The organism is Gemmobacter lutimaris, from assembly GCF_003570715.1.
Taxonomy (GTDB): Bacteria; Pseudomonadota; Alphaproteobacteria; order Rhodobacterales; family Rhodobacteraceae; genus Gemmobacter; species Gemmobacter lutimaris.
The window spans coordinates 223,189-278,886 of the sequence record NZ_QXXQ01000002.1; the positions used below are offsets into that span (position 1 = coordinate 223,189).

At 65.4% G+C, this 55,698-nt stretch carries 52 protein-coding genes and 1 tRNA gene (1 of these 53 only partly in view); 26 read left to right on the forward strand and 27 right to left on the reverse strand.

What is annotated here, in order from left to right; genetic code table 11:
* Nucleotides 1–360 carry the end of an SDR family NAD(P)-dependent oxidoreductase gene (locus D2N39_RS04255; RefSeq protein WP_119133942.1) on the forward strand. It extends 423 nt beyond the left edge of the window, so the window shows 360 of its 783 coding nt (coding positions 424–783); the start codon falls outside the window, past its left edge; the stop codon is at nucleotides 358–360.
* Nucleotides 353–2,062: an FAD-binding protein gene (locus tag D2N39_RS04260; RefSeq protein WP_119133543.1), complete on the forward strand. Its 1,710-nt coding sequence runs from the start codon at nucleotides 353–355 to the stop codon at nucleotides 2,060–2,062. The genes D2N39_RS04255 and D2N39_RS04260 overlap by 8 nt, the downstream gene beginning before the upstream one ends.
* A gap of 33 nt (nucleotides 2,063–2,095) precedes the next feature.
* Here D2N39_RS04260 and D2N39_RS04265 read toward each other — a convergent pair whose 3' ends face one another.
* The 7 genes from D2N39_RS04265 to D2N39_RS04295 form a co-directional block, all read right to left on the reverse strand.
* Nucleotides 2,096–3,250 (reverse strand): M24 family metallopeptidase, encoded by a 1,155-nt coding sequence (locus D2N39_RS04265; RefSeq protein ID WP_119133544.1) that lies wholly within the window; start codon nucleotides 3,248–3,250, stop codon nucleotides 2,096–2,098.
* A 54-nt stretch (nucleotides 3,251–3,304) separates the two neighbouring features.
* Nucleotides 3,305–4,156: an ATP-binding cassette domain-containing protein gene (locus tag D2N39_RS04270; RefSeq protein ID WP_119133545.1), complete on the reverse strand. Its 852-nt coding sequence runs from the start codon at nucleotides 4,154–4,156 to the stop codon at nucleotides 3,305–3,307.
* Complete coding sequence (locus D2N39_RS04275; protein WP_119133546.1) at nucleotides 4,156–5,007, reverse strand: ABC transporter ATP-binding protein; 852 nt, start codon at nucleotides 5,005–5,007, stop codon at nucleotides 4,156–4,158. The genes D2N39_RS04270 and D2N39_RS04275 overlap by 1 nt, the downstream gene beginning before the upstream one ends.
* A 4-nt stretch (nucleotides 5,008–5,011) precedes the next feature.
* Nucleotides 5,012–5,929 carry an ABC transporter permease subunit gene (locus D2N39_RS04280; RefSeq protein WP_119133547.1) on the reverse strand — a complete coding sequence of 306 codons (918 nt, stop codon included), beginning with the start codon at nucleotides 5,927–5,929 and terminating at the stop codon, nucleotides 5,012–5,014.
* On the reverse strand, nucleotides 5,926–6,933 hold the full coding sequence (locus tag D2N39_RS04285; protein WP_119133548.1) for an ABC transporter permease subunit: 1,008 nt from the start codon (nucleotides 6,931–6,933) through the stop codon (nucleotides 5,926–5,928). Before D2N39_RS04285 ends, D2N39_RS04280 begins: the two co-directional genes overlap by 4 nt.
* A 72-nt stretch (nucleotides 6,934–7,005) precedes the next feature.
* Entirely contained in the window at nucleotides 7,006–8,550 is a 1,545-nt protein-coding gene (locus D2N39_RS04290) for an ABC transporter substrate-binding protein (protein WP_233557066.1), read from the reverse strand.
* Between the two features lie 84 nt (nucleotides 8,551–8,634).
* Nucleotides 8,635–9,300, reverse strand: a complete 666-nt coding sequence (locus D2N39_RS04295; RefSeq protein WP_119133944.1) for a helix-turn-helix domain-containing protein — start codon at nucleotides 9,298–9,300, stop codon at nucleotides 8,635–8,637.
* Between the two features lie 273 nt (nucleotides 9,301–9,573).
* Here D2N39_RS04295 and D2N39_RS04300 point away from each other — a divergent pair, with 273 nt between their 5' ends.
* Together D2N39_RS04300 and D2N39_RS04305 are read left to right on the forward strand one after the other, a co-directional pair.
* Nucleotides 9,574–10,902 carry an aspartate aminotransferase family protein gene (locus D2N39_RS04300; protein WP_119133549.1) on the forward strand — a complete coding sequence of 443 codons (1,329 nt, stop codon included), beginning with the start codon at nucleotides 9,574–9,576 and terminating at the stop codon, nucleotides 10,900–10,902.
* Nucleotides 10,899–11,657, forward strand: coding sequence for a BKACE family enzyme (locus D2N39_RS04305; protein WP_119133550.1), 759 nt, complete (start codon nucleotides 10,899–10,901; stop codon nucleotides 11,655–11,657). The genes D2N39_RS04300 and D2N39_RS04305 overlap by 4 nt, the downstream gene beginning before the upstream one ends.
* Here D2N39_RS04305 and D2N39_RS04310 read toward each other — a convergent pair.
* Both D2N39_RS04310 and D2N39_RS04315 read right to left on the reverse strand, forming a co-directional pair.
* Nucleotides 11,654–12,421, reverse strand: coding sequence for an inositol monophosphatase family protein (locus tag D2N39_RS04310; protein WP_119133551.1), 768 nt, complete (start codon nucleotides 12,419–12,421; stop codon nucleotides 11,654–11,656). The two genes, D2N39_RS04305 and D2N39_RS04310, sit on opposite strands and share 4 nt — an antisense overlap.
* A 2-nt stretch (nucleotides 12,422–12,423) precedes the next feature.
* On the reverse strand, nucleotides 12,424–13,224 hold the full coding sequence (locus D2N39_RS04315; protein ID WP_119133552.1) for a DeoR/GlpR family DNA-binding transcription regulator: 801 nt from the start codon (nucleotides 13,222–13,224) through the stop codon (nucleotides 12,424–12,426).
* Nucleotides 13,225–13,409: 185 nt separating this feature from the next.
* Between D2N39_RS04315 and D2N39_RS04320 the strand changes: the two genes are divergently transcribed.
* Genes D2N39_RS04320 through D2N39_RS04340 form a run of 5 tightly spaced genes read left to right on the forward strand, consistent with a single transcriptional unit; the run spans nucleotide 13,410 to nucleotide 20,757 of the window.
* Entirely contained in the window at nucleotides 13,410–14,357 is a 948-nt protein-coding gene (locus D2N39_RS04320) for an ABC transporter substrate-binding protein (RefSeq protein WP_119133553.1), read from the forward strand.
* A gap of 57 nt (nucleotides 14,358–14,414) precedes the next feature.
* The gene (locus D2N39_RS04325; RefSeq protein WP_119133554.1) at nucleotides 14,415–15,443 is read left to right on the forward strand and encodes a quaternary amine ABC transporter ATP-binding protein; all 1,029 of its coding nucleotides are present in this window, start codon (nucleotides 14,415–14,417) and stop codon (nucleotides 15,441–15,443) included.
* Complete coding sequence (locus D2N39_RS04330) at nucleotides 15,440–17,422, forward strand: ABC transporter permease (protein ID WP_119133555.1); 1,983 nt, start codon at nucleotides 15,440–15,442, stop codon at nucleotides 17,420–17,422. The genes D2N39_RS04325 and D2N39_RS04330 overlap by 4 nt, the downstream gene beginning before the upstream one ends.
* Nucleotides 17,415–18,302, forward strand: coding sequence for a choline kinase family protein (locus D2N39_RS04335; RefSeq protein ID WP_119133556.1), 888 nt, complete (start codon nucleotides 17,415–17,417; stop codon nucleotides 18,300–18,302). Before D2N39_RS04330 ends, D2N39_RS04335 begins: the two co-directional genes overlap by 8 nt.
* Before the next feature lie 10 nt (nucleotides 18,303–18,312).
* The gene (locus tag D2N39_RS04340; protein ID WP_119133557.1) at nucleotides 18,313–20,757 is read left to right on the forward strand and encodes a GcvT family protein; all 2,445 of its coding nucleotides are present in this window, start codon (nucleotides 18,313–18,315) and stop codon (nucleotides 20,755–20,757) included.
* 3 nt (nucleotides 20,758–20,760) lie between these two features.
* Here the strand turns inward: D2N39_RS04340 and D2N39_RS04345 are convergent, their stop codons facing one another.
* Genes D2N39_RS04345 through polA form a run of 5 tightly spaced genes read right to left on the reverse strand, consistent with a single transcriptional unit; the run spans nucleotide 20,761 to nucleotide 27,047 of the window.
* A complete protein-coding gene (locus D2N39_RS04345; protein ID WP_119133558.1) occupies nucleotides 20,761–21,528 on the reverse strand; it encodes a DeoR/GlpR family DNA-binding transcription regulator in 768 nt (255 codons plus the stop codon).
* Between the two features lie 46 nt (nucleotides 21,529–21,574).
* Nucleotides 21,575–23,365 (reverse strand): helix-turn-helix domain-containing protein, encoded by a 1,791-nt coding sequence (locus D2N39_RS04350; protein ID WP_119133559.1) that lies wholly within the window; start codon nucleotides 23,363–23,365, stop codon nucleotides 21,575–21,577.
* Between the two features lie 55 nt (nucleotides 23,366–23,420).
* Nucleotides 23,421–23,801 carry an MmcQ/YjbR family DNA-binding protein gene (locus D2N39_RS04355; protein ID WP_119133560.1) on the reverse strand — a complete coding sequence of 127 codons (381 nt, stop codon included), beginning with the start codon at nucleotides 23,799–23,801 and terminating at the stop codon, nucleotides 23,421–23,423.
* Nucleotides 23,798–24,226 (reverse strand): DUF2306 domain-containing protein, encoded by a 429-nt coding sequence (locus D2N39_RS04360; protein WP_119133561.1) that lies wholly within the window; start codon nucleotides 24,224–24,226, stop codon nucleotides 23,798–23,800. The genes D2N39_RS04355 and D2N39_RS04360 overlap by 4 nt, the downstream gene beginning before the upstream one ends.
* 10 nt (nucleotides 24,227–24,236) lie before the next feature.
* Nucleotides 24,237–27,047 carry a DNA polymerase I gene (gene polA / locus D2N39_RS04365; RefSeq protein ID WP_119133562.1) on the reverse strand — a complete coding sequence of 937 codons (2,811 nt, stop codon included), beginning with the start codon at nucleotides 27,045–27,047 and terminating at the stop codon, nucleotides 24,237–24,239.
* A 72-nt stretch (nucleotides 27,048–27,119) separates the two neighbouring features.
* Here polA and D2N39_RS04370 point away from each other — a divergent pair, with 72 nt between their 5' ends.
* Both D2N39_RS04370 and D2N39_RS04375 read left to right on the forward strand, forming a co-directional pair.
* On the forward strand, nucleotides 27,120–27,320 hold the full coding sequence (locus D2N39_RS04370; RefSeq protein ID WP_119133563.1) for a hypothetical protein: 201 nt from the start codon (nucleotides 27,120–27,122) through the stop codon (nucleotides 27,318–27,320).
* 184 nt (nucleotides 27,321–27,504) lie between these two features.
* Nucleotides 27,505–27,969: a GNAT family N-acetyltransferase gene (locus D2N39_RS04375; RefSeq protein WP_158589773.1), complete on the forward strand. Its 465-nt coding sequence runs from the start codon at nucleotides 27,505–27,507 to the stop codon at nucleotides 27,967–27,969.
* A 72-nt stretch (nucleotides 27,970–28,041) separates the two neighbouring features.
* Here the strand turns inward: D2N39_RS04375 and D2N39_RS04380 are convergent, their stop codons facing one another.
* The 3 genes from D2N39_RS04380 to D2N39_RS04390 form a co-directional block, all read right to left on the reverse strand.
* The gene (locus D2N39_RS04380) at nucleotides 28,042–28,227 is read right to left on the reverse strand and encodes a zinc-finger domain-containing protein (RefSeq protein ID WP_054303907.1); all 186 of its coding nucleotides are present in this window, start codon (nucleotides 28,225–28,227) and stop codon (nucleotides 28,042–28,044) included.
* A gap of 96 nt (nucleotides 28,228–28,323) precedes the next feature.
* A complete protein-coding gene (locus D2N39_RS04385) occupies nucleotides 28,324–28,545 on the reverse strand; it encodes a DUF2798 domain-containing protein (RefSeq protein WP_119133565.1) in 222 nt (73 codons plus the stop codon).
* Between the two features lie 95 nt (nucleotides 28,546–28,640).
* Nucleotides 28,641–29,234, reverse strand: coding sequence for a DUF1285 domain-containing protein (locus tag D2N39_RS04390; RefSeq protein ID WP_119133566.1), 594 nt, complete (start codon nucleotides 29,232–29,234; stop codon nucleotides 28,641–28,643).
* Nucleotides 29,235–29,292: 58 nt separating this feature from the next.
* On the opposite strand from D2N39_RS04390, the gene D2N39_RS04395 reads away from it, so the two are divergent.
* From D2N39_RS04395 to D2N39_RS04415, 5 genes are all read left to right on the forward strand, one after another.
* A complete protein-coding gene (locus tag D2N39_RS04395) occupies nucleotides 29,293–30,291 on the forward strand; it encodes an AAA family ATPase (RefSeq protein ID WP_119133567.1) in 999 nt (332 codons plus the stop codon).
* The gene (locus tag D2N39_RS04400; protein ID WP_119133568.1) at nucleotides 30,288–31,160 is read left to right on the forward strand and encodes a DUF58 domain-containing protein; all 873 of its coding nucleotides are present in this window, start codon (nucleotides 30,288–30,290) and stop codon (nucleotides 31,158–31,160) included. The genes D2N39_RS04395 and D2N39_RS04400 overlap by 4 nt, the downstream gene beginning before the upstream one ends.
* Entirely contained in the window at nucleotides 31,160–33,910 is a 2,751-nt protein-coding gene (locus tag D2N39_RS04405) for a DUF4159 domain-containing protein (protein WP_119133569.1), read from the forward strand. Before D2N39_RS04400 ends, D2N39_RS04405 begins: the two co-directional genes overlap by 1 nt.
* Entirely contained in the window at nucleotides 33,907–35,994 is a 2,088-nt protein-coding gene (locus D2N39_RS04410) for a glutamine amidotransferase (RefSeq protein ID WP_119133570.1), read from the forward strand. The genes D2N39_RS04405 and D2N39_RS04410 overlap by 4 nt, the downstream gene beginning before the upstream one ends.
* Before the next feature lie 87 nt (nucleotides 35,995–36,081).
* A complete protein-coding gene (locus tag D2N39_RS04415; RefSeq protein WP_119133571.1) occupies nucleotides 36,082–37,329 on the forward strand; it encodes a flavin monoamine oxidase family protein in 1,248 nt (415 codons plus the stop codon).
* On the opposite strand, the gene D2N39_RS04420 is transcribed toward D2N39_RS04415, so the two are convergent.
* On the reverse strand, nucleotides 37,326–38,033 hold the full coding sequence (locus tag D2N39_RS04420) for a DUF599 domain-containing protein (protein WP_119133945.1): 708 nt from the start codon (nucleotides 38,031–38,033) through the stop codon (nucleotides 37,326–37,328). The two genes, D2N39_RS04415 and D2N39_RS04420, sit on opposite strands and share 4 nt — an antisense overlap.
* A 79-nt stretch (nucleotides 38,034–38,112) precedes the next feature.
* Here D2N39_RS04420 and D2N39_RS04425 point away from each other — a divergent pair, with 79 nt between their 5' ends.
* The 5 genes from D2N39_RS04425 to D2N39_RS04445 all read left to right on the forward strand — a co-directional run bounded on the left by D2N39_RS04425 (nucleotide 38,113) and on the right by D2N39_RS04445 (nucleotide 43,137).
* The gene (locus D2N39_RS04425) at nucleotides 38,113–39,546 is read left to right on the forward strand and encodes an FAD-linked oxidase C-terminal domain-containing protein (protein ID WP_119133572.1); all 1,434 of its coding nucleotides are present in this window, start codon (nucleotides 38,113–38,115) and stop codon (nucleotides 39,544–39,546) included.
* A gap of 72 nt (nucleotides 39,547–39,618) precedes the next feature.
* Nucleotides 39,619–40,671, forward strand: a complete 1,053-nt coding sequence (locus tag D2N39_RS04430; RefSeq protein ID WP_119133946.1) for an FAD-binding protein — start codon at nucleotides 39,619–39,621, stop codon at nucleotides 40,669–40,671.
* On the forward strand, nucleotides 40,668–40,988 hold the full coding sequence (locus tag D2N39_RS04435; protein WP_119133573.1) for a hypothetical protein: 321 nt from the start codon (nucleotides 40,668–40,670) through the stop codon (nucleotides 40,986–40,988). Before D2N39_RS04430 ends, D2N39_RS04435 begins: the two co-directional genes overlap by 4 nt.
* A gap of 1 nt (nucleotide 40,989) precedes the next feature.
* Entirely contained in the window at nucleotides 40,990–42,297 is a 1,308-nt protein-coding gene (gene glcF, locus D2N39_RS04440; protein WP_119133574.1) for a glycolate oxidase subunit GlcF, read from the forward strand.
* Between the two features lie 60 nt (nucleotides 42,298–42,357).
* Entirely contained in the window at nucleotides 42,358–43,137 is a 780-nt protein-coding gene (locus D2N39_RS04445; RefSeq protein ID WP_119133947.1) for a trypsin-like serine peptidase, read from the forward strand.
* 3 nt (nucleotides 43,138–43,140) lie between these two features.
* Here the strand turns inward: D2N39_RS04445 and D2N39_RS04450 are convergent, their stop codons facing one another.
* The 4 genes from D2N39_RS04450 to D2N39_RS04465 form a co-directional block, all read right to left on the reverse strand.
* Entirely contained in the window at nucleotides 43,141–43,731 is a 591-nt protein-coding gene (locus tag D2N39_RS04450; RefSeq protein WP_119133575.1) for a TetR/AcrR family transcriptional regulator, read from the reverse strand.
* A gap of 14 nt (nucleotides 43,732–43,745) precedes the next feature.
* On the reverse strand, nucleotides 43,746–44,249 hold the full coding sequence (locus tag D2N39_RS04455; RefSeq protein WP_119133576.1) for an anthrone oxygenase family protein: 504 nt from the start codon (nucleotides 44,247–44,249) through the stop codon (nucleotides 43,746–43,748).
* A 141-nt stretch (nucleotides 44,250–44,390) separates the two neighbouring features.
* A complete protein-coding gene (locus tag D2N39_RS04460; protein WP_119133577.1) occupies nucleotides 44,391–46,157 on the reverse strand; it encodes a PQQ-dependent methanol/ethanol family dehydrogenase in 1,767 nt (588 codons plus the stop codon).
* 198 nt (nucleotides 46,158–46,355) lie between these two features.
* Nucleotides 46,356–46,745 (reverse strand): c-type cytochrome, encoded by a 390-nt coding sequence (locus tag D2N39_RS04465; protein ID WP_119133578.1) that lies wholly within the window; start codon nucleotides 46,743–46,745, stop codon nucleotides 46,356–46,358.
* A 194-nt stretch (nucleotides 46,746–46,939) separates the two neighbouring features.
* On the opposite strand from D2N39_RS04465, the gene D2N39_RS04470 reads away from it, so the two are divergent.
* On the forward strand, nucleotides 46,940–47,911 hold the full coding sequence (locus tag D2N39_RS04470; protein WP_119133579.1) for an ABC transporter substrate-binding protein: 972 nt from the start codon (nucleotides 46,940–46,942) through the stop codon (nucleotides 47,909–47,911).
* A 7-nt stretch (nucleotides 47,912–47,918) separates the two neighbouring features.
* On the forward strand, nucleotides 47,919–48,515 hold the full coding sequence (locus D2N39_RS04475) for an ATP-binding cassette domain-containing protein (protein WP_233557050.1): 597 nt from the start codon (nucleotides 47,919–47,921) through the stop codon (nucleotides 48,513–48,515).
* Between the two features lie 510 nt (nucleotides 48,516–49,025).
* On the opposite strand, the gene D2N39_RS04480 is transcribed toward D2N39_RS04475, so the two are convergent.
* Nucleotides 49,026–49,099 (reverse strand) — tRNA-Cys (locus D2N39_RS04480).
* Nucleotides 49,100–49,156: 57 nt separating this feature from the next.
* On the reverse strand, nucleotides 49,157–49,888 hold the full coding sequence (locus D2N39_RS04485; protein ID WP_119133581.1) for an SDR family NAD(P)-dependent oxidoreductase: 732 nt from the start codon (nucleotides 49,886–49,888) through the stop codon (nucleotides 49,157–49,159).
* Between the two features lie 106 nt (nucleotides 49,889–49,994).
* Here D2N39_RS04485 and argB point away from each other — a divergent pair, with 106 nt between their 5' ends.
* The 3 genes from argB to D2N39_RS04500 all read left to right on the forward strand — a co-directional run bounded on the left by argB (nucleotide 49,995) and on the right by D2N39_RS04500 (nucleotide 52,118).
* Entirely contained in the window at nucleotides 49,995–50,894 is a 900-nt protein-coding gene (argB, locus tag D2N39_RS04490) for an acetylglutamate kinase (RefSeq protein ID WP_119133582.1), read from the forward strand.
* 67 nt (nucleotides 50,895–50,961) lie between these two features.
* Nucleotides 50,962–51,615, forward strand: a complete 654-nt coding sequence (locus tag D2N39_RS04495; RefSeq protein ID WP_119133583.1) for a ferredoxin — start codon at nucleotides 50,962–50,964, stop codon at nucleotides 51,613–51,615.
* Nucleotides 51,612–52,118, forward strand: a complete 507-nt coding sequence (locus tag D2N39_RS04500) for a SixA phosphatase family protein (RefSeq protein ID WP_119133584.1) — start codon at nucleotides 51,612–51,614, stop codon at nucleotides 52,116–52,118. Before D2N39_RS04495 ends, D2N39_RS04500 begins: the two co-directional genes overlap by 4 nt.
* A 54-nt stretch (nucleotides 52,119–52,172) precedes the next feature.
* On the opposite strand, the gene D2N39_RS04505 is transcribed toward D2N39_RS04500, so the two are convergent.
* Genes D2N39_RS04505 through D2N39_RS04515 form a run of 3 tightly spaced genes read right to left on the reverse strand, consistent with a single transcriptional unit; the run spans nucleotide 52,173 to nucleotide 55,589 of the window.
* Nucleotides 52,173–52,952, reverse strand: coding sequence for an amino acid ABC transporter ATP-binding protein (locus tag D2N39_RS04505; protein ID WP_119133585.1), 780 nt, complete (start codon nucleotides 52,950–52,952; stop codon nucleotides 52,173–52,175).
* A gap of 11 nt (nucleotides 52,953–52,963) precedes the next feature.
* The gene (locus D2N39_RS04510) at nucleotides 52,964–54,271 is read right to left on the reverse strand and encodes an amino acid ABC transporter permease (RefSeq protein WP_119133586.1); all 1,308 of its coding nucleotides are present in this window, start codon (nucleotides 54,269–54,271) and stop codon (nucleotides 52,964–52,966) included.
* A 1-nt stretch (nucleotide 54,272) separates the two neighbouring features.
* On the reverse strand, nucleotides 54,273–55,589 hold the full coding sequence (locus tag D2N39_RS04515) for an amino acid ABC transporter permease (protein WP_119133587.1): 1,317 nt from the start codon (nucleotides 55,587–55,589) through the stop codon (nucleotides 54,273–54,275).
* Nucleotides 55,590–55,698: the final 109 nt, after the last annotated feature.

Here is a 55,698-nt window from a genome sequence, read left to right on the forward strand (position 1 = left end):
ATCTTCGGGCAGATCGGCGCGCAAAGCTCCTGCGGCTATTCCGCCTCCAAGGCGGCGGTGATCGGGCTGACCCGGCAGATGGCCAATGATTTCGGGCCGAATGGCATCCGGGTCAACGCGGTCGCTCCGGGTCTGATCGAAACGCCGCTGACCGCCGAACGCATCCGCACCGAAGCCTGGCGGCGGCATCAGATGATCGACGGTGCCCCGCTGCGCCGCGTCGGCACGCCCGAAGACGTCGCCCGCGCCGTGCGCTTCCTCGCCTCGGACGAGGCGTCGTTCATCACCGGCCAGATCCTTGCCGTTGATGGCGGCTGGGCCATGGGCCGCTATCCGCGGGAAGAGGCGATCCATGCGTAAACCTGTGGCGCCTGATCTGCCGGAAAGCTGTGATCTGCTGATCGTCGGCTCCGGCGCGGCGGGCATGGCCGCCGCCATTTCCGCCTGTCACCACGGCCTTTCGCCGATCATCATCGAGAAATCAGATGTCTTCGGCGGCTCCACCGCCGTGTCAGGCGGCGCGATCTGGGTGCCGGGTAACCCGCTGGCCGTCGCCGCCGGGATGACCGACAGCCGCGAAGCCGCCCGCACCTATATCAAGGGCGAGACCGGAAATCTGTTCAATGCGGAACTCGTGGATGCCTTTCTGGACAAGGGGCCGGAGGCCATCGGCTTTTTCCATGAAAAGACCGCGCTGAAGCTGGCGCACCGGGCGTATTCGCCGGATTACCATTCCGACGCCGCAGGCGCGACGGAAGGCGGCAGGTCGCTGGATGCCGATGATTATGATGGCCGCAAGCTGGGCGCCGATCTTTACCGCATGCGCCCGCCGATTGCGGATTTCACCATCCTTGGCGGCATGCCACTGGGGCGGCCCGACATCTTTCACTTCCTGCGCATGGCGCGGTCGGTCAAATCCGCGACCTATGCCACGAAAACCGTGCTGCGCTATCTGCGCGACCGGGTGATCCATGGCCGCAATACCCGGCTGGTGATGGGGGCGGCGGTGTCCGGGCGGCTGGCGGAAACGGTATTCGCGCTGGGCATTCCGCTGTGCACCGGGCACGAGCTGATCGGCCTGACCCGTGATGAGACAGGCCGCGTGACGGGGGCCGAGGTCAAGGGGCCGAAGGGCTTGCGCCGCATCGCGGCCAGTCACGGTGTGGTGCTGGCGGCGGGCGGCTATCCGCAGAACCCGGCGAAACGGGCCGAGACCTTCGATCATGTGAAACGCGGGCTGCCGCATTATTCCATGTCGCCCGCCACCGGCACCGGCGGCGCGATTGCGGCGGCCGAGTCCATCGGGGCGGCCTTCGTTGACACAAATTCAAACGGTGGCTTCTGGACCCCGGTGTCGCTGCTACGCAATGCCGATGGCTCGACCCGGCCCTTCCCGCATCTGTTCCTCGACCGTGCGAAACCGGGTGTCATTGCCGTGGGCCATGACGGACAGCGTTTCGTGAACGAGGCCTCCAGCTACCACGATTTCGTGCAGGGGCTGATTGCGAAACTGCTGGCCGAGGGGCAGCGGTCGGCCTGGCTGGTGGCGGATCACCGGGCGGTGCGGCGCTATGGTCTGGGGGCGGCCCATGCCTTCCCGGCGCGGATCGGCAAGCATATCGCCAGCGGCTATCTGAAGCGCGATGCCACGCTGGACGGGCTGGCGCGGCAATGTGGTATCGACCCGGTGGCGCTGGAAACGACGGTGCGGGCTTTCAACGCCGGTGCCGTGAGGGGGGAGGATGCGGCCTTTGGCAAGGGGGCCACCAGCTATCAGCGCTATCTGGGCGATGCCGAGAACAAGCCGAACCCCTGTCTGCGGCCGCTGGAAGGACCGTTCTATGCCATCGAGATCTTCCCCGGTGACATCGGCACCTCGATGGGACTGGATGTGACGGCGGAAGGCCGGGTGAAGGACCGGCAGGGCCAGCCGATCCCCGGCCTGTTTGCCTGCGGAAACGACATCAACTCGATCATGTCGGGGGCTTATCCGGGGCCGGGTATCACCTTGGGTCCGGCGCTGGTGTTCGGCTATGTGATCGGGCAGGTCGCCGCGCAGTAAGACAAAGGCGCCCCGCGAAGGGGCGCCGCAGCATCATCCGAAGGGGCGTTCGGGACTGGCTGACGGTGTGCAGAACCAGCGCGGCCCCTCTGCCGTCATATAGGCGATGTCCTCCAGCCGGACACCGCATTCGCCATAGACGCAAAGCATCGGCTCGATGGAAAAGCACATGCCGGGGGCAAGCGGGGTGGTATCGCCTGCGACGATCCACGGCTCTTCATGCAGGTCGAGGCCGAGCCCGTGGCCGGTGCGGTGCGGCAGGCCCGGAACGTCATAGCCGGGGCCGAAGCCATCGGCGACCAGCGAGGCCCGCGCGGCGGCATCGACATCGGCGCAGGCGACGCCGGGACGAGCGGCCGCAAATCCCGCCATCAGTGCGCGATGTTCGCACGCCCAAAGATGCCGCTGCCGGTCGGTCGGTGTGCCGAAGACATAGGTGCGGGTGATGTCGGAATGATAGCCGTGCAGGTTGCCGCCAAGGTCAACCAGAACCATGTCACCGTCCTTCAGGCTTTGCTCGTAGGGTACGCCGTGGGGATAGGCTGTCGCCTCGCCGAATTGCACCGCCACGAACACCGGCTTCAGCCCCAGCCCCTGATGCGCGGCAGTGACGAAAGCGGCCACTTCGCCCGTGGTCACACCGGGGCGCAGACCCGCATGCACCGCCTTCTGCACCGCATGGCTGGCATCCATCGCGGTTTGCAGGATGGCCAGTTCAGTCGCCGACTTGATCCGCCGTTGCGCCGCAATCAGCGGCCCGGCCGAGGTGACGGACAGGTTTGCCGCCATCAGGCGGTTGGCAAAGCCGAAACTCATACCGGGGTCCAGCCCGATGCGGCCGGAGACACGGGCGGGGATCAGGGCGAAGGGGTCTTCGTCCTCTTCCCAGACTGCAATTGCACCGGGAATGCGGATCATGGTTTCCAGCTTGGGCCGTTCGAAATTCGGGGTCACATAGGTCAGCGATCCATCCGCCCCCACCAGCGCGCCATGCAGCCGTTCCGAGGCATGAAGCGCCAGCCCGGTGTAATAGGTCAGCGACGAGGTGGCATCGAGCCATATCGCATCCATCCCGCCCGCGCGCATGGCATGGCGCAGGGTATCAAGACGGCCGGAAAGCTCGGTCGCGGGAATCGCCGGGGCATCGACCGGGCGGAACCCGGCCAGCAGCGTGTCATAGTCGGTCATGGGGAAATCCTTGGCGAAGCATGCGCCGCCCCCCGGCAAGGGGGCGGCGGCATCTCATGCGGGCTGGGCCTGCCGGGCGGCCTTGCGGCGGGCGACGCGGGCGCGGATCGCCTCGACATCCGTCACCGGCGTCGCGGCGAACAGCGATTTGGTATAGGGATGCTTCGGGTCGGCAAACAGTTCTTCCCGCGAACCCTGTTCTACGGCCTCGCCCTTCGAGATCACCATGACCTCGTCGGCGATATAGCGCACCACCGACAGGTCGTGGCTGACGAAGACATAGGTCAGGTCGAACTCGTCCTGCAAATCGGCCAGAAGGTTCAGCACCTGCGCCTGCACCGACAGGTCCAGCGCCGAGACGGGTTCGTCCAGCACCAGCAGCGAGGGGTTGAGCATCAGCGCCCGCGCAATGGCGATCCGCTGCCGCTGTCCGCCGGAAAACATATGCGGATAGCGATTGAAGTGTTCGGGTTGCAGCCCGACCTTCTTCAGCATCGCCTCGGCCCGTTCGCGCCGTTCCGATGCGGGGACGTCGGTGTTGATGACCAGCGGCTCCATCAGCACATCACCGATCTTCTGGCGCGGGTTCAGGCTGCCATAGGGGTTCTGGAACACCATCTGCACCTTGGAGCGCATGGCGGGGCCGGGGCGCTGGCGGCGGATGTCGACTGGCTGGCCGTCGATCCGCAATTCGCCGCCGGACGGCGCGTCGATCAGCGCGATCACGCGGGCCAGCGTCGATTTGCCCGATCCGCTTTCGCCCACGATGGCCAGCGTCTTGCCCTTCTGCACGGCAAAGTCGATGCCCTTCAGCGCCCGAACCACTTTGGCGGCGGAAAACATGCTGCCGGGAACGTGGTAATCCTGAACGATGGCGCGGCCTTCAACGACGGGGATTGCTGTCATCACACGCCCTCCTGCTGGAAGAAATCGGAAACGGTGGGCAGGCGGTCGCCGGTCGCATGTTCCGGCAGGGCGGCCAGAAGCGCGCGGGTATAGGGGTGCTGCGGCGCCTCGAACAGCGACAGCACATCCGCCTCTTCCATCTTCTTGCCCTTGTATTGCACCACCACCCGGTCGGCGGTTTCGGCCACCACGCCCATGTCATGGGTGATGAGGATCAGGCCCATGCCGTAATCCTCTTGTAGCTTCATCAGCAGGTCGAGGATCTGTTTCTGGATCGTCACATCCAGCGCGGTCGTGGGTTCATCCGCAATCAGCAGACGCGGGTTCGAGGCGATGGCCATGGCGATCATCACGCGCTGGCACTGCCCGCCCGACATCTGGTGCGGGTAAGCGTTGATCTTCACCTCGGGTTCCGGGATGCCCACGGCGCGGAACAGGTCCAGCGCCTTGGCATGGGCGTCGCGTTTCGACAGGCCGAGGTTCAGGCGCAGCACCTCCTCGATCTGGAAGCCCACGGTAAACGAGGGGTTCAGCGAGGCGATGGGTTCCTGGAAGATCATGGTGATCTCGCGGCCGATCAGGCGGCGGCGCTCGGCCCCGCTCATCTTCAGGATGTCGCGGCCGTCATAGGTCATTTCATCGGCAGTGATGGTGGCGGTATCGGGCAGAAGCCCCATCACCGCCAGCATCGACACCGATTTGCCCGATCCGCTTTCGCCCACGATGGCCAGCACCTCGCCCCGGTCGACGCGGACGTCGATGCCGTCCACGGCGGTAAAGCTGCCGGTGGCCGTGGCGAATTTCACCGTCAGGTTGCGGATGTTCAGAAGCGCGCCATTCTTGTCGGTCATGATGTCAGCTCCGCTTCAGCTTGGGGTCGAGCGCGTCGCGCAGACCGTCGCCCATCAGGTTGATCGCCAGCACCGAAATCAGGATGGCGAGGCCGGGGAAGGTGACCACCCACCATGCGCGCAGGATGAATTCGCGCGCTTCGGCCAGCATGGTTCCCCATTCCGGCGCGGGCGGCTGCGCCCCCATGCCTAGGAAGCCCAGGGCGGCGGAATCGAGCACGGCGGACGAGAAGGACAGCGTGGCCTGCACGATCAGCGGTGCAAGGCAGTTCGGCAGGATGGTCTTGAACATCAGCCGGATATTGCCGGCCCCCGCCACGCGGGCGGCGGTCACATATTCGCGCTTCATCTCGGACATGACGGCGGCGCGGGTCAGGCGGGCGAAATGCGGCTGATAGACGATGGCAATGGCGATCATCGCATTGGTCAGCCCCGGCCCCAGCACGGCCACCAGCACAAGGGCCAGAAGCAGCGACGGGAAGGCGAGGATGACATCCATCACCCGCATGATCACGCTGTCCACCCAGCCGCCGAAGAACCCGGCCAGCAGGCCGATGACGATGCCGCCCACCAGCGCGATGGACACGACGACGATGCCGATGAACAGCGAATATTGCGCGCCGAAGATCAGGCGGGACAGGATGTCCCGGCCGACCGCATCGGTGCCCAGCAGGTAGCTGGCGCTGCCGCCCTCCTGCCAGACCGGCGGGACCAGCAGCGCGTCGCGGTATTGTGTGGTCGGGTCATGTGGCGCCAGCACGGCGGCAAAAACCGCGATCAGCACCAGCAGCGCGAAGACGGCAAGGCCGACAACGGCACCACGGTTCTGGCTGAAGTAGAACCAGAATTCGGTCAGCATCCGGCGGCGGATCGCGGCGTCCGAAAGCTTGACCGGGGCGTTGGTTTGGGACGTATCGGTCATTTGACGCGGATCCTCGGGTTGATGAGGCCATAGGTAAGATCGACCAGCAGGTTCACGACCATGACCAGCGCGGCAATCAGCAGGAGGCCCGATTGCACCACCGGATAGTCACGGCGCGAGATGGAATCGATCATCCATTTGCCGATGCCGGGCCAGGAAAAGATCGTCTCGGTCAGGATGGCGCCTGCCATCAGCACACCGATTTGCAGGCCGATGGTGGTGATGACCGGGATCATGGCATTGCGCAGGGCATGCACGCCGATCACGCGGTAGGGGGGCATCCCCTTGGCGCGGGCGGTGCGGACATAATCCTCTCCCATCACCTCCAGCATGGCCGAACGGGTCTGCCGCGCGATCACCGCCAGCGGGATCGTCGCCAGCACGACAGAGGGCAGGATCAGGTGGCTCAGCGCCGAGGTGAACGCGCCTTTCTGCCCCGACATCAGGCTGTCAATCAACATGAAGCCGGTCACATTGGGGAAGAAATACAGCAGGCTGATGCGGCCTGACACCGGGGTCCAGCCCAGGATGCCCGAAAACAGGATGATCAGCAGCAGGCCCCACCAGAAGATCGGCATGGAAAAGCCCACCAGCGCGGCAGTCATGGAAATCTGGTCGAACCAGCTTCCCCGCCTGATGGCGGCCAGCACGCCCACCGGCACACCGATCAGCGTGGCGATGATGATGGCGCAAAGGCCCAGTTCGACCGTTGCCGGGAACAGGGTCAGGAATTCGGTCAGAACCGGCTTTTTGGTGACCAGCGAATTGCCGAAATCACCTTGCAGCAGACGGCCGAGGAAGTCGAAATACTGCATCACCACGGGTTTGTCGTAACCCAGCTGTGCCGTCAGTTCGGCGTGCCGTTCGGGGCTGACGCCACGTTCGCCCGCCATCAGCAGCACGGGGTCACCGGGCAGGATGCGCACGAAGCTGAAGGCGATGACGGTGATCCCGAGGAAAGTCGGGACCAGATACAGAAGCTTTGAGAGGATGAACCGGACCATGCACCGTTTTCCTTGTAGAACGCGCGGGGAACCATGTCCCCGCGCGTCCGGTTTCCGTTGGATGCGGCCCGATTACTCGGCGATGTCCACGGTTTCGAAGGTGAAGTCGCCCAGCGGGCTCATCACGAAGCCCGAGACCTTGTTTGACATCGGCACATATTGGGTCGAATGCGCGATGGTGAACCACGGCGCCTGCTCCTTGAAGATGACCTGAGCCTCTTCATAAAGCTTGGTGCGCTCGGCCGGGTCGGCGGTGACCTTGGCGGCCTTCAGCAGCTTCGAGAAGTCCTCGTTGCACCAGAAGGCACGGTTCGCGCCGCCTTCACCGGCGGAATCGCAGGACAGCAGCACCGACAGGAAGTTGTCGGGGTCGCCGTTGTCGCCGGTCCAGCCGAGGATCACGGCGCCGTCACGGCCCGCTTCCATCGACTTGGCCAGATACTCGCCCCATTCATAGGACACGATCTCGGCCTTGACGCCGACCTTCGACAGGTCTTCCTGCATCAGTTCCGCCGTGCGGCGGGCGTTCGGCATGTAGGGGCGCTGCACCGGCATCGCCCAGATCTTCATCGACAGGTCGGAGACACCGGCCTCGGCCAGCATGGCCTTGGCGGCTTCCGGATCGTAGGGATCGTCCTTGATCGAGTCGTTGTAGGACCACATGGTCGGCGGGATCGGGTTCTTGGCCGGGGCGGCCGCGCCCTGGAACACCGCGTCAACAATCGCCTGCTTGTTGATCGACATGTTCAGCGCCTTGCGAACCTTCGGATTGTCGAAGGGCGCCATGGTCGTGTTGTAGGCCAGATAACCCACGTTCAGACCGGCCTGTTCGTCCAGCTTCAGGTTCGGGTCGGCCTTGATCGCCTCGATGTCGGCCGGGGCCGGGTAAGGCATCAGGTGGCATTCACCGGCCTTCAGCTTTTGCAGACGCACCGCCGCATCCGGGGTGATCGCAAAAACCAGATCGTCGATGATCGGCGCCTCTCCCCAGTAATCGGGGTTCTTGGCGTAACGGATCACGGCGTCTTTCTGATAGGCGACGAACTTGAACGGGCCGGTGCCGATCGGCAGGTTGTTCAGGTCTTCCTTGGTGCCCGCGGCGTCCAGCGTGTCGGCATATTCCTTCGACACGATCGAGGCGAAGGGCATGGCGATATTGGCAAGGAACGGTGCTTCCGGCTGATTCAGCGTGAACTTGACCGTATAGTCGTCGATCTTCTCGACCGACTTGATCAGGTTCGGCATGTCCATCGAGGTATAGTATTCGTAGGTGATGCCCGCGATATACTGGTGCCACGGGTTGCTGGCATCGCCCTGACGGTCATACGAGAAGATCACGTCATCGGCGTTGAAGTCGCGCGAGGGGGTGAACTTTTCGTTCGACTGCCACTTCACGCCCTTGCGCAGGTGGAAGGTGTATTCGGTGCCGTCTTCCGACACGTCCCAGCTTTCGGCGAGGCCGGGGATAACCTCGGTCGTGCCTTTCTTGAACTCGGTCAGGCGGTTGTAGATCGGATGGGCAGAGGCGTCGAAGGTGCCGCCGGCGGTATAGGGCGCGGGGTCGAACCCTTCGGGCGACGCTTCCGAGCAATAGACGAAGGTCTTGGCCTCCGCCATGGCAGCGCTCATGGCCAGCGCCGAGGCAAATACGAGAAATCGCTTCACGTTTATACTCCCTTGAGGTTTGAAGTCGTCCGCCAGTTATTTGACGGTTGCATCGGGCGCGCCTTCCGGCGCGACGGGTCTGGTGTCGTCCCTTGCAAGGACCGTGGCGGCCTCTTGCGGGATATGGGCGGAGGGCGTCGCGCCATGCAGCATCTTGCCGGTCCACAGCAGGCGGGCCATGCGGTCGCCGGGGTTGGACCATGAATGCGGGTGCTGGCCCAGGTAATGGATGCTGTCGCCTGCGCGCAGCAGGAATTGCTGACCATCCACCACCTGAAGGATCTCGCCCTCCAGCACGAAGATCAGCTCTTCCCCCGCATGCTGGATGGTTTCGGAGGCGTAGCCCGCGGGCACGTTCAGCACGAAGGAGGTCAGTTCATGGCCCGGAAACTCGGCCCCGATCCGTTCATAGATGACGGAAGTGCCGGAAACCGCGAATTGTTGCCGTTCCGAGGCGCGTGTCACGCTGTCGGACTGGCGTGGCGTTGCGATGAAATGTTCGATTCCCACATCCAGCGCCGCCGCGATCTCGGCCAGCGTGCCAAGCGTCGGTGTGGCGTTATCGCGTTCCACCTGGCTGAGATAGCTCACAGAAACACCACAGGCATTGCTGAGCTCCTGCAAGGTCATCGACATCATCTGTCTGCGCTTGCGTATCCGTTGTCCCAAAGCGACGGGCGCGCCTGCGGGTTTTCTTGCCATTGCCGTCCTTGATCGCAGAATCTGGCCCTTGGCAAAGATCATCCGAATTACTGCGACATTGCAACACGAATTTTTGTCTGAGTAAAAATTTAACTCCGATTCGGTCTTTTCCCCGAGGGCAGTCAAAGCGCCGTCTGTCAACCACTGCGGGTGAAAGCCGTGACATCAGCGCGGGCACGGCAAATTGCTTTCCCGCTGGCATTCGCCGTGCCGCCCCCCGATACTCGCGCGGATTCCCATGGGAGGGGAAGGTCAGCGAAAGGGCGGAAAATCATGCCGGGTCATCTGTTCGGGCGCTCGACAAAAGGGACGCTGCCGGTCGCTGTGCGGGGTGAGGGCTGTTATCTGATCGACGCGGCGGGCAAGCGCTATCTCGACGGGTCGGGTGGGGCGGCGGTATCCTGCCTTGGCCATTCCGATGCGGATGTGCGGACGGCGCTGCATGACCAGCTGGATCGGCTCGCCTTCGCCCATACCGGCTTTTTCACATCTGACCCGGCCGAGGCGCTGGCCGACCGGCTGATCGCCCATGCGCCACCGGGGATCGAGCGGGTCTATCTCGTTTCGGGCGGGTCCGAGGCGGTGGAGGCGGCGCTGAAACTCGCGCGACAGTATTTCATGGAAATCGGCCAGCCGCAGCGTCACCGCGTCATTGCGCGGCGGCAAAGCTATCACGGCAATACGCTGGGTGCGCTGGCGGCGGGGGGCAATGCCTGGCGACGCGCGCAATTCGCGCCGCTGCTGGTGGAAACCAGCCATATCGCACCCTGCTACGAATACCGCGACCGCGCGCCGGGTGAGACGGTCGAGGCCTATGGCCTGCGCGTCGCGGATGAGCTGGAGGCCGAAATCATCCGCCTTGGCCCCGAGACGGTGATGGCCTTCATCGCAGAGCCGGTGGTGGGCGCAACTGCCGGGGCGGTGCCTGCTGTGCCCGGCTATTTTCGCCGCATCCGCGAGATCTGCGACCGGCATGGCATCCTGCTGATCCTTGACGAGGTGATGTGCGGCATGGGCCGCACCGGCCATCTGTTCGCCTGTGCGGAGGACGGCGTGGCGCCCGACCTCATCACCATCGCCAAGGGCCTCGGCGCGGGTTATCAGCCCATCGGGGCGCTGCTGACTTCGGGCCGGATCTATGACGCCCTCGCGGCGGGTTCGGGCTTCTTTCAGCATGGGCACACCTACATGGGGCATCCGATGGCGGCAGCGGCGGCGAATGCGGTGCTGGAGGCGATTGTCGGGCGCGGGCTTCTGGCGCGGGTGCGCGAACAGGGCGCGAAGCTGCAAGCGGCGCTGGAGGCGGAACTGGGCCAGCACCCCCATGTCGGTGACATCCGGGGGCGGGGGTTGTTTCGCGGGGTTGAACTGGTGGCGGATCGGGAGACGAAAACCCCTTTCGATCCGGCGCTGAAACTGCATGCCCGCGTCAAGGCGCTGGCCTTTGAGGCCGGGCTGATCTGCTATCCGATGGGCGGCACCATCGACGGCCAGCGCGGCGACCATATCCTGCTCGCGCCGCCCTTCATCATCGAGGATGCGCAGATCGACGAATTGGTAAGCAAACTTTCCGGCGCGATCCGGGGCGCACTGGCGGCATGAGCCTGCCGCGCATCATGGTGGCGCCCAATGGCGCGCGGCTGGGCAAGGCGGATCATCCGGCGCTGCCGGTGACGATTGCCGAAATCGTGGCCTGCGCCGAGGAGTGCCATGCCGCCGGGGCGGCGGGCATTCATGCCCATGTCCGCGATGCGCAGGGTGCGCATGTGCTGGACGCCGGGCTTTACGCGGAACTGATGGCCGAGCTTGCCCGCGCCGTGCCCGCAATGGCGGTGCAGATCACTACCGAGGCGGTGGGGCGTTACACGGCGGCCGAACAACGCGCGCTGGTCATGGCGCTGCGCCCACCCATGGTGTCGGTTGCGCTGCGTGAGATCACCACGGAACCCGACGACCGCCTGACGCGCGCTTTCTACCACGATTGCGCGGGCGCGGGGATCGCGGTGCAGCATATTCTTTATGACGCGGCCGATGTGGACCGGCTGGCCGGCCTGCAAGCTGCGGGCGTGGTGCCGGCGGGCGAAGTGCAAGTGTTGCATGTTCTGGGCCGTTACACGGCGGGTCAGGTTTCGGCCCCTGCCGATCTGACGGAGCCGCTGGCGCGGCAGCGGGCGGCGGGCTTGCAGGCTGACTGGGCAGTCTGCGCCTTCGGCCCGGCGGAAACCGCCTGTCTGGTGGCGGCCGCCGCGCAGGGCGGCAAGGCGCGGATCGGGTTTGAAAACAACCTTCTGAACGCCGATGGCCGCCCGGCCCGCGACAATGCCGACCGCATGCGCGAGTTGGTCGCGGCGCTTTAGGCCGCCAGCAGCGCGATCATCGCATCACGCAACTCCGGCGTCGCGGCGGTGATGACGCGGCCGTCGGATTCCAGCGTCAGCGCCTTGCCCTGCCAGTCGCAGATCAGCCCGCCCGCCGCTTCGACCAGCGCGATCAGCGGCAGATAGTCATAGGGCTGCAAGCCGCAATCCACCACCACGTCGATCTGCCCCGCCGCGACCAGCGCATGCGGGTAGCAATCATAGGCCATGCGGCGGGTATGGCCGACGCGGCAGAGCCGGGCGAAACGGACGGGGTCGGCGGCCTCGATCTTCTCGGCCTCGTTGATATAGACCATGGCCTGCGCCAGATCGCGGGTCTGCCGCACCGCGATGGGCGCACCGTTCAGCGTGGCGCCCTGGCCGCGCGCCCCCGCAAAGGTTTCGTTCAGCGCGGGCATCCGCACCACGCCGATTTGCGGCACGCCCGCCACCAGCCGCCCCAGCAACATGCCGAACAGCGGATGGCCGGTGATGAAGGAGCGCGTGCCGTCGATCGGGTCGATGATCCATGTCGCATCGCTTTGGCCTTCGGTCACGCCATATTCCTCGCCGAAGATGCCGTCCTGCGGAAAGGCCTCGGCCAGTGCGTCGCGGATGAACCGCTCGGTTCCCCGGTCGGCGATGGTGACGGGGCTGTCATCCTCTTTCGCCACCAGTTCCATCGGCTTGCGGAAATGCGCCATCGGAATGGCGCTGGCGCGTTCGGCGATGGCGATGGCCTGTGCCAGCAGGGTCTGGGTCATGGTCACTTTCCTTCAGCGGGCATGTCGGCAGCGACACAGACCGAGACGCCCCAGCCGACGGCGGCGGCGGCGATGTCACCGGGCGGCGCCGCGTCGCAGACCAGCAGGTCGATCTCGGTCGGGTCGCCCAGCGAGACGGGGGCGATACGGTGGAACTTGCGCATGTCGGCGGCGACGATGCAACGGGTCGCGCGCCGCATCATGGTGCGGGTCAGCCGCGCCTCTGACAGATCGGAGAACAGGAACCCCCGCTCTGGACAGATGCCTGAGGTGGACAGGATCGCCAGATCCAGCATGAAATATTCCAGAAACCCCAGCGCCTCGGGGCCGAAGGCGCCGCCATCGTTGGCGCGCAGCTCTCCCCCGGCAAAGAACACGCGGTTGCCGTTGCGCGTGGCCAGCTTGTAGGCGACAGCCACCGAATTCGTCACGATGGTCAGCCCGCGATGGGCATGCAGCGCATCGGCGATGAAACTGGTGGTGGAGCCGACATCCAGAAACAGCGATGTGCCGTCGGCCACCATGCCCGCCACTACGCCTGCGATGCGGCGCTTTGGTTCGGCCTGTTCCATCAGCCGGGTTTGCAGATCGGCCTCCACCGCATGTTCGACCAGTCGCGCGCCGCCATGCAGCTTTTCCACCAACCCGCCCTTGGCCAGCCTGCGCAGGTTGCGGCGGATGGTTTCGTCCGAAACGTCAAGCTCATGCGCAAGGCTTTGCACCCGCGCGGCGCCACCCGCGCGGCGCAAGGCGTGCAGGATTTCGGTCTGTCGGTGGTTCGAGGCGGGGTCGAGGTCGCTCATGCAGGCTTCCGAATGCGGGACTCTGGCGAAAGATTAACCATCTGGCACACATAAATCCACATTAATGGTGGATTAGTGATCGTATATGTTGAAATTATGTTGCCATGTGTTGAGTTGCTGTTACCGTTTCTTCAGCGCCTGATTCAGTGGGTGCCAATACAATCGAAAAACACAGGGAGTCCGACATGAAGAAGACGGTGTTCACGCCTGTAGCACTCGCATTGTCGGCCGCGCTCGCTGCGGGTGCGGCTTCGGCCGAGGTGGAAAGCAACGATCCGATCAAGATCACAACGCATGACTGGTCTGGCCAGATCATCAGCGCGACGCTGATGGGCGAGGTGCTGAAGAAGGCGGGGTACAATGTCGAATATGTGCAGGCCGACTATCTGGCGCAGTTCGCGGGGCTGAAGACCGGCGATCTGGATCTGGCGATGGAGATCTGGGCGACCACCGGCCAAGAAGCGCTGGACGAGGCCGTCGCCTCGGGCGGGGTGGTGAACTTCGGCGAGAGCGGCATGAAGGCGAAAGAGGAATGGTGGTATCCGTCCTATATGGAGGAAACCTGCCCCGGCTTGCCCGACTGGAAGGCGCTGCGCGATTGCGCCGAGGCGTTCTCGACCGCCGAAACCGCGCCGAAGGGGCGCTATCTGGGTGGTCCGGTCACCTGGGGCGGTTTCGACGAGGAACGGGTCGAGGCGCTGGAGATGGATTTCGAGGTGGTCCACGCCGGAACCGATGCCGCGCTGTTTGCCGAACTGCAATCGGCCTATGAACGCAAGGCACCCATCGTGCTCTGGCTCTATTCCCCGCATTGGGCGCCCGAGAAATACGAGGGCAAATATGTCGAATTCCCGCCCTATGAATCGGCCTGCTACACCGATCCGGCCTGGGGCGAAAACCCGGATGCCGCCTATGACTGCGGCAAGCCGACTGGCCCGATCTGGAAAGCCGGCTGGGCGGGGCTGGAAGGCAAATGGCCGGGCGCGGCAAAGATCATCCGTGCCTTCCACATCGAAAACCCGGAAATGGGCGAGATGATCTACAAGGTCGATGTGGATGGCGCCGAGATCCCGGCGGTCGTGGCCGAATGGATGGGCGCCCATGAATCCGTCTGGCAAGGCTGGCTGAAGTAACGGCCCGTCGGGGGGCGTCTGCCCCCCGTCCTTCCCCTCTGCCCGAACCGGACCGCCATGGAACAGCCGATCATCCTTGAATGCCGCAATGTCTGGAAGCTTTACGGCGCGCAGGCAGACAGCTTTCTGCAAACCCACGGCATGCAGCCCACGCCCGAGGCGCTGCGCCGCGCCAATATCGTCAGCGCGGTGCGCAATGTCGATGTGACCATCCGCAAGGGTGAAATCTTCGTCATCATGGGTCTGTCGGGATCGGGCAAATCGACGCTGGTGCGCTGCCTTGCCCGACTGATCGACTCGACGGCCGGGGAAATCCGGTTCGAGGGGCGTGACCTTCTGGCCATGTCGGGCCCGGAGCTGATTGCGCTGCGGCGGCACAAGATGGGGATGGTATTCCAGCATTTTGCGCTGTTGCCGCATCTGACCGCGCTGGAAAACGCGGCCTTCCCGCTGGAGGTGCAGGGTATCGACCGCAAGACCCGGCTGGAGCGCGCCATGCAGGTGATGGAACTTGTCGGGCTGAAAGGGCGCGAGAACCGCTATCCGCACGAGCTTTCGGGCGGGCAGCAGCAGCGCGTCGGGATTGCGCGATCCCTGATCGTCGAGCCCGATCTGTGGTTTCTGGATGAACCCTTCTCGGCGCTGGACCCGCTGATCCGGCGCGAGATGCAGGATGAATTGCTGCGCCTTCAGGCGCGGTTGCACAAGACTATCGTCTTCATCACCCATGACTTCGACGAGGCGATCCGTCTGGCCGACCGCATCGCGGTGATGCGCGACGGCGCAATCGTGCAGACTGCCACGCCCGAAGAACTGGTGCTGAACCCTGCCGACGATTACGTCGCCGAATTCACCCAGCACATCCCGCGCGCCAAGGTGGTGCGGCTCGGCACGGCAGCGAAACCGCTGGGGCCGGGGCCGTTTGCCGGTGATCTGACTGCAAGTCTGCGCGTGGCCGAAGCCGCCGACCGGATCGAGGCCGCCGACCTGCCGTTCCGCGTGCTGGCCGCGGATGGCGCGCCCATGGGCCAGATCGACGGCCGCACCGTCATTGACATCCTGATCGGCCGCGAGGTCGCGCGATGAGGCGCTGGCGCCCGGCCGATCTTCTGTTCTGGGGTGGGCTTGCGCTGGTGACGCTGGTGCTGTCGCTGGCCTCGAAACAGATCGGCGTGGCGACAGGCTGGAAATGGCTGACCAAATTCCCCAAAGGCTGGGAGTTGCATGCCGACCGCGCGATTTCGGCGGCGATGAAATGGCTGGTCGAGGATGCGGCCCTTGGCCCCCTGCGGTTCCGCGATCTGACGCGGCTGCTGTCGGCGCTGGTCGAGGCGCCCTATTTCGTGCTGCGCGATTTCCTGATCGACGGGTTCCAGATCGGGCAGGGCCAGCAGGCGGTGCCGGTGCTGCCCCATGTCAGCTGGCTGGTCGTGGTGCTGGGCTTCGGCCTTCTGGCGCATCGGGCGGGGGGCTTCCGGCTGGCGGCGCTGGTGGTGGCAAGCTTTCTTTACCTTCTGCTGTTCGGGCTGTGGGAAAGTGCCATGGTCACGCTGGCCTCGGTCGCCATCGCGGTGCCGTTGGGTGTGGGGCTGGGCATTCTGCTGGGTATCGCCGCCTTCCGGTTTCGCTGGGTTGATATGGCGCTGCGCCCGGTTCTTGATCTCATGCAGACCGTGCCGGTTTTCGCCTATCTGGTGCCGATCCTGTTCCTGTTCGGTTTCGGCGCCATGTCGGCACTTGTGGCGACGATCATCTATGCCATGCCGCCCATGGTGCGGATCACCACTCTGGGCCTGCGCGGCGTGCCGGAAGAAATTGTCGAGGCCGGGCGCATGTCGGGCTGCACCCCGCGCCAGAACCTGTGGAAGGTGCGGCTGCCTGCGGCGCGGGGCATGCTGATGGTCGGCGTCAATCAGGTGATCATGCTGACGCTGAACATGGTCATCATCGCCTCGATGATCGGGGCGGGGGGATTGGGCTATCAGGTGCTGACCGCGCTGCGCAAGCTGGACGTGGGCGCGGGCGTAGAGGCCGGGTTTGGCATCGTCATCCTTGCCGTGGCGCTGGACCGGCTGAGCCAGGCCATCGCGCGGCGCAGCCCGGCGGTGCCGGCCGAAGGGGGCTGGATCGCCCGCCACCCGCGCAGCCTTGCGCTGCTGGCGGTGCTGCTGGTCAGCTACCCGCTGGGCGCGCTGCTGCCCGCGCTGAACAGCTTTCCCGAAAGCTGGCAACTTAGCACCGGCAGCTTCTGGCAGGAGGTGATTTCATGGATCAACCTCAACCTCTATGACCAGATCGAGGCGGTGAAAGTCTTTGCCCTGACCTGGGTTCTGGTGCCGGTGAAGCTGTTCCTGCTGGGCATTCCGTGGGTCTGGGGGCTGGTGCTGGCCTTCGCGATTCCTGCGAAGATCGGGGGCTGGCGGCTGGGGCTGATGGGCCTTGCCATGGCCAGCTTCATCGCGGCAAGCGGCCTCTGGCCCGAGGCGATGATCACGCTTTACCTTTGCGGCGTCTCCGTCGTCATCGCCATGCTGATCGGCGTGCCGCTAGGCGTCTGGGCCGGACAGAACGCGCAGGCCAATGCCGTGCTCACGCTGGTCATCGACACGCTTCAGACCCTGCCGACCTTCATTTATCTGATCCCGGTGGTCATGCTGTTCCGGGTCGGTGATTTTTCGGCCATGATTGCGGTCGTGCTTTATGCCGTGGTGCCCGCCGTGCGTTATGCCGCCCATGGCATTCGCAGCATCGACAGCCAGCTTGTCGAGGCGGGGCTGGTTTCTGGCTGCACGCCACGGCAGCTTTTGTGGAAGGTGAAGCTGCCGCTGGCCATGCCCTCGATCCTGCTGGGCCTGAACCAGACCATCATGCTGGCGCTGTCGATGCTGGTCATCACCGCGCTGGTCGGCACCCGCGACCTTGGGCAGGAGGTCTATATCGCGCTGACCAAGGCCAATGTCGGCAAGGGTGTGGTCGCCGGTCTGGCGGTGGCCTTCCTCGCCATCATGAGCGACCGGATCATCACCGCCGCAGTGAACCGCAAGAGGGGGGAGGACCATGCCTGAGACGCTGCAACAGCTTCTGGATCGTGCGGCGGCGCTGCCCTGTTTCACCGCGCCGACACGGGTGGCGCCGCTGGAGGGTGGCAAGACCAACCTCAACCTGCTGGTCGAGGATGGCGGCGCGCGTTTCGTGGTGCGCTTCGGTGCCGACATTCCCGAACATGGCATCCTGCGCTGGAACGAACTGGCGGTGTCGCGCGCGGCCGAGGCGGCAGGCATCGGCCCCGCCGTGCGCCATGCCGCGCCGGGGGTGATGGTGGTGGATTTCGTGGAGGCCCGGCCGCTGACATCCGGGGACCGCGCCGACCCCGCCACGATCCCCGCACTGGCCGATCTGCTGCGCCGGGTGCATCACGATGTCTTTGCCCGGCTGGATGGCCCTGTCCTGTCGTTCTGGGTGTTCCATATCCTGCGCGATTATGCCCGGCGGCTGTCTGCCAACGACTCGGCCCATATCGCGATCCTGCCCGGCCTGATGGATCAGGCGGCGGCGCTGGAGGCCGCCATCGGCCCCACCCCCACGGTGCTGGGCCATAACGACCTGCTGCCGGGCAACATCCTGAAGGGCGATGGCCGGTTCTGGCTGATCGACTGGGAATATGCGGGTCTCGGTAGCCCGCTGTTCGATCTGGGCGGGATCGCCTCGAACAACGGCTTTACCGGGGCCGAAGAACTGGCACTGCTGGCCGCTTACCACGGTCAGCCGGTCAGCGATGCGCTGTGGCGGCAATATACCGCGATGAAATGCGCCTCTCTCCTGCGCGAAACGCTGTGGAGCATGGTCAGCGAACTGACCTCGGCGCTGGATTTCGACTACGGCGCCTATACCGCCGAAAACCTTGCCGCCTTCCGCGCGGCCTATCACGCTTATCAATCCCTGTGAGGACTTTGTGATGACCAGCCTTCCTTCATCCTCAAAGGTCGTGATCGTCGGCGGCGGTATCGTCGGCTGCTCGACCGCCTACCATCTGGCCAAGATGGGCGTCGAGGTCGTGCTGCTGGAACGCAAGAAGCTGACCTCGGGCACCACCTTCCACGCGGCGGGCCTTGTTGGTCAGGCGCGCAGCAATGCGAACGTGACGCAGTTGCTGGGCTATTCCATCGACCTTTACAAGAAGCTGGAGGCCGAGACGGGGCAGGCGACCGGATGGAAGATGAACGGCGGGCTGCGGCTGGCCTGCAACGAGGAACGCTGGACCGAGGTGAAGCGGCAGGCGACCACGGCGCATAGCTTCGGGCTGGACATGCAGCTTCTGTCGCCGCAGGAGGCGCAGGATCTGTGGCCGCTGATGGACATCGGCGATGTCGTCGGCGCTGCTTTCCTGCCGACCGACGGGCAGGCCAACCCGTCCGACATCACGCTGTCGCTGGCCAAGGGTGCGCGCATGGCCGGGGCGCAGATCTTCGAAGATGTGAAGGTGCTTTCGGTGGACATCCAGAACGGGGTGATCCGGGGTGTCGTCACCGAACAGGGCCGCATCGACTGTGAAAAGGTCGTGGTCTGCGCCGGCATGTGGACGCGCCCCTTCTGCGCCGCGCATGGGGTGAACGTGCCGCTGGTGCCGGTGGAGCACCAGTATATCGTCACCGAACGGATCGAGGGCGTCACCTCTACCCTGCCCACGCTGCGCGACCCTGATCGCCTGACCTACTGGAAGGAAGAGGTCGGCGGGCTGGTGATGGGCGGCTACGAGCCGAACCCGAAGCTCTGGCGTGACGGATCGCTGCCGCCGGGGTTCCATTACACGCTGCTGGACAATGACTTCGACCATTTCACCCCGATCATGGAACTGGCGCTGGGCCGTGTGCCCGCGCTGGAGCGGGCAGGCGTGAAACAGATGATCAACGGGCCGGAAAGCTTTACCCCCGACGGGATGTTCATTCTGGGCGAGGCGCCCGAGCAGCGGAATTTCTTCGTCGGTGCCGGGTTCAACGCCTTCGGCATCGCCTCGGGTGGCGGGGCGGGCATGGCGCTGGCGGAATGGGTGGCCAAGGGGCAGGCCCCCTTTGACCTCTGGCCCGCCGACATCCGCCGCTTCGGCCGGCCCCATTTCGATACCGACTGGATTCGCAGCCGGACCTATGAGGCTTACGGCAAGCACTACACGATGGCCTGGCCCAGCGAGGAACACCATTCGGCCCGGCCCTGCCGCAAATCGCCGCTTTACGACACGCTGAAGGCCGATGGCGCGGTGTTCGGCGAAAAGCTTGGCTGGGAACGGCCGAACTGGTTCGCCGATCTGGCGGCAGGCGAGGGGCAGGCGGATGTCTACACCTTCCAGCGGCCGAACTGGCATGATGCGGTGGGCCGCGAACATCGCGCCTGCCGCGAGGCGGCGGTGCTGTTCGACCAGACCTCTTTCGCCAAATTCGCGCTGAAAGGCCCGGATGCCGAGGCCGCGCTGCAATGGATCGCCGCCAATGACGTGGGTCGTCCCGTCGGCAGCCTGACCTATACCCAGATGCTGAACGACCGGGGCGGGATCGAGGCCGATCTGACCGTGGTGCGCCGCGCGCGGGATGAATATTACATCGTTACCGGCACCGGCTTTGCCACCCGTGATTTCGACTGGATTTCGCGCAATATCCCCGCCGGGATGAATGCGCAGCTGTTCGACATCACCTCTGCCCATGCGGTGCTGTCACTGATGGGACCGCGCGCGCGCGACATCCTGCAAGCGGTGACGCGGGCAGATGTGTCGAACGCCGCTTTCCCCTTCGGCACGGCCCAAACCATTGGTATCGCGGGCTGTCCGGTGCTGGCGATGCGGGTCACCTATGTGGGTGAGTTGGGCTGGGAGCTGCATTTCCCGGTGGAATATGCCAGCGCCGTCTATGCCGCGCTGCACAAGGCGGGCGCGGCGCATGGGCTGCGCAATGCGGGTTATCGCGCCATTGAAACCCTGCGTCTGGAAAAGGGTTATCGCGCCTGGGGCGCCGAGATCGGGCCGGACCACACGCCGGACGAGGCAGGTCTTGGCTGGGCGGTGAAGCTGAAGAAAGACATCCCCTTCCGGGGCCGCGAGGCGGTGGCGACGCAACGCGCGACTGGTGTGCGCAAGATGATGGCGACCTTCACAACCGCGCCAGATGTCATCCTCAGCGGCCGCGAGACGATCTACCGCGATGGGACGCGTGTCGGCTGGCTCAGTTCCGGCGGGTTCGGCCATACGCTCGGTCTGTCCATCGGCATGGGCTATGTCCGCAATCCCGAGGGCGTGACCACCGATTATGTGCTGTCGGGCCGCTATGAGCTTGAGGTGGCAACGGTGCGTGTGCCTGCCGAGGTCAGCCTTGCCCCGCTGTATGACCCGAAGATGCTGCGGGTGAAGGGCTGAGGTTCAGGCGCCGCTCTGGCAGGTTGTCAGCCGGAACGGCGCCAGAACGGCCGCAAATTCGGGGGCGGGGGGCTGATCGGTGACGATCCGGCTGTCGGGTGCCAGCGGCACCTGAAAGGCGCTGGGCGGGCGGCGCCCTTCGGTGAATTTGGAATGATCCACCGCCATGATCGTGCCTTCGGCAATCGCCTGCATGGCATCGGCAATATCCGCCTCGCATTGCTCGAACGCCAGAAAACCGCGCCGCGGATCGACGGCCGAGGCAGACAGGATACAGCGCCCGACGCGCATCCGTTCAATGGTGGCAAAGGCCTGCCGGTCGTAGGCGGCGCCGTCATGGTCGCGCAGCTGGCTGCCCGCCATATAGACCTTGTTCCCCGGCACGGTGGCCAGCGTCGAGGCGACGAAGGTGGAATTTGTCACCACTGTCAGATTGCGCCGGATCTGCAAGGCCTGCGCGATGAAGCCCGAGGTCGATCCGGTGTCGATGGCAAGGCTTTCCCCGTCCTGCACCATGGCGGCGACAGATGTGGCGATGGCGGTCTTTTCCTGCCGCATCAACAGCATGCGGGCATGATAGGGCGCATCCACCGGCTTTTCCACCGCGACGATGGCGCCATGGACCTTGCGCACCTTGCCCGCATCTACCAGCGGCTTGATGACCCGGCGGATGGTCTGGTCCGACACGCCCAGCAGATCGGACAGCTCGCCAACAGAAATCGACCCGCGCAGCGAGACCGCATTTTCGATCTGATAGGCATATCTGGTCATTGCTGCCGTTATCCGCCAGAACGGGCCGGCTTGCAACAGATGCGGCTCAGGCGGGAACGGGGGTCTGTGTCAGTTCGATGATGCGATCCACGATCAGGCGGCTGTGCTGATAAAAAATCAGCTCACCCGCCTCGGGCACCGGCTCTACCCTGACAAGGGGATTGCGGCGCTCGACCCGGCGGTAGGCGGCTTCATCGAACACGCCATCCAGCGTGGGGGCAAGGAACAGCAGCGGGATCGCAAGCCTTTCGATCGCCTCATCTATGGGCGCCCCGGCCAGTTGCAGGTCGCGGACGAAAGCGCCGTGCCCCTGCTTTAGCAGGTGTTCGCAGGCATTGCGGATCAGGGCCGCGACCTCGGGGTTCTGACAGGTGCGCATATCCAGCGGGCGGGTGCGGTAGGCGCGCTCCAGATACCAGTCAACGCCATGCTGACGCATCATCCGGTGGCCGGATTTGGCGATCAGTTCGGCCAGCCACGGCGTATGCGCGGCCATGCGCATCATGGTTTTCTGAATGGGTTGCAGTCTGTGAATGCCGCTGCGATCCAGCACGCCGGTATAGCCGATGGCGATCAGCGCATGAAAGCGGGCCGGATTGGCGTGCTGTTCCTCCAGGAGCGGGACAAAGCCGTTCGACATGCCGACGCCAAGGCAGGGCTGACGGACCACCCGGTCCAGAAAGATCCGCAGCGCTGCAAGATTGTCCTGCCGCACGTCCAGATCCTTGTGGAGCGAACTGTTGCCGTAGCCGGGGCGTGACAGGGCATAAAGCTTCACCCCGGCGCGGCGCAGCCGGTCTTCGGCCTCGGGTGGCAGGATATAGGTCATCGGAAAGCCGCGCAGCAGCACAGCGGGCCGGCCGTCGCGCGCGCCCATCCATGTCCAGGTGACCACGCGGCCGTCGGGCGTCTCGATCCGCTCCTCGCGGCCCAGCGGGTCTTGCCAGACCGGGCTTTCGCCGCGCTGGCCCATCGCCTCGCGTCCCGCGATCATTGCCAGCAGCCGCATCAGATCGACGTTCGAAGGCGCCTCGACCTTGGCCATGATGGTCTTGACCTGCGTGCGCACCGTCAGCTTCGACACGCCGCGCGCCTTGGCGATGCGGTCGATGTCCCGCAGAAGGAAGAACAGCCGCGCCACCTCTGCCTCGGCAGCGCTGAGCCCGAATGCCTCACGCAGCCGGGCCGAGACCGAGGGTTCCCACGCAATTTCAAGCGAGCGTAGTGCCACATGTGCGCCGCTTTGACCGCGAATGGCAATCATGTAGCCTTCGGCGCTGAAGGCGGGCATGTCACTCTCGGGATGGGGGATCACCGTCAGGATGGCTTGCGCCGCATTGCCCAGCCCGCGCGCGGCGCGCATGAGGGCCGTGAAATCCTGCCGCGAGGCGGGGGCGATCACCTCCGCATCCAGAAAGGCGCCCTGTTTGGTGGCAAAGGCGCGCTCGCCCGCGATATTGGCCATGGCCACCCGACCATCCGGCGTCAGCACGACCGCAGGCCCCGGCACATCGGTGATCGCGCGTTTCAGCGGGTCGTTCTCGGCCGGAATATCCAGTGTTTCCAGCGTGTGCCGGGCCATCATCAACTGGCCGAACAATTGCTGCGACAGGCCACGCTTGCGCCCGGTTTCCGGTTCGATCTGGTCCAGCTTGGTGGCCCAGCTTGCGATCATGTCCTCGAAGGCATCCTGATCGACGATAGAACGGTAGGTGCTGGCCACGATCTGCATGTCGATCGGATCGGCCGGGGCGCCGTCTTCCGGCGCGCGCCCGTCCTCGGGGCCGAACAGAAATGCCTGATCGGCAAGCTGACCCTTGTGCGTCTGATCCGGCATTGTCCTGTCTGCTTTGGGTTCAATCGGGACACTCTAGCAGCGGATGCCGTTTCTTTCACCCGGTTTTGCTGCCCGGACCATCCGGGGTCTGCGTGGCGTCCCAGTCCCGCAGCCAGCGTTTCGGTGCCGCCGCGCGCCAGTCGCGGATCAGGCGCGGGCGGGCCCAGCCGGGGTCGATGTGCCCGGCCCGCACCAGAACCAGCGCGCTGCGGGCATAATGCGGATGCAGGAAGAAGGTGGTGGGATCCGCCTGCATCAGCATCTCGCGTTCCTCCGCTTCGGCGCGAAAGACCGCGGCATCAACCAGCGGCGACCACCAGCACCACATCTTGCCATGCGCCTTCAGCGCCTCGTTGCCCCAGGGGTATTCCACCGTGATCCGGGGCAGGCCCAGCCCCAGCGCAAACGCCTTGAGGGTGGGCCAGTCCGCGATCATGGCGCGGTGCAATCGCCATGGGCGGAGAGGGTGCCGAACAGCACGTCATGCATGATCCGGCCCGGCATCAGGGTGAATACTCCGGCGAGGATCAGCGCGCCGAAGAACAGGATGCGCATGGTGCGGGCATGGCGCACGACGCGATGTGCGCGGGCATGCGCGATGGCGATGGGCAGCGCCACCAGCGTCAGCGCCGACAAGAGGTGGATCAGCGAGAAACCGCGCCATGTGCAGATTGTGCCAATGAAGAAGGACGAAGCCGCTACCCCGGTCATCAGAAGAACCCAGATCCAGCCGAGCAGGCGGTGCCGGGCCCCGCCCTTGCGCCCAGCAAACTGCACCCCACCCAGCCCGATTGCCGTCATGGCCGCAACGGTGTGCAACTGGATGGCGGGGGCGGCGTTCAAAAGCGGCGTCAGGGACATTGTGGTTTTCTCAATGCGCCGCCGCCCAGTTCGGGCCGCGCCCGGCATCGGCTTGCAGATGAACGCTCAGCTTCACCGCCGGTTCGGCGGCGCTTTCCATCACCTCGCGGGCGGTGGCGATCAGGCGGTCGGCCTGATCCTCGGCCACTTCGAACAGCAGTTCGTCATGCACCTGCAACAGCATCTTCGCGTCGATGCCCTGAATGGCGGCGGGCATGCGGATCATCGCGCGGCGGATCACATCGGCCGCTGTGCCCTGAATCGGTGCGTTGATCGCGGCGCGTTTGGCGAAACCGGCGCCGGGGCCTTTCGCGTTGATCTCGGGCGTGTGGATCTTGCGCCCGAACAGGGTTTGCACGAACCCGTGCGCCTTGGCGAAGGCAATCGTGTCATCCATATAGGTGCGGATGCCGGGGAAGCGTTCGAAATAGCGGTCGATGAAACCCTGCGCCTCGGCCCGCGGAATGCGCAGGTTGCGGGCGAGGCCGAAGCCGGAAATGCCGTAGATCACGCCGAAGTTGATGGCCTTGGCCTGCCGCCGGATCATCGGGTCCATGCCTTCCACCGGCACGCCGAACATTTCCGAGGCGGTCATGGCATGGATGTCCAGCCCGTCACGGAACGCCTGTTTCAGCGCCGGGATGTCGGCGATATGGGCGAGGATGCGCAATTCGATCTGGCTGTAATCAAGGCTGACCAGCACGCGGCCTTCCGGTGCCACGAAAGCCTCGCGGATGCGGCGGCCTTCCTCGCTGCGGACGGGGATGTTTTGCAGGTTCGGATCGGTGGAGGCCAGACGCCCGGTGTTGGCCCCGGCGATGGAGTAAGAGGTATGCACCCGCCCGGTGTCGGGGTTGATATGGTCCTGAAGGCTGTCGGTATAGGTGGATTTCAGCTTGGCGATCTGCCGCCAGTCCAGCACACGGGCGGCCAGTTGCGCGCCCTGCGGATGGGTGTCTTCCAGTGTGGTCACATCTTCCAGCACATCGGCGCCGGTGGCATAGGCGCCGGTCTTGCCCTTCTGCCCGCCGGGGATCTGCATCTGGTCGAACAGGATTTCGCCCAATTGCTTGGGGGAACCCACGTTGAACTTCGTGCCGGCGATGCCCTGAATTTCCTCTTCAAGCTGCACGAGCTTTTGCGCAAAGGCGTTGGACATGCGGACCAGCGTGTCACGGTCCACCCGCACGCCCTTCATCTCCATCTCGGCCAGCACGGGGACCAGCGGGCGTTCCAGCGTCTCATAAACCGTAGTGACCTGCGCGCGATGCAGCATCGGCGCGAAGCGCTGCCACAGCCGCAGCGTGATGTCGGCATCCTCGGCCGCATATTTCACCGCATCGGCGATGGCCACGCGGTCGAAGGTGATCTGCGACTTGCCGCTGCCGATCAGATCCTTGATCGGGATCGGCTTGTGGCCAAGGTAACGGTCGGAAAGTTCGTCCATGCCGTGATTGTGCAGGCCGGCGAACATCGCATAGCTCATCAGCATGGTATCGGCGATGGGGGCGAGGCGAACCCCCTGCCGCGCCATGATCTTCAGATCGTATTTGATGTTCTGCCCGATCTTGAGGATCGCCGGATCCTCCAGCACCGGCCTCAGCGCGGCGATGACGGTTTCCAGCGGCATCTGCCCCTCGACCGGCATATCCGTGCTGAACAGATCGCCGCCGCCCTGCCGGTGCCCCAGCGGGATATAGCAGGCCGTCCCCGCATCGACCGCCAGCGAGATGCCCACCAGATCGGCGCGCATCTCGTCAAGGCTGGTGGTTTCGGTGTCGAAGGCCACATGCCCCGCCTCGCGGATGCGGGCGATCCAGCGCTCGAGCGCCTCAGGCGTGGTGACGCCCTCATAGGCGCTGTGGTCGAAGGGAAGGGCGACCGGCTCCGGGGCATCGGTCGCGGGCGCTGCGGTCGGCATGGCGGGCGGCGTGATGTCCAGCTTGTCGGCCACGCGCTTGGTCAGGGTGCGGAATTCCATCGCGTTGAGGAAGGTCATCAACGCTTCAGGCTCCGGCTCCTTCACCTCAAGGCTTTCCAGCGAGAAATCCAGCGGCGTGTCGCATTTCAGCGTGACGAGCTCTTTGGAAACCCGGATCTGATCGGCGAAATTCACCAGCGTTTCGCGGCGCTTGGGTTGCTTGATCTCACCCGCCCGCGCCAATAGGCTTTCCAGATCGCCATATTCGGTGATCAAAAGCGCCGCCGTCTTGACGCCGATACCGGGCGCGCCCGGCACGTTATCCACGCTGTCGCCGGCCAGCGATTGCACATCCACCACCCGTTCCGGCCCCACGCCGAATTTCTCGAACACCTCGTCGCGGTCGATGGTCTTGTTCTTCATCGCGTCGAACATCACGACGCCATCGCCGATGAGCTGCATCAAGTCCTTGTCGGAAGAGATGATGGTCACCCGCCCGCCCGCATCGCGCGCCTGACAGGACAGGGTGGCGATGATGTCATCGGCCTCGTAGCCCTCGGTTTCAATGCAGGCGATGTTGAAGGCGCGCGTCGCCTCGCGCGTCAGGGGGAATTGCGGGCGCAGATCCTCGGGCAGTTCGGGGCGGTTCGCCTTGTAGGCGGGGAAGATCTCGTTGCGGAAGGTCTTGGACGAATGGTCGAAGATCACCGCCACATGGGTCGGGGCGTCGCCTGACTTGTTGCCCTCGATATAGCGGAACAGCATGTTGCAAAACCCCGCGACCGCGCCGATGGGCAGGCCGTCGGTCTTGCGCGTCAGCGGCGGCAGCGCGTGATAGGCGCGGAAGATGAAGGCCGAGCCGTCGATGAGGTGAAGATGGCAGCCCTTGCCGAAAGTCATGGTCGTTCTCCGCGCGGTTTCATGGCAGTATTGGCACGAACGGGGGCTGTCTGCCACCCATCGGAGGCACGGATGCGGGTTCTGGGGCATGCGTTGATCGGTTTCGTGCTGGGGGCGCTGGTCGCTTTGGGAATTGCGGTCGGCTTGACCTATGTGATGCCGATCTCGCAGGCCGAAGGTGCCTATGCGATGAGCGTGGCCTTCTTCTGGATGCCCGCAGGGGCGGTGCTGGGCGCCATCCTCGCGGCGATCCGTGCGAAAGGCGGGGCTTGACGGCGCGCGGGCGCGGCGCCATGGTGCGCGCCATGCTGAACCTGATCGCCCTCGTCTCGTTTTATTGGTCCGACGCTACATAGGCGGCCGGTCAGCATTTCCACATGACCCACAGGCCGCCCGCGAGGGGCAGGCCATGAGGATCGGGGTTCCCAAGCGGGCGAAACGCAAAGGAACCTTGCGCATGTCATCTGTTACCGTCCGAACCGCCGAACCCGCGCATCTGCCCGAGGTGCATCGCATGCTGATCGCGCTGGCCGCGCATCATGGCGATGCGGCGACCATTACCCCCGCCGATCTGTCGCGGCTGGTATTCCAAAGCCCGGCAACGCGGCTTCTGGTCGCCTGTCTGGCTGACAGCCCGGCGCCGCATCCGGTGGGCTATGCCCTGCTTGCGGCCCGGCAGAACATGGTCACAGGGGAGGTTGGCTATGTGATGGACCACCTGTTCGTGCAGCAGCCCTTCCGCCGGGCAGGCGTGGGCCGGGCGCTGATCGCGGCGGCGCGGCAGTTGACGGCTGAAGAAGGGCGCAGCGGGCTGACCATCTCGACCCATCCGGCGAATACCGATGCACAGGCCGCCTATCGGGCGATGGGGCTGGCCGAACTGCCCGCGCCGGGGCCGCGCTTTGACGTGGCGCTGGCCTGACCGCAGGCGGAAAGGGGCGCGCAAAGCCGCAGATGCTGCAGCCGCGCCCCGCGGAATCCGGCAGAGCCGGTTTCAGTGGTCGTCGTGGGCGTGATCGCGGTCGATCACATAGCGTTTGTCGCAATAGCCGCATTCGACAAAGCCGGTGTCCTGCGGAATGGTCAGCCAGACGCGCGGATGGCCAAGCGCACCCTCGCCTCCGTCACAGGCCACTTTCCAAGTGGTGACGACCTGGGTTTCCGGGGCTTCGATGGTCATGGCTGTCCTCGTGGATCATGGCTTGGCCTTCCGGCCTTGGCTGCATGATAAAAGCAGGCGGCGAGGGCGGCAAGGGCGAAGCGCCGCGCTGCGGCGTCAGACCGTCAGCCGGGCCACGATGCGGCGGGTGACCGGCGCCACCAGCAGCACGACCGGGAAGGCCACGGCCCAGGCAGTGAGCCAGCTGCCCATCCATTCCCCCGCGAAGCCCGGTGCCGGGCCAAGCGCGCGCAGGGTGGCGATGCCGCTGACGATGCAGGACATCAGCCCCGACAGGATCAGGCCGAACAGGACGGGGGCGAAACGGGCGGGGATCATGGCAACCTCGGGGTGGATTGCGCCTGTGTTAACGCAAGACTGCCCGGCTGTCCTGTGCGCCGGTGCAGGCTGTCCTGTGCGGGCCTGTCCTTGCGTCAGTTGCCCAGTTCCGCAGCGGGAATGACCGGAAAGAAAGCACCGTCCGACATCAGCCCGAACCAGTCCACCCCTTCATGGGGGCGCGTGACGCCGATCTCGACGAGGCGGTAGAAGCTCTTGCGGTCGATCCGCGCCTCCAGTCCGCGCCGGACCATGACGTAAGGCGCGGGCTCGCCCTCCGTCCCGTGGCGTTCCACCCGGATCGGATGCTCCGGTCCCGCTGTCACCTCGTCACCGACATTGGTGGTGAAGGTCAGGCGCTGGGCGTCGCTCGTGCCCTCGCGGGTGAAATCCACCGCGATGAAGGGCGCGTCCTCGACCACGATGCCCAGCTTTTCAACCGGGGTGACAAGGTAAAAGCGCCCGTCCTCCAGCTTCAGGATCGAGGCGAACAGTTTCACCAACGGCGCGCGGCCGATGGGCGTGCCCTCGTGGAACCATGTGCCGTCGCGGGCGATGCGCATGTCCATCTCGCCGCAATAATCGGGGTTCCACAGATGCACCGGCGGCGGGCCTTTCTTCGCCGCGCGCTGCGCCTGTTCCAGAATTCCCGAAGTTTCGACCTTTGGTCCCGATTTCGCTTTTGTCATTTGTGCCCGCGCCCGTGATCCGTTCTAATGTGAATATAGTCTACGAAGGGCAGATGTCATGACCGATGAACTGGTGACGCGGATCGAGGCGCTGGGCGACCGGCTGGCAGCGGCCAAGGCCATGATCGACAAACGCTTCATCGGGCAGGAAAAAGTGGTCGATCTGGTGCTTGCGTCGATCCTGTGTGGCGGTCATGCGCTGCTGGTGGGTCTGCCCGGTCTGGGCAAGACGCGGCTGGTGGATACGCTGTCCACCGTGCTGGGCCTGCACGGCAACCGCATCCAGTTCACGCCCGATCTGATGCCCGCCGATATTCTGGGCTCTGAAGTGCTGGAAACCGCCGCCGATGGCAGCCGCGCTTTCCGTTTCATCGAGGGGCCGGTGTTCTGTCAGCTTCTGATGGCGGATGAGATCAACCGCGCCAGCCCCCGCACGCAATCGGCGCTGTTGCAGGCGATGCAGGAACGCGAGGTGACCATCGCCGGGCAGCACCGCCCGCTGGGCCGCCCGTTCCATGTGCTTGCGACGCAGAACCCGATCGAGCAAGAGGGCACCTATCCGCTGCCCGAGGCGCAGCTTGACCGGTTCCTGTTGCAGATCGACGTGGCCTATCCGGTGCGTCAGGCCGAACGCGACATCCTGCTGGCCACCACCGGCGCGACCGAGGCCGCCGTGCATCCGGTGTTCACCGCCGAAGAACTGCTTGGTGCGCAAGAGGTCATCCGCCGCATGCCGGTGGGCGACAGCGTGGTCGAGGCGATCCTCGATCTGGTGCGCGGCTGCCGTCCGGGCGAACCCGAGGGGGCCGCGCTGGCTGGCACGCTGGCATGGGGGCCGGGGCCGCGTGCGGCGCAGGCGCTGATGCTGGCAGTGCGGGCGCGCGCGCTTTTGGAGGGGCGGCTGGCCCCGTCGGTCGCCGATGTGGCAGCTCTGGCGCAGCCGGTGCTGGTGCATCGCATGGCGCTGACCTTTGCGGCACGGGCGCGGGGCGAAAGCCTGTCCGAAGTCATTGCCGCCGCCACGGCCCGCCGCCTCGGGCTTGAGGCTGCCGCGTGACCACTTCCCACGACCTGCGTGCAAGGGCCGAAACGCTGGGCGCCACACTGCCGCCGTTGCTGGCGGCAGCGGATCATCTGGCGCAGGCGGTGGTTCTGGGCGACCACGGCCGCCGCCGTGCCGGTCTGGGGGATGAATTCTGGCAGTATCGCCCGGCCCATGCCGGGGATGGCGCGCGCGGCATCGACTGGCGCCGCTCGGCCCGGTCGGATGCGCATTTCGTGCGCGAACGCGAATGGCAGGCGGCGCAGAGCGTGGCGCTGTGGGTTGATCCGGCGGCTTCGATGCGGTTTTCCGGCGCGAAGGACCGCCCGACCAAGGCGGACCGTGCGCGGCTTCTGGCGCTGGCGCTGGCGGTGTTGCTGCTGCGCGGGGGCGAGCGGGTCGGGCTGGCGGGCGGTGACATCGCGCCGCGTTCGGGCCGGGCGCAGGCCGAACGGCTGGCGCTGGCGCTGGCCGAGGACAGCGCCGAGGATTACGGCCGCCCCATGGTTGGCGGCTTGCCGCACCATGGCCGCGTCGTGCTGATCTCTGATTTCCTTGGCGATCTGGCAGGGGTCGAGGCCGCGCTGGAGGCAGCCACAGCGCGCGCTGCACGGGGCGTGCTGCTTCAGGTGCTGGACCCGGCGGAGGAGGATTTTCCCTTCGACGGCCGCACGATCTTTGAATCCATGGGCGGCACCTTGCGCCATGAAACCCGCCGTGCGGGTGACCTGCGCGACCGCTATCTGGCGCGGCTGGCCGAACGCAAGGCGCGGCTGGCGGACCTTGCCGCCGCCTCGGGCTGGCATGTGACCACGCATCACACCGGCACCGCGCCGCAACCGGCTCTGCTGTGGCTTTACCGGGCGCTGGAGGCCGCGCTCTGATGTGGATGCTGGGCCCTGTCGGTTTCACCGCGCCGCTGTTGTTGCTGGCCCTGCCTGCGCTGCCGTTGCTGTGGCTGTTGCTGCGTGCGGTGCCCCCTGCGCCTCTGCGTCGCCGTTTTCCGGGCGTGGCCCTTCTGCTGGGCCTGACCGACAAGGATGCCGAGACGGAGCGCACGCCGCTCTGGCTGCTGCTGCTGCGCATGGCGGCGCTGGCGGCGGCGATCGTCGCCTTTGCCGGGCCGGTGCTGAACCCTGCGCCGCCTGCCGCTGCGACGGATGACCCGCTGCTGATCGTGGTGGATGGCACCTGGGCCGATGCCCGCGACTGGCCGCGCCGCATCGACCGCGCGATGACGAAGGCCGAGGCGGCCGGTCGCGCCGGGCGCACCGTCGGGCTGATCCGTCTGACCGACCGGCCCGAGGCTCCGGTGTTCCAGAGCGCTGCTGCTATCCGCGACCGTCTTGCCGGGCTGGTGCCGCAACCTTTCGTGCCTGCCGATCTGTCGGCCTGGGCCGATGTGCTGGGTGACGGGCGGTTTGAAACCTATTGGCTGTCAGACGGGCTGGACCATCCGGGCCGTGCCGATCTGGCCGCCGGTTTTGCCGCGCGTGGCCCGCTGAGCGTGTTTCAAACCCCGCGTCCGGTGATCGCGCTGAAACCGCCGGTGTTCCGCGACGGGGCGGTGCAGCTTGCCGCGCTGCGCCTGCCCGCCGGTGCGCAACAGGAGATCGAGGTTTCCGCCCGAGGCCCAGACCCGGCCGGGATCGAACGGGAGCTGGCCCGCGCAACGCTGGTCTTTGCCACCGGGCAGGGCGCGGCTGAAGGGACGCTCGACCTGCCGCCAGAGTTGCGCAACCGCCTGACGCGGTTTGAAATCGCGGGCCAGCCTACCGCCGGCGCGGTCTCGCTGACCGATGACAGCCTGAAGCGGCGCAAGGTGGCGCTGGTGGGCAGCGAGGCCGAGGCCGAAGGGTTGATCCTGCTGTCGCCCACGCATTACCTGCGGCAGGCCATGGCGCCAGAGGCCGATCTGATTGACGGTAGCCTGTCGGATGTGCTGCTGGCCAGCCCCGATGTGGTGGTGCTGACCGATGTTGCACGGCTGGGCAATGCCGAGGCCGAGGCGCTGCTGAAATGGGTGGCCGATGGGGGCACGCTTCTGCGCTTCGCCGGGCCACGTCTGGCCGCTGCGGAATGGGCGCCGGGCGAGGATGATCCGCTGCTGCCGGTGCGGCTGCGGGCCGGGGGGCGCAACCTTGGCGGCGCGATGAGCTGGGGCGACCCCCGCACATTGGCGCCTTTTGCCGAGGGCAGCCCGTTCTTCGGTCTGGCAGTGCCTGACGAGGTTTCGGTCACCCGGCAGGTGCTGGCCGAACCGGGGCCGGATCTGGCCGCCCGCACCATTGCCGCGCTGGCCGATGGCACGCCGCTGGTGACGCGCAAGGAAACCGGCGCGGGGCAGGTGGTGCTGTTCCATGTCACAGCCAATGCCGAATGGTCGTCGCTGCCGCTGTCGGGGCTGTTTGTGCAGATGCTGGACCGGCTGGTCACCGTAGCCCGTGTCGGGGGTGGCGAAGACCGCGCGCTGGCCGGGCACAGTTTTGCCCCCGTGCAGGTGCTGGATGCCTTCGGTGTGGCGCAGGATGCGGACAATCTGCCGGGCGTGACCGGCGAGGCGCTGGCTGCGGGGCGCCCCGGGCCCGACCTGCTGCCCGGTCTTTATGAGGAAGAGGACCGCCGTGTCGCGCTGAATGTGACCGCGGCGGACACCACGCTGCAAGCGGCGGTCTGGCCCGCGGGCACGCCGGTCGAGGGCGCCGCGCGCGACACGGAACGCCCGTTGAAAGGGCCGTTCCTCGCCGCCGCGCTGGCCCTGATGCTGGCTGATATTCTGGCGGCGCTGGGCATTTCCGGCCGATTGTCAGGCGGGTTTGCGGCGCGGCTGATGCTGACGCTGATGCTGGCCTTCCCGGCGCCTGCCGCGCGGGCCGATGCGGCAGAGGATGCCTTTGCCATCGAGGCGACCGGCGAGGTGCGGCTGGCCCATATCCTGACCGGCGACAAACGGGTGGACGATCTGGCGCAGGCGGGGCTGCGTGGCCTGTCGATGCGGCTGTTCGAACGCACCACCGTCGAACCGGGTGACCCGATGGCGGTGGATATAGAACGCGACGAACTGGCGTTCTTTCCCTTCCTTTACTGGCCGGTGACCGCCGACCAGCCGCTGCCTTCGGTCAATGCCTATCGCAAGCTGAACGATTTTCTGCGCACCGGCGGCATGATCCTGTTCGATACCCGCGATGCGGGTGTCAGCGGTGGCACCACGCCGGAAGCGAAGCGACTGCAACTGATTGCCTCCGGCCTCGACATCCCGCCGCTGGAGCCTGTGCCGGTGGATCATGTCCTGACCCGCACCTTCTATCTGTTGCAGGATTTTCCCGGCCGCTACACCGGCCCGGTCTGGGTCGAGGCGGCACCGCCGGATGCCGCGCAGGCCGAGGGCATGCCGTTTCGCAATCTCAATGACGGGGTGACGCCGGTTGTGATCGGCGGCAATGACTGGGCGGCGGCCTGGGCCGTGGATGAAATCGGCATTCCCGCCTACCCGGTCGGGCGCGGCTCGGGCGGGGATCGGCAACGCGAGATCGCCTATCGCTTTGGCGTCAACCTTGTGATGCATGTGCTGACCGGCAACTACAAATCCGATCAGGTGCATGTGCCCGCACTGCTGGAAAGGCTGGGCCAATGAACCCTGTTCTGGCTGGCGGTATCGTCCTGGACCCGCAATTGCCTTTGGCGATGATTGCGGCGCTGGCGGTGGCGGCGCTGTTGCTGATGGCGCTGGCCTTCTGGCGCGGTTTGCCGGGGTGGTGGCTGCGTGGGCTGGCTGCCGTTGTGGCGCTGGCGGCACTGGCCAATCCCTCGCTGCAAGAGGAAGACCGCGCGCCGCTCTCGGACATCGTGATCGCCGTGGTGGACCGCACCGCAAGTCAGGGCATCGGTGGGCGCGAGGCGCAGACCGAGGCGGCGCTGGCCCGACTGCGGGCCGAGGTGGCGGCCATGCCCGGCACCGAATTGCGCGAGGTCACGGTGCGCGCCGCGCCGGGTGATGGTGGTTCGCGCGTGATGACGGCGCTGGCCGAGGCGCTGGCCGAAGAACCCCGCGCACGGGTGGCCGGGGCGGTGATCGTGTCGGACGGGCAGGTGCATGATACAGACCTTGCGCCGCAGATGCCCGCGCCGCTGCACCTGTTGCTGACTGGCCGGCAAGCCGACTGGGACCGCCGCCTGATCGTCAGGAACGCCCCTGCCTTCGCCATACTGGGCGAGGAGGTCAGCCTGACCCTGCGGATCGAGGATGACGGCGCCGTGCCCGAGACGCTGCGCGGCGAGGCGCAACTGTCCATTGCGGTCGATGGCGGCGAGCCGCGCTGGTATTCCGTGCCGGTGGGTGAGGATCTGGAGCTTCCGGTGACCCTTCCGCATGGCGGGCAGAACATTCTGCAATTCGAGGTGCAGGCGTCAGAGGGCGAGTTGACAACCCGCAACAACAGCTCGGTCACCGCGATCAACGGGGTGCGTGACCGGCTGCGGGTGCTGCTGGTTTCGGGTGAGCCGCATGCGGGTGAGAGGGTCTGGCGCAACCTGCTGAAATCCGACCCTTCGGTGGATCTGGTGCATTTCACCATCCTGCGGCCGCCGGAAAAGCAGGATGGCATTCCGGTGGACGAACTGTCGCTGATCGCCTTCCCGACGCGCGAGCTGTTCGTGGAAAAGATCGACGAATTTGACCTGATCATCTTTGATCGCTACCGCTTGCGGGGCATCCTGCCGCTGCAATACCTTGAAAACGTGCGCGATTACGTCACGCGCGGCGGCACGGTTCTGGTGGCGGCCGGGCCGGAATTCGGCACGGTCGATAGTCTATGGCGTTCGCCGCTGGCAGACATCCTGCCGGTGACGACGACGAGCAGGGTTCTGGAGGGCGGCTTCCGGCCTAAGATTACGCCGCTGGGGCATCGCCATCCGGTGACGCAGGGCCTAGAGGCCGGGGCACCGGAAAGTGGCTGGGGCCGCTGGTTCCGTCAGATCGAGATTGCCGCGCGTGGCGCCGGGCAGGTGGTAATGGAAGGCGCCGAGGGCAAGCCGCTGCTGGTGCTTGCGCGCGAGGGGCAGGGGCGCATCGCGGTGCTGGCCTCGGATCAGGCATGGCTCTGGGGGCGCGGCTATGAAGGCGGCGGGCCACAGCTGGAACTGCTGCGTCGTCTGGCGCACTGGATGTTGAAGGAACCCGAACTGGAAGAAGAAACCCTGTCGGCCCATGCCGGCGGGGCGGGGCGACTGGTTATCACCCGGCGCACGCTGGCCGAGGTGCCGCCCGGCCCGGTGACGCTGACCCTGCCCGACGGAACCGAGACCGAAATCGTGCTGCCCGAAGTGGTGCCCGGTCACTATGAGGCCGAGATCGACGCGCCGCAGGTCGGGCTTTACCGGTTGAAACAGGGCGAGTTGCAGACGGTGGTGGCGCTTGGACCGCCCGCGCCGAAAGAGTTTGAACGCACCATCGCCGCGCCCGATGTGCTGGAACCTGTGCTGGCGCAATCCGGCGGCGGGGTGTTGCGGCTGGAGGACGGCGCCTTCGATCTGCGGCAGGTCGCGCCGGGCCGGGTGGCCGCCGGGCGTGGCTGGCTGGGCATCACTCCGCGCGGGGCTTACCTCACGCAGGATGTGCGGGTGGCGGCCTTGTTGCCCGGCTGGGCATGGCTCTTGCTGGCCAGCATTCTGATCCTTGCCGCATGGCTGCGCGAGGGGCGCCTGCCCGCGCGACGCTGAACCCTTTCCCGAATCCCCTTGCCGGTGCATGCTGTCCCTGCGGCATGCCGCTTCCTTTTCAAGGCGTATTTCACGGCGGAGGTTTTCATGGGCGGGGACGTCGATGTCGTCATTGTCGGCGCGGGTGCGGCAGGTCTGGCCGCGGCGCGGGTGCTGCGCGAGGCGGGCCTCAGTTTTACGGTGATGGAGGCGATGGGCCGGATCGGCGGCCGCGCCCTGACCACGACCACCGATTTCGGGGTGCCTTTCGACATCGGCTGTGCCTGGCTGCATGCCGCCGACCGCAACCCGTTCTTCCCCGAGGCGCAAGCGGCGGGCTGGACACTTTATCACCACGACATGGGGTTGGATCACCTGTATTTCGGTGGTCGTCGCGCCTCGGATGATGATCTGGCGCGGATGCGGGCGGCTGAGGTCGCCATGGCGGAATGTATCGCGGCGCACCGGGGCACGGAGGACCGGCTTTCGGCGGTGTTGGCCGATTGCCATTACCTGCGGGCCTCATCGACCTTCGCAGGACCGATGGATTTCGGGGCCGATGATGACGAGATTTCCATCGCCGATTTCCGGGCGGCGGCGGATCTGGACCCGAATTATTTCACCCGTGAGGGCTTTGGCGCGCTGATCCACCGTTGGGGCGCCGATGTGCCGGTCTGGCTGCATACGCCGGTGCGGCAGATCCGCTGGGACGGGCCGGGCGTGGAGGTGACAACAGACCGGGGCACGCAACGTGCGCGGGCAGTCATCGTCACCGTTTCGACCGGGGTGCTGCAATTCGACGGCATCACCTTCACCCCCGCATTGCCCGACGCGCATCAGGAGGCGATTTTTGATCTGCCGATGGGGCTTCTGACCAAGATCCCCATCGCGGTCAGCGGCACACGTCTGGGCCTTGCCCCATTCGACGATCTGCTGATGGAACGCCACGCGCGGCATGATCTGTTCTTCCTGTGCTTCCCCTTCGACCTTGATCTGATGGTCGGCTTTGTCGGTGGCGATTTTGCATGGGAGATGGAGGCCGCAGGGCCAGAGGCCGCGGTGGATTTCGTCTGCGACCGGCTGGCCGACATGTTCGGGTCAGATGTGCGGCGCCATATCGGTCACGGCACCATGACCCGCTGGGGGGCCGAGCGCTGGGTCCGGGGTGCCTATGCGGCTGCGCGGCCCGGCAAGGCCGCCGCGCGCGACGTGCTGCGCGGCGCGGTGGGCGAGCGCATCTGGTTCGCGGGCGAGGCGCTGGCCGGTGCGGGCCTTATGCAAACGGCAGGCGGCGCGCGGCTGTCGGGCGAGGCAGTGGCGCGGGCGGTGGCGGCGCGGCTGTCAGGCGCGGTCTAGGGATCTTCTTTCAGGCGAGGCAGCATTGCCGCACGCGATTGCGAGGCGAATTCGCGCCGGATCAGCGTGGCAATAGTGGCGGTCATCGTCAGGAACAGACCCCAAGGTCCGACCAGCCAGCCCAGCGTCCCCAGCGCATAATAGACGGACCGCAGGCCACGGTTGTAGTTCTTGGCGGCGGTGATGTTCACCTCGGCTGCGCGTGCGGCGCGGTCATAGGCGGCGGGATGCTCCGGGTCATTGGGAACCGAGGCCATCAGAAGCGAGCAATAGCCGAACAGCCGGTGTGACCAGACGAATTTCAGGAAGCCGTTCACCACGAACGACAGGATGAAGACAATCTTTACCTTCATCACCAGCGCCGGATCGTCATGCAGGGAAAAGGCATCGGCCAACCCCTCCAGCGGGGCGGTATCCCCCAGCAAGGCCAGACCGCCGCCGAGTGCCAGCATGCAGGTCGAGGCGTAAAAGGTGATGCCCTGACGCAAACCGTCCAGCACCGAGGCGTCATACATGCGTGGTTGCCGTGTCACGAATTCCCGCATCCAGTCGCGCCGGTAATATGCCATGATAACCGAAACCGACGGATGCCGCGCGTTTGGCCGCTCGATCGCCAATTGCAGCGCTGCGACACCTGCCAGCGTATAGGCCACGGCAAGCAGGTCGGCGGTCGAGAACTGAAGAAGAAGCGTCGGCAGGTCCATCAGGTGTTGATAGACCAAAGCCTTGGCTTGCCAAAAGCAAAAATTGGTTATACTTTTTTACCAATCAGGGAGGTCAGCCATGGATATGCCAAGGCCCGATGCCGCGATCCTGTCGCGCAAGGCGCGGATCGTCGCCCGACTGCGCGAGGTGCTGCCCGCCGATGCGGTGGTGGACGACCTGCATGAACTGCGTGCCTATGAATGCGATGCGCTGTCGGCCTATCGTTGTCCGCCGCTGGCGGCCATCCTCCCCCGCAGCACCGCCGAAGTCGCCGCCGCCCTGAAGGTCTGCCATGACGAAGGCGTGCCGGTGGTGCCGCGTGGCGCGGGCACCTCGCTGGCAGGCGGGGCGCTGCCCACTGCGGACAGCGTGATTCTGGGCGTCGCGCGCATGAATGCGGTGCTGGAGGTCAGTTACCCGGACCGTTTCATCCGCGTGCAATCGGGCCGCACCAACCTGAGCGTTTCGGGCGCGGTGGAGGAAGAAGGCTTCTTTTACGCCCCCGACCCTTCCAGCCAGCTTGCCTGTGCCATTGCGGGCAATATCGCCATGAACTCGGGCGGGGCGCATTGCCTGAAATACGGGGTGACGACGAACAATCTGCTGGGCGTGACCATGGTGCTGATGGATGGCACGGTGGTCGAGATCGGCGGGCCGTGGATGGATGCGCCGGGGCTGGACCTGCTGGGCGTCGTCTGCGGGTCGGAAGGCCAGCTGGGTGTGGTGACAGAGGCCACACTGCGCATCCTGCCCAAGCCCGAGGGCGCGCTGCCGGTGCTGATGGGGTTCGATTCCTCCGAAGTGGCGGGTGCCTGCGTGTCAGACATCATCAAGGCGGGCGTGCTGCCGGTCGCCATCGAATTCATGGATCGCCCCTGTATCGAAGCCTGCGAGGCTTTCGCCAAGGCGGGCTATCCGATGTGCGAGGCGCTGCTGATTGTCGAGGTGGAGGGATCGGAGGCCGAGATCCGGCACCAGCTTGACCTGATCATGCAGATCGCGCGGCGGCACAATCCTGTGGAACTGCGCGAAGCGGCGGATGCCGATCAGGCGAAACGCATCTGGCTTGGCCGCAAATCGGCTTTCGGCGCCATGGGGCAGATCAATGATTACATGTGCCTCGATGGCACGATCCCGGTGTCGAGCCTGCCTTTCGTGCTGAAACGCATTGGCGAGCTAAGCCGTGATTTTGGGCTGGATGTGGCCAATGTCTTTCATGCCGGGGACGGCAACATGCATCCGCTGATCCTCTATAATGCCAATCTGCCGGGCGATCAGGAGAAATGCGAGGCACTTGGCGCCGAGATCCTGAAGCTCTGTGTTGAGGTGGGCGGCTGCCTGACCGGCGAGCATGGCGTGGGGATCGAGAAGCGCGACCTGATGGCGGTGCAGTATGGCCCCGCCGATCTGGAGGCGCAGTTGCGGGTGAAAGACGTGTTTGACCCGAAATGGCTGCTTAATCCTGCCAAGGTGTTTCCGTTGCAGGTGACGGCCAGTCGTCGCGCGGGTTGAAAGGCTGGGGGGCAGTCTGCCCCCCACGGCCTTCGGCCTCCCCCCGAGGATATTTTTGAACAGATGAACAAGATGCGGCCAGCAAGCGAAGCAGAACTTTGCGAGATCATCCGGGCGGCCTCGGGGCCGCTGGTCGTGCGTGGCGGCGGCACGCGCGGGGCTTTGCCTGCGGGTGTGGTTTTGGAAACCGGCGGGCTGAGCGGGGTCACGCTGTACGAGCCGGGCGCGCTGACGCTGGTGGCCGGGGCGGGGACGCCGATGGCGGATCTGGAAGCGCTCTTGGCGGCCGAGGGGCAGCGGCTGGCTTTCGAGGTGCCGGATCTGCGCGGGCTTCTGGGGCGGGAGGGCTGTTCGACCCTGGGGGGCGTGGTGGCGGAGAATGCCTCGGGTCCGCGGCGGGTTTCGGTCGGGGCGTGCCGCGACTTTTGTCTGGGGGTGCGCTTTGTCGATGGGCGTGGCGAGGTGATCCGCAATGGCGGCCGGGTGATGAAGAATGTTACCGGTTATGATCTGGTGAAGTTGCTGGCGGGCAGCCGGGGGCGGCTGGGGGTGCTGACCGAAGTGGCGCTGAAGGTGCTGCCGCGCCCCGAGACGGAGGCCACGCTGTGCCTGACGGGGCTGTCGGATGTGCAGGCGGTGGCGGCGCTGTCGGCCGCGCTGGGATCACCTTACGAGGTCACCGGGGCGGCGCATCTGCCGGGGCAGGGGACTTACCTGCGGATCGAGGGGTTCGAGGGATCAGTGCGCTACAGGCTGGAGCGGCTGCGAGGGGTGCTGGCGCCTTACGGTGCGGGGGCGGAGGTGGCTTCGCCCTGGGCGGCGATCCGCGATGTCACCGCGCTGGCCGGGCGGGCGGGCGATCTGTGGCGGCTGTCGCTGCGCCCGTCCGAGGCACCGGGCGTGGTGGCGCGGCTGGGCGCCGAGGCGGTGGTCTATGACTGGGGCGGCGGGCTGGTCTGGGCGCTGATGGCGCCGGGCAGCGATGTGGCCGGGCGGCTGGGCAGGTTTTCCGGCCATGCGACCTGTCTGCGTGGCGCGGGGGCCGCGCCGACAGAGCCGCCGGCGATTGCGGCGCTGACCGGGGGCTTGCGTCGGCAGTTCGATCCGCGCGGGGTTTTCGCATGACCCTGCCGTTCTGGGTGATGCAGGCCGGGCCGCCGGTCGCGCTTTATCTGCTTTTGTGCCTTTTGCCGCGCGGCTTGGCCTTCTGGGGCGGCTGTTTCCTCGCGCTGCTGGCGATGGGGGTGTTGTATCTGCGGTCGCTGGGGGCGGACAGCACATCTGGGCTGGTGCTGGCCATGGCGCTGGGCGGGGCGGTTGCTCTGGCGGGGCTGGCGCAGACGCTGCGGCAGGTCTTGCGCGCGCGGCTTTACCCGGTGGTGGTGATCGGTCTTCTTCTGGCCGTCATGGGCCTTGGACTATTTCTGACGGGACGGATCTGAGATGCAGACGAACTTCACGCCCGAGCAACTGAAAGACCCCGGCATCGCACGGGCGAACCAGATCCTGCGGACCTGCGTGCATTGCGGCTTCTGCACCGCGACCTGCCCGACCTATCAGGTGCTGGGGGATGAGCTGGACAGCCCGCGCGGGCGCATCTACCTGATCAAGGACATGCTGGAAAGCGGGCGCCCGGCCGATGCGCAGACGGTGAAGCATATCGACCGCTGTCTGAGCTGCCTCGCCTGCATGACCACCTGCCCGAGCGGGGTGCATTACATGCATCTGGTGGATCACGCGCGGGAGTATATCGAGCAGACCTATCGCCGCCCCTGGCATGACAGGGCACTGCGCTGGCTCCTGTCCCGGATCATCCCCTATCCGGGGCGGTTCCGGCTGGCGCTGCTGGGCGCCAAGATGGCGCGGCCTTTCGCGCGGCTGCTGCCGGACCGGCGGTTGCGGGCCATGGTTGCCATGGCGCCAAAGCAGGTGCCGCCTGTCAGCCGCAATGACGATCCGCAGGTTTTTGCGGCGCATGGCCCGGTGCGGATGCGGGTCGCGTTGCTGACCGGCTGTGCGCAGAAGGCGCTGAATACCGACATCAACGATGCGACCATCCGGCTGTTGCGCAGGCTGGGGTGCGAGGTGGTGGTGGCGAAGGACATGGGCTGTTGCGGGGCGCTGACGCATCACATGGGGCGCAGTGGCGAAAGCCATGCGCAGGCCGGGGCCAATATCGCGGCCTGGATGGCGGAAAAGCGTGGCGCGGGGCTGGATGCCATTGTGATCAATACTTCGGGCTGTGGCACGACAGTCAAGGATTACGGCCATATGTTCCGCAATGATCCGCTGGCGGCGGATGCGGCGGCGGTCTCGGAGATGGCGCTGGACGTGAGCGAGCTGCTGGTGAAGCTGGGCCTGCCGGAAGGCGCGCCCAAAGGGCTGCGCGTGGCCTATCACGCCGCCTGTTCATTGCAGCATGGCCAGCAGGTGAAAACCGCGCCGAAAGACCTGTTGAAACGCGCGGGCTTCGAGGTGGTGGAGCCCGCCGACAGCCATCTGTGCTGCGGTTCGGCCGGCACCTACAACCTGTTGCAGCCCGAGCTTTCGGCTGAATTGAAGCGCCGCAAGGTGGCGACGCTGGAGGCGAAGGCGCCGCAGATCATCGCGGCGGGCAATATCGGCTGCATGATGCAGATCGGATCGGGGACCGGGGTGCCGGTGGTTCATACGGTCGAATTGCTGGACTGGGCGACCGGCGGGCCGATGCCGCGCGCCCTTGCCAGCGCCGGGCTTTTGTCACAATCCTGAGGGACGTGGCCGCGATGCGGTCACAGGATTGCCCTGCGGGGCCGCTAGGCCGGGGGAATGATGATCCGACGTGCCCTTCTGGTATTGCTGCTGTGCGCCCTGCCTGCCGGGGCGCAGGACAGCCATTTGCGCAGCTTGCAGACCGGCGATGACAGCCGGGGCTGGAATGCGGTGGGGCGGCTGAACCTTGGGCGGCGCGGGTTCTGCACCGGCACCCTGATCGCCCCCGATCTGGTGCTGACGGCGGGGCATTGCCTGTTCGACAAGACGACCGGCGCGCGGATCGACCCGACCACCATTGAATTCCTTGCGGGCTGGCGCAATGGACGGGCCGAGGCCTATCGCGGTGTGCGCCGCGCAATTGCGCATCCCGATTTCGTCTATGGCGGTGACGAGCGGCTGGATCGCGTCAGCCATGATCTTGCATTGCTGCAACTGGACCGGCCGATCCGAATGACCTCGATCGAGCCGTTCGGGATTGGCGATCAGCCGCAGCGGGGCGATACCGTGGGCGTGGTGTCCTATGCGAAGGACAGGGCCGAAGCGCCCTCGATGCAGGACGCCTGCGAGGTGCTGGGCCAGAAGCCCGAGATGCTGGTTCTGACCTGCGATGTGGATTTCGGCTCGTCCGGGGCGCCGGTGTTTTCGATCCGGGGCGGAATCGCCCGCGTGGTGTCGGTGGTCTCTGCCAAGGCCGAGGTCGAGGGACGCAAGGTCGCGCTGGGCACATCGCTGGCCAAGCCGCTGGAGGATCTGCGTCAGGCCATTGCGCAAGAGGTTCGGCCGGGCAAGGTGCGGGTGCTGTCAGGTGGCGGGGCCGGAACCTTCATCAAACCCTGAGGTTCAGCCTTGCGGCGGATAGAGACGGAGCAGATGGTCCGTCGCGGTTTCGGCGCGCTGGCGGCAGGTGTTTGCGTCAGGTGCCGCAATGGTGCCGATCACGCGGCGGATCTGCAAATCGCCAACCAGAAGCGCCAGCCAGAGTTCGGCTAACCTGTCCGGTGTTTCCCCATGCGCGCCGGTGATCGCGCCAATCAGCGTGGCGACATGCGGCATGACGATGTCCCGCCCACCTTGTGCCAGCGCAAGGCCCAGCGTGCCCTCGGCATCGGCTGCCGCTGCGCGGTTGAGCGCGACGGCGCGCGGCCCGGTCAGCAGCGCCAGCAGGCGTTCCCCCACCGCGACCAGTGCCGCCGCATCCGCCGCACCAGCCCGCTGGTCCAGAACCTCCTGCACCGTTTCAGCATTGCGGGCGATCAGCGCCCGGAACAGGCCGGGCTTGTCGCCATACCAGTTGTAAAGCGTTTCGATCGAGGCGCCCGCACGGCGGGCCAGCGCCTGCATCGTGGCCCCGGCATAGCCCTTCTCCTCCAGCAACGCATAGGCGGCGTCCTCGATCTGGGCTTGCCTGCGGATGCGGGTCTCTGCGCGCATGGTTCTCTCCGGTCTCAGCTACGGCGGGCGACCAGCACAAGCGATACCGCCGCGGCCAGAAGTGCAAGCCCCGAGGCGATACCGCGCAGCAGGTTGGCCTGTTGCCAGGGGGCGGAATAGTCGTCCCAGATCTGCGCTGCCTGTTCCGGTTCAAGCGGCAGGGTGACCTGCGCCAGCGCCTGGTTCATCGGGATGTTCACCTGTGCGGTGAACAGTGTCACCCCCAGACCATAGCAGGCCAGCGCAATGGCCAGGGCCATGGCCGCGCCGCGCGCCTGCATCAGCATGGCCGTGGCGAGGGTGATCAGCAGCACGACCGGCGTGCCGAAATAGCCAAGTCCGAAGGCCATGTTGCGCACCGAGGCATTCATCGCCTGCATGGCCGCGATGGCAATGGCCGGGTCGATCCGGTCCAGCCCGCGCAGGGTGGATACGCTCCAGGCATAAAAGAAGCCGAAGATCGCGCCGCAGCCGATGAGGCTGAGGATGACAAGGCCGAGAAGGGGCAGATTACGCATGATGGCTCCAAAATATCCGTAATTATAGTTTCGGATATTTCCGTAATAAGTATTACGGATTCGGTCAAGGCCTGACGCAAAGCAAAACGCGCCGTCCATGGGGACGGCGCGCCTTGCCTTGCGGGGACTGACCGGAGGGGGTCAGTTCGCCATGGCAAGCTGTTTCGGCAGTTTGAAGGTCCAGACGGTGCCGCCCTGATTGAGGTAGTTCACCTTCTTGGCGACCTCACCACCCCAGAGCGGAACCGCGCCGCCCCAGCCCGACACGACCGAGACATATTGCTCGCCATCCGCTTCCCAGGTGATCGGCTGGCCGACGATGCCCGAGCCGGTCTGGAACGACCACAGTTTCTCGCCCGTGGTGTCATCCAGCGCGATGAAGTCCCCCTCGGGCGTGCCGAAGAACACCAGACCGCCAGCCGTGGTCATCACGCCACCCCAGAGCGGGGCCTCGTTCTTGTATTCCCACTTCCATTCGCCAGTGGCCGGGTCGATGGCTTTCAGGCTGCCGATGTGATCCTCGTAATTCGGCTTGATGGTGAAGCCGGACCCGAGATAGGCCGCGCCTTTCTTGTAGCTGACCGGCTCGTTCCAGATGTCCATGCCCCATTCGTTCGAGGGAACGTAGAACAGGCCGGTGTGCTGGCTGTAGGCCATCGGCATCCAGTTCTTGCCGCCAAGGAACGAAGGCGAGGCGAAGACCATTTCGCCCTTGGCGCCATCGGCGGCCTTGGACGGATCGCCGGGACGGTTGGCCTCGTTGTAGATCGGGCGTCCGGTTTCGTCGATGCCGCTGGCCCAGCTGATGTCCTTCACGAAGGGCCAGGCATTCAGGAATTTCCCGTCCTCACGGTTCAGCACATAGAAGAAACCGTTGCGGTCGGCGGTGGCGAATTTCTTGTTGCCGTCCTTGTCGGCGAAAGCCACGACTTCGTTCACGCCGTCATAATCCCAGCCCTCGCGCGGGGTGGTCTGGAAGTGCCATTTGATTTCACCGGTCTTGGGGTCGATGCCAAGGCGGCTTGCGGCGTACAGGTTGTCACCCACATTGCCTTCGGTCGGCGTGCCGGCGTTGCGCAGGTGGCTGTTCCAGGGGGCCGGGTTGCCCGCGCCGAAGACCAGCGTGTCGGTCTCGATGTCATACGACCCGCCCAGCCAGGTCGCGCCGCCGCCGGTTTTCCACATGTCGCCCGGCCATGTCGCGTTCAGCGTGCCGGTCATGGTGCTTTCCTTGCCGTTCAGCGTACCCATGTGGCCTTCGATCACCGGGCGCGTCCAGACGGTTTCGCCGGTCAGCGCGTCGCGGGCCTGCACCTCACCCACGATGCCGAACTCACCGCCCGAATTGCCGGTAATGACCAGCCCATCCACGATCAGCGGTGCGGCGGTATAGCTGTAGCCTTCCTTGTAGTCGGCGATCTTCTTGTTCCAGACCACATCGCCGGTCTTGGCATTCAGCGCCACGATGCGCGCGTCCAGCGTGCCGAAATAGATGTTGTCGCCATAGATGGCCGCGCCGCGGTTGATGACGTCGCAGCAGGGCAGGATGCCTTCGGGCAGGCGGGCGTCGTATTGCCAGACCTCCTTGCCGGTCGCCAGATCCACGGCATAAATCCGCGAATACGAGGCGGTCACATACATCATCCCGTCATGCACAAGCGGCTGCGTTTCCTGCCCGCGCTGCTTTTCGCCACCGAACGAGAAAGCCCAGACCGGCATCAGGTTCTTCACATTCTCCTTGTTCAGCGTCGTCAGCGGGCTGAAACGCTGGAGGTTGCGGCCCATGCCGTTGGTCAGCACGTCGCCGGTCGATTCAGCGTCCTTGGCGAGATCTTCCTCCGTCACACCCGAAAAAGCCGGTGCGGCGGCCAGCACGGCGGCCGTCACGGCCACGATAAAGCGGTTCATCTGTTTCCTCCCTTGGATGATCCGTCGGAGACCTCAGCGCCTCGCTCCCTCCTGCGGAGACACGGTTCTCGGGGATATCATCGTCGCGGTCACGGGGGCGTGAAAATTGCACCATGGTCGTAAGGGGGGGCGGGTCAGGTAGCAAAACGGCCCGGCGCACCCTCCTGCGCCGGGCCGTGAAGGGCTGTGCCGCGCCGGTTAGTGCGCCGCGCTCTGGCGCAGCCAGGTCAGGATGAACTCTTGCTCCACCGGGTCGGTAATGCCGACATGGCGCATCCGGGTGCCCGGAATCAGGCCTTGGTTGTCTTCCATCCAGGCCCGGATCGCCCCTTCGGTCCAGGTGATTCCCGCGGCTTTCAGGGCTTCGGAATAGGGGTATCCTTCCACCGATCCGGCCTTGCGGCCAATGATGCCTTCCAGCGGCGGGCCATAGCTTTTGTCTTTGCTGTCAATGGCATGACAGCGGCGACATTCGGCATCGAAGAACTTTTGCCCGGCCTCGGCCTTGATGGCCCCGACATTGGGGCTTTCGGCCAGCACCGGCGTTGCCGCCAGCAGCAGCGTGATGAGAGAGATGCGGAGGGTCATGCCCGTCTCCTGTCTTTTCGGGAAGCGCGTTTCCTGGCCCCGGTATCGCGCCGCGACAGGGTGGGGGCGTTGATGCAGGTCAAGCCCCGCCTCGTGCTTTGGTCGTAGATCCTGCAAACCCGCCCCGACGCTTTGGTCGAATAGGCATCCCGTCATTGCTTGCTATCCTGCAAGGCAAGCTTTGGGAGGAGCCGATGACATTCACGCGCCACATGATTGCCGCCGCCGTTCTGGCGCTGTCCTCCACCGCCGCATGGGCCGAGGATGCGGTCCTGCGCATCGCGACGCAGCTTTCGGGCACAGTGAACTGGGAACTGACCACCATGCAGGCGCGCGGCTTCGACGCGGCCAATGGCTTTCGGCTGGAGGTGCAGGACGTGGCCGCAGGCCCAGCCGCGCAGGTGGCGTTTCAGGCGGGCGAGGTGGATGCGATCGTGTCCGACTGGCTCTGGGTCGCGCGCAAGCGGGCGGAGGGGGAGGATTACGTTTTCATCCCCTACAGCCGCGCGGTCGGTGCGCTGCATGTGCCGAAGGGTAGCACGGTGCAGGGGCTTGCCGATCTGAAGGGCGGCAAGATCGGCATTGCGGGCGGGCCGGTGGACAAAAGCTGGCTGATCCTGCGCGCTTTCAGCCGCAAGCAGTTGGGCTTCGATCTTCAGGACGAGACCGAACAGGTCTACGGTGCGCCGCCGCTGATCTTTGAAACCGCGCTGTCGGGCGAGCTGGATGGGGCGGTCAACTTCTGGCACTTCGGCGCGAAGATGGAAGCGGCGGGGATGCGCCCGCTGATCACCGTGGCTGAGGCGGGCGCGGCGCTGGGGCTGGACCCGGATACGCCGTTGCTGGGCTATGTGGTGCGCGGCGATCTTCTGCGCGACAAGCCTGCGCTGGTGCAGGGGTTTGCCGCCGCCAGCCGTGCCACCAAGGAGGTTCTGGCGACGGATGACGCGGCATGGCAGGCGCTGCGACCGCTGATGAATGCGAAGACCGATGCGCAGTTCGAGGCGCTGAAGGCGGGCTTCCGTGCAGGCATTCCCGCGCCCGGCCCGGTGGATGAGGCGGCTGCGGGGCGGATGCTGGCGATCATGGCAGACTTGGGCGGTGCCGATCTGGTCGGCAAGATGGACAGCCTGCCGGGTGGTGTGTTCCTTGCCCCCGGTGGCTGACGCTCCGGTGACCGAGGCGCTGGTCCTGAGGCTGGTCCATGGCGGGCACGGGGCGGCGCAGGTGCTGGGGCCGCTGGATCTGCGGCTTGCCACGGGGGAAACCGTGGCGATCTGTGGCCCGTCGGGTGTGGGCAAGACCACGCTTCTGCGCATCCTCGCGGGGTTGCACCGCGACTGGCGGGGCGAGTTGACCTTGCCCGGTCGGCTGGCGATGGTGTTTCAGGAACCCGTGCTGCTGCCTTGGCGCAATGCGCTGGACAACATCACCCTCGCCACCCGCTGCGACCCTGCCTCGGCGCGCGCCGCGCTGGCGCGGGTGGGTCTGGCCGACAAGGCCATGGCGCTTCCCGGCGAACTGTCTTTGGGCCAACAGCGGCGGCTCGCGCTGGCCCGCGCCTTTGCCGCGCAGCCCGACGTATTGTTGATGGACGAACCCTTCGTGTCGCTGGACCCGGCGCTGACCGACGACATGATGGCCCTGCTGGAAGCAGAACGCGCGCGGCGCCCAATGGCCACGATCCTCGTGACCCATGCCCCGGCCGAAGCAGCGCGGCTGGCCGACCGCCTGCTACGGCTGGAGGGGAGCCCCGCACGCTTCGCCTGAGTGTCCTGTCCCGGCATCTGTTGGATCGGGTCGAGGATGAAACGGTCCGGCTCTGAAGGCCGGATTTTGGATTCGTGGGTGGGAGTCCACCGAGCGTATTCAGCCCGGCATGCAAGGTTGTTGACCGCGGCTGCCGCAATGCTGGCGCGTGAACGTGGCGTCCTTGATCGTGCGGTGCATCCACTTGAACTGGCCGCCGTTCAGGAAAACTGCCCCACGGACTTTTCTGATCTTCACGGCTGGTTGGGCGTTGTCGGTCGGTGCCTGATGCGATGCGCCGCGCACTGGGTTCCTACCAAATATGGACTCTGACATGAGCTGCGATCTGCTGAACTTCTGTCCTGGCGCCGTCGGGGAAAGGGCGCTGCGAGAATTCTCAGCGCCAAAGCTGACATCCCATTCCGACAAAGCTGACGCCGCACAACATATTCTGTGACACAGTTGACAGCGAAACACTGCAAACGGCGCGGCATCTGGGCGGGAATGTACAGGTCAAGCCTTTGAAAGACTTGGAGGCGGGTACCGGAATCGAACCGGTCTTCACGGATTTGCAATCCGCTGCGTAACCTCTCCGCCAACCCGCCGGAGCCTTTTGGCTGATTAGATACAATCCCCGGCGGGGTCAAGCGGGTATGTGGGGGTCAGACGTGCTGGGCACCGTTGACCTCTATCTCGGCGCCGGAGATGTAGCTGGACTGGTCGGAACAGAGAAACCAGATGACATCGGCCACTTCCTTTGGCTGGCCGAGCCGTTGCAGGGGCAGTTTCTCGACGATTTTTTCGGTGCCGGGCGACAGGATCGAGGTTTCGATCTCGCCCGGCGCGATGGCATTCACCCGCACGCCCATCGGGCCGAAATCATGCGCCATTTCGCGGGTCAGGGCTGCAAGTGCCGCCTTGGAGGTGGCGTAGGCCGCGCCGGCGAAAGGGTGGACGCGGGCGCCGGCGATCGAGGTCACATTCACGACCGAGCCGCGCGCGGCGGAAAGCTCGTCCTTCAGGCCGCGCGCCAGCACGATGGAGGCGAAGAAGTTCACATGGAACACATGGCCCCAGGTCCGCAGGTCGGTTTCCAGCGTGTTGAGCCGCGCGCCGCCCGGACCCTTCGGCGAGATGCCGGCATTGTTGACCAGCGCATCAAGCCGCCCGCCGAGCTTTTCCTTGATCGTGGCGATGGCCGCTATGGTGGCATCAGGTGAGGCGAGGTCGATCTGGATATGGTTTTCCTCGCCGCCCGGCCAAGGGCAGCGCGGGTCGAAAGGTTGCCTTGAGCAGGTGAGCACCCGCCAGCCCTCGGCACTGAACCGCTTGACGGTGGCATGGCCGATGCCGCGGCTTGCCCCTGTCAGAACCATGACCTTCTGTTCGCTCATCGCCGCCTCCGCGCTTTGCCGCCACCCTACGCGGCGGCGGGGGATTTGCAAGCTTGGCAGGGGGCGGCAAAGGGGTTACCAACGGCCTGAACCCCGCGAGGCCCCCATGAAAAAGCAGTTGCGCACCATGCAAGATTCCATCGCCACCGCGAAAACGCTGTCCGAGGCTCTGCCCTATCTGCAACGCTATTCCGGCGCGGTGGTCGTCGTGAAATTCGGCGGCAATGCGATGGGTGACGATGATGCCATGGCCGAGTTTGCCCGCGACATCGTGCTTATGCGGCAGGTGGGGGTGAACCCGGTCGTGGTGCATGGCGGCGGGCCGATGATCAATGACATGCTGAACAAGCTGGGGATCAAGTCGGAATTCGTGCGCGGCAAACGGGTCACCGACAAGGCCACAGTCGAGGTGGTGGAGATGATCCTGTCGGGTCTTGTGAACAAGCGGATCGTGCAGGCGATCAATGATCAGGGCGGGCGCGCGGTCGGGATTTCCGGCAAGGACGATGACCTGATGGTCTGCGTCGCCGATGACCCGGAGCTGGGCTTCGTCGGCAAGCCGGTGGAGATGAACGTGCAGGTGCTGCGCGATCTTTACAATGCCGGGATCATCCCGGTGGTGGCGCCGGTGGCGACCGGGATGGAGGATAACGAGACCTTCAACGTCAATGGCGATACCGCCGCCGGGGCGATTGCCGGCGCGTTGCAGGCCGACCGCCTGCTGCTTCTGACCGATGTGTCGGGGGTGAAGAATGCGGCGGGCGAGGTGATGACGCAGATCACCCCCGAGGAAGTGCGTCAGATGACCGCCGATGGCGTGATCGCAGGTGGCATGATCCCCAAGACCGAAACGGCGCTTCTGGCACTGGATCAGGGTGTGCGTGCGGTGACCATTCTGGACGGGCGGCTGCCAAATGCCTGTCTGCTGGAGCTGTTCACCGATCATGGGGCGGGCAGCCAGATCCGATCGACCGTGCCGCGGGTGACACCGCGCGTTCGGCGCTAAGGCCCGGACGTGGTGTAGCGGCGGGGGCAGGACGCCTCCGGCGGGAGTATTTGGCAAGGAGCAAGCCATGAGCGTGACGCTGGACGGCATCGCCGCGCGGCTGGCTGCGGAACGGCTGGAGGTGCTGGGCGGGTTCGCTGCCACGGCGGAAGAGGGGCTGCCTGTGGGCACGCGGACGCTTCTGTTGATCGGGCCGGCAGAGCCGGGGTTTTGGGCGCATTTCACCGCGGGGCCGGAATGGAATGACGACGCCCCCGATCCGGTGGATCGCTGGTCGCGGCGGGTGATCGGACGGCTGGCCTGCGATCTGGGCGCCAAGGCCCTGTTTCCCTTTGGCGGCCCGCCCTGGCATCCCTTCTATCAATGGGCCTTGCGCTGTGGCACGGCATGGGAAAGCCCGGTGCGGCTGCTGGTGCATGCGCGGCAGGGGTTGTTCTTTTCCGCACGTGGTGCGCTGGCGCTGAAAGAGGTGGTGGAGATGCCGGAGGCGGGGCGGCCGCCCTGCGAGAGCTGCACGCAGCCCTGTCTGACCGCCTGTCCCGCCGGGGCGCTCACCGGGGCAGGCTATGATGTGCCTGCCTGCCACACCTTTCTGGATACGCCGGGGGGGCGCGACTGTCTGACCGGGGGCTGCCTTGTGCGGCGCGCTTGCCCGGTGTCGCAAAGCTATGCAAGACTGGCGGAACAATCAGCCTATCACATGGGGCAGTTCCACACATGACCAAGCGCCTGATCCTGACGCGCCACGCGAAATCGAGCTGGGACGACCCGCTGATGAGCGACCACGACCGCCCGCTGAATGAACGCGGCAAGACGGCCGCCGCCGATCTGGGCGAGTGGATGGCCTCGCGCGGCTATGTGCCGGGCCAGGTGCTGTGCTCGGACGCGCTGCGCACGCGGAAAACCTGGTCCGGGATCGCACCCGCGCTACCCGGCACGCCGATTCTGGATCTGAAACCGGCCCTTTACCATGCAGGGCCCGATGTCATGCTGGCGGTGCTACGCCATGCTACGGCGGATGTGGTGATGATGATCGGCCACAACCCCGGTATCGGCGAGTTTGCCCATCGCATCGTCGCCCGCGCGCCGCTGAATGCCGAATTCCAGCGCTACCCCACTGGCGCCACGCTTGTTTGCGATTTCGCGGTGGAAAGCTGGGCGGATGTGGACTGGGGGCAGGGCAGTGTGGATGATTTCATCATCCCGCGCGAGATCGCGGCCTGACAGCAAAAGAAGAAGGGCGCCACGACGGGCGCCCTTTTTTTATTCCGGCAGACCTCAGTGGCCGAGGATCTGGCTGAGGAACAGTTTCGTCCGCTCGCTTTGCGGGTTGTTGAAGAACTCGCGCGGTTCGTTCTGTTCGACGATCTGGCCCTGATCCATGAACACCACGCGGTTGGCGACGGCCTGGGCAAAGCCCATTTCATGCGTGACGCAGAGCATGGTCATGCCCTCTTCCGCCAGCTCGATCATGGTGTCCAGAACCTCCTTGATCATCTCGGGGTCGAGCGCCGAGGTCGGTTCGTCGAACAGCATGATCCGGGGTTTCATGCACAGCGAGCGGGCAATCGCCACGCGCTGTTGCTGACCGCCGGAAAGCTGGCCGGGGTATTTGTTTGCCTGTTCGGGGATCTTCACCTTGCGCAGGAAGTGCATCGCGGTTTCCTCGGCCTCTTTCTTGGGAACCTTGCGGACCCAGATCGGGGCGAGGGTGCAGTTTTCGAGGATGGTCAGATGCGGGAAAAGGTTGAAGTGCTGGAACACCATCCCGACTTCCGAGCGCACCTTGTCGATGTTCTTCAGGTCGTTGGTGAGTTCTGTGCCATCCACGATGATCTGCCCCGACTGGTGTTCCTCCAGCCGGTTGATACAGCGGATCAGCGTCGATTTGCCGGAACCGGAAGGACCGCAGATCACGATCCGCTCGCCCTTGTGAACGGTCATGTTCACATCGCGCAGAACGTGGAACTGGCCATACCACTTGTTCATCTGGGTAATCTGGACAGCGACCTCGTCCGAGACCTTCATCTTCGAGCGGTCGATTGCATGTTCAGCCATGATCAGGCTCCTTAACGGTGATCGGTCTTCAGCTTGCGTTCGAGCCACATGGAGTAGCGCGACATGCCGAAGCAGATGAGGAAGAAGAGGGCGCCGGCAAAGATATAGGGCTCCCAGTAGATGCCCTTCCAGTTGATGTCGGCGCGCACGATCTGGGTGATCCCCTTCAGCGGATCGTTCAGGCCGACGAAGGCTACCAGCGTGGTATCCTTGAACAGGCCGATGAACGACGAGACGATGCCGGGGATCGAGATCTTGAGCGCCTGCGGCATGATGATGAGCCGCTGCGCCTGCCAGTAATCCAGCCCCAGTGCATCTGCCGCCTCATACTGTCCGCGCGGCAGGGCCGCGAGGCCGCCCCGGATCACCTCGGCGATATAGGCCGCGGCGAAGAAGGTCACGAGGATGATGACACGCAGGATGATGTCGAAATTCGTCTCTGGTGGCAGGAAGTATTGCAGCAGCAGCGAGGCGGTGAACAGCAGCGTGATCAGCGGCACGCCCCGGATGAACTCGATAAAGCCCACGGAAAGGGTGCGCACCAGCAGCATGTCGGATTTCCGCCCCAGCGCCAGCAGGATGCCCATGGGCAGCGAGGCTGAAATTGCGGTCACGCCGATCACGAAGGACAACAGGAACCCGCCGAAATCGCGGCTGTCAACGGCGCGGATGCGCAGCGGAGCAAGGCTTTGCAGCGCGTCGGTCATCGGGGCTTGCAGGACCATCCACCAAACGGCAGCGGCCACAACGCCGATCCCGGCCGAGACCGGAACACCAAGGCGCGGTTGCAGGACCGTGAAGACCAGCCAAAGCACCACGAAGCCCATCATGGCCACCACCGGCGCCCAGATCGTGCCGCCCCACAGCAGCCAGAAACCCGTTGCCGGATAAAGCGCCGTGATCCACAGCATCTTGCGCGGAAGGCTGGAAAACAGCACCGGCGCCAGTGCCGCGAACAGCAGAAGCAGCGCGAGGTTCGGCCGCCAATACATGTCCTGCGGATAGAAGCCATAAAGATACTGATGCCAGCGCTCGCGCACCATGGCCCAGCAGGCCCCGGTGGCACCTTCGCCCCAGCGGTCCTGAATGATCTGGCGGCATTCGTTCAGCGAATTGGCGTTCCAGACCGAATGCATCAGCCAGGGCAGGACATGCAGTGCAAGCCAGACCACGGCCAGCAGACCCAGCAGCGTCAGGGCCGAGTTCATCGGACCCGAGAACAGATTCTCGCGCATCCAGCGGGCGATACCCTTCTGTCCCGGCGGCGGGGCTTCCGGCGGCAGCATCTGGTTGCGCACAAAGACGAGTTGTTCCTGCATCTCAGCGCTCCTTCAGCCTGACGGCCCGGTTGAAGATATTCATGCAGGAGGAGATGATGAGGCTGATCGTCAGATAGATGCCCATCATCAGCAGCATGCATTCCAGTTCTTTCCCGGTCTGGTTCAGCGTGATGCCACCCAACGTGCCACGCAGGTCCATGTAGGACACGGCGATGGCCAGCGAGGTGTTCTTGGTCAGGTTCAGGTATTGGCTGATCAGGGGCGGGATGATGACCCGCAGCGCCTGTGGCAGGATCACCAGCCGCATGGTGCGGGCGGGGCGCAGGCCCAGGGCTGCCGCCGCCTCGGACTGCCCGCGCGAGATGGCCATGATCCCGGCACGCACGATTTCCGCGATGAAGGCGGCGGTATAAAGCGCCAGCGCAAGTGTCAGGGCGGTAAAGCTGTGCAGCACGGTGATGCCGCCGGCAAAGTTGAAGCCCTTCAGCTCTGGCACCACGAAATGCAGCCCCAGCGCCCACAACAGGGCGGCCGAGGGCAACACGAGGATCAGCAGATTTTTCCACCAAGTGACGGGCCGCACGCCGGTTGCATCCTGTGTGGCATCTGCCTGACGTTTGAGCCGCCGGGTGGCGAAGATCGACCCGCCAAAGACCACCAACAGGGCCAAAAGGTTCAAGGAAACCTTGAAGATGCCAAGGTCGATGATGCCAAGACCGCCCTCGTTGGGGTCGGCGTCGCATTCCTCGCGCGGTTTGCCGACACAGAACTTCGGTTCGGGGATGTCGGTGCCGCGATTGGTGACCGCAATGATCCCGAACAGCATGGTCGCCTTGGGGGCTTCACCCGCCGCCTGCATTTCGGGCGTCACGCGGAAATCGCGCGGGTTGGGGGTGGTTTCCGACAGGATGGTCGCCGCCAGCAGGATCCAAAGCAGAACCGGCACGTTGCGGAACATCTCGACGTAAACCGTCATCAGCCGCGAAACGAGCCAGTTGTTCGACAGGCGCAGCACGCCGACGACCACGCCGATGATGGTGGCCAGAATACAGCCCACCACCGCCGAAAGCAGGGTGTTCAGCAGGCCGATGAAGGCCGCGCGGGCATGGGTGCTGTCATTGGTATATTCAACCAGCCGCTGGTTGATGTCGTATCCGGCGCGCGACAGCAGGAAGCCGAAGTCGAATGTGCGGTCCTTGGCTGCGAGGTTCTGGATCGTGTTGTTCAGAAGCCAGGACAGAAACAGCATGAACAGGATCAGCACAACCACCTGAATGGTCAGCGACCTGTATCGCGTGTCGTAGATAAGCATGCTCAGCCGAAAGGAATCCTTCGGCGCATCCTGAACGAAAGCCATATATCTTGTACCCCCTGAAGCCTGCTCTGCCCGGGTTGGCCGGTGCTTTGATGGATGCAGGCAATTCGGTCGTGTTGGACACGGGCGCGGCCGAAGCCGCGCCCGTATC

Coding starts and splice junctions, on each gene's coding strand:
- D2N39_RS04285 (WP_119133548.1), bottom strand. CDS start 6,933: ATGGTCCGGTTCATCCTCTCAAAGCTTCTGTATCTGGTCCCGACTTTC.
- D2N39_RS04515 (WP_119133587.1), bottom strand. CDS start 55,589: ATGGCTTTCGTTCAGGATGCGCCGAAGGATTCCTTTCGGCTGAGCATG.
- D2N39_RS04340 (WP_119133557.1), top strand. CDS start 18,313: ATGACCAGCCTTCCTTCATCCTCAAAGGTCGTGATCGTCGGCGGCGGT.
- glcF (WP_119133574.1), top strand. CDS start 40,990: ATGCAGACGAACTTCACGCCCGAGCAACTGAAAGACCCCGGCATCGCA.
- D2N39_RS04315 (WP_119133552.1), bottom strand. CDS start 13,224: ATGAGCGACCTCGACCCCGCCTCGAACCACCGACAGACCGAAATCCTG.
- D2N39_RS04415 (WP_119133571.1), top strand. CDS start 36,082: ATGGGCGGGGACGTCGATGTCGTCATTGTCGGCGCGGGTGCGGCAGGT.
- D2N39_RS04405 (WP_119133569.1), top strand. CDS start 31,160: ATGTGGATGCTGGGCCCTGTCGGTTTCACCGCGCCGCTGTTGTTGCTG.
- argB (WP_119133582.1), top strand. CDS start 49,995: ATGAAAAAGCAGTTGCGCACCATGCAAGATTCCATCGCCACCGCGAAA.
- D2N39_RS04270 (WP_119133545.1), bottom strand. CDS start 4,156: ATGACAGCAATCCCCGTCGTTGAAGGCCGCGCCATCGTTCAGGATTAC.
- D2N39_RS04295 (WP_119133944.1), bottom strand. CDS start 9,300: ATGGCAAGAAAACCCGCAGGCGCGCCCGTCGCTTTGGGACAACGGATA.
- D2N39_RS04485 (WP_119133581.1), bottom strand. CDS start 49,888: ATGAGCGAACAGAAGGTCATGGTTCTGACAGGGGCAAGCCGCGGCATC.
- D2N39_RS04385 (WP_119133565.1), bottom strand. CDS start 28,545: ATGATCCCCGCCCGTTTCGCCCCCGTCCTGTTCGGCCTGATCCTGTCG.
- D2N39_RS04265 (WP_119133544.1), bottom strand. CDS start 3,250: ATGACCGACTATGACACGCTGCTGGCCGGGTTCCGCCCGGTCGATGCC.
- D2N39_RS04380 (WP_054303907.1), bottom strand. CDS start 28,227: ATGACCATCGAAGCCCCGGAAACCCAGGTCGTCACCACTTGGAAAGTG.
- D2N39_RS04410 (WP_119133570.1), top strand. CDS start 33,907: ATGAACCCTGTTCTGGCTGGCGGTATCGTCCTGGACCCGCAATTGCCT.
- D2N39_RS04375 (WP_158589773.1), top strand. CDS start 27,505: ATGTCATCTGTTACCGTCCGAACCGCCGAACCCGCGCATCTGCCCGAG.
- D2N39_RS04370 (WP_119133563.1), top strand. CDS start 27,120: ATGCGGGTTCTGGGGCATGCGTTGATCGGTTTCGTGCTGGGGGCGCTG.
- D2N39_RS04290 (WP_233557066.1), bottom strand. CDS start 8,550: ATGGCGGAGGCCAAGACCTTCGTCTATTGCTCGGAAGCGTCGCCCGAA.
- D2N39_RS04455 (WP_119133576.1), bottom strand. CDS start 44,249: ATGCGTAATCTGCCCCTTCTCGGCCTTGTCATCCTCAGCCTCATCGGC.
- D2N39_RS04325 (WP_119133554.1), top strand. CDS start 14,415: ATGGAACAGCCGATCATCCTTGAATGCCGCAATGTCTGGAAGCTTTAC.
- D2N39_RS04445 (WP_119133947.1), top strand. CDS start 42,358: ATGATCCGACGTGCCCTTCTGGTATTGCTGCTGTGCGCCCTGCCTGCC.
- D2N39_RS04465 (WP_119133578.1), bottom strand. CDS start 46,745: ATGACCCTCCGCATCTCTCTCATCACGCTGCTGCTGGCGGCAACGCCG.
- D2N39_RS04320 (WP_119133553.1), top strand. CDS start 13,410: ATGAAGAAGACGGTGTTCACGCCTGTAGCACTCGCATTGTCGGCCGCG.
- D2N39_RS04470 (WP_119133579.1), top strand. CDS start 46,940: ATGACATTCACGCGCCACATGATTGCCGCCGCCGTTCTGGCGCTGTCC.
- D2N39_RS04495 (WP_119133583.1), top strand. CDS start 50,962: ATGAGCGTGACGCTGGACGGCATCGCCGCGCGGCTGGCTGCGGAACGG.
- D2N39_RS04390 (WP_119133566.1), bottom strand. CDS start 29,234: ATGACAAAAGCGAAATCGGGACCAAAGGTCGAAACTTCGGGAATTCTG.
- D2N39_RS04310 (WP_119133551.1), bottom strand. CDS start 12,421: ATGACCCAGACCCTGCTGGCACAGGCCATCGCCATCGCCGAACGCGCC.
- D2N39_RS04510 (WP_119133586.1), bottom strand. CDS start 54,271: ATGCAGGAACAACTCGTCTTTGTGCGCAACCAGATGCTGCCGCCGGAA.
- D2N39_RS04500 (WP_119133584.1), top strand. CDS start 51,612: ATGACCAAGCGCCTGATCCTGACGCGCCACGCGAAATCGAGCTGGGAC.
- D2N39_RS04345 (WP_119133558.1), bottom strand. CDS start 21,528: ATGACCAGATATGCCTATCAGATCGAAAATGCGGTCTCGCTGCGCGGG.
- D2N39_RS04430 (WP_119133946.1), top strand. CDS start 39,619: ATGCGGCCAGCAAGCGAAGCAGAACTTTGCGAGATCATCCGGGCGGCC.
- D2N39_RS04395 (WP_119133567.1), top strand. CDS start 29,293: ATGACCGATGAACTGGTGACGCGGATCGAGGCGCTGGGCGACCGGCTG.
- D2N39_RS04350 (WP_119133559.1), bottom strand. CDS start 23,365: ATGCCGGATCAGACGCACAAGGGTCAGCTTGCCGATCAGGCATTTCTG.
- D2N39_RS04420 (WP_119133945.1), bottom strand. CDS start 38,033: ATGGACCTGCCGACGCTTCTTCTTCAGTTCTCGACCGCCGACCTGCTT.
- polA (WP_119133562.1), bottom strand. CDS start 27,047: ATGACTTTCGGCAAGGGCTGCCATCTTCACCTCATCGACGGCTCGGCC.
- D2N39_RS04425 (WP_119133572.1), top strand. CDS start 38,113: ATGGATATGCCAAGGCCCGATGCCGCGATCCTGTCGCGCAAGGCGCGG.
- D2N39_RS04355 (WP_119133560.1), bottom strand. CDS start 23,801: ATGATCGCGGACTGGCCCACCCTCAAGGCGTTTGCGCTGGGGCTGGGC.
- D2N39_RS04305 (WP_119133550.1), top strand. CDS start 10,899: ATGAGCCTGCCGCGCATCATGGTGGCGCCCAATGGCGCGCGGCTGGGC.
- D2N39_RS04360 (WP_119133561.1), bottom strand. CDS start 24,226: ATGTCCCTGACGCCGCTTTTGAACGCCGCCCCCGCCATCCAGTTGCAC.
- D2N39_RS04335 (WP_119133556.1), top strand. CDS start 17,415: ATGCCTGAGACGCTGCAACAGCTTCTGGATCGTGCGGCGGCGCTGCCC.
- D2N39_RS04300 (WP_119133549.1), top strand. CDS start 9,574: ATGCCGGGTCATCTGTTCGGGCGCTCGACAAAAGGGACGCTGCCGGTC.
- D2N39_RS04280 (WP_119133547.1), bottom strand. CDS start 5,929: ATGACCGATACGTCCCAAACCAACGCCCCGGTCAAGCTTTCGGACGCC.
- D2N39_RS04330 (WP_119133555.1), top strand. CDS start 15,440: ATGAGGCGCTGGCGCCCGGCCGATCTTCTGTTCTGGGGTGGGCTTGCG.
- D2N39_RS04450 (WP_119133575.1), bottom strand. CDS start 43,731: ATGCGCGCAGAGACCCGCATCCGCAGGCAAGCCCAGATCGAGGACGCC.
- D2N39_RS04435 (WP_119133573.1), top strand. CDS start 40,668: ATGACCCTGCCGTTCTGGGTGATGCAGGCCGGGCCGCCGGTCGCGCTT.
- D2N39_RS04260 (WP_119133543.1), top strand. CDS start 353: ATGCGTAAACCTGTGGCGCCTGATCTGCCGGAAAGCTGTGATCTGCTG.
- D2N39_RS04275 (WP_119133546.1), bottom strand. CDS start 5,007: ATGACCGACAAGAATGGCGCGCTTCTGAACATCCGCAACCTGACGGTG.
- D2N39_RS04505 (WP_119133585.1), bottom strand. CDS start 52,952: ATGGCTGAACATGCAATCGACCGCTCGAAGATGAAGGTCTCGGACGAG.
- D2N39_RS04460 (WP_119133577.1), bottom strand. CDS start 46,157: ATGAACCGCTTTATCGTGGCCGTGACGGCCGCCGTGCTGGCCGCCGCA.